Below are 57,671 nucleotides of genomic sequence, written 5' to 3' on the forward strand. Positions count from 1 at the left end.
TCCGCGCCATCCCTATACGCGCCAGCTTCTTGCTGCGATCCCATCCGCTGATTCAAAAGGACATCTGCTCGCCTCCGCCCGGTTTGACGTCGCCGGCGCCGAAGGCGGCAGCACCAACGGGTCTATCATCGTCCGCGAGCCGCTTCCGGCCCGCAAGCCATCGGATGACGCCGTGGTGCTGCAGGTGGACGGCATATCGAAGCGATACGTATCGCGGCAGACGTCTGGCCGCGAGCCGCCGCTTCCGGCGCTGGATCGGGTCAGTTTTGCTGTGAAGGCCGGCGAGGTTGTCGGCATCGTCGGCGAATCCGGATCTGGCAAGTCGACCTGCGCCAAGATCGTGCTCGGATTGCTCGCGCCGGATGAGGGCGAGGTGCGCCTGCTCGGGCAGCGCTGGTCCGGGGTGGCGGAGGCCGAGCGGCGCGCGCTGCGCGCAAGGCTGCAATATATCCCGCAGGATGCCCTCAGCAGTTTCGATCCGCGCTACCGGGTCGCTGATGTGATTGCCGAAAACCTGACCGGCGATGCGCGCGCAAAGCGCGACCGCATCGTCGCGCTGCTCGAGCAGGTCGGGCTGAACGCCGGTCATCTCGGTCGTTATCCGCGGTCGCTGTCGGGCGGCCAGCGGCAGCGTGTCTCCATTGCACGTGCACTGGCAGCGGAGCCGGACGTCATCGTTTGCGACGAGCCGGTGTCGGCGCTGGATGTTTCGATCCAGGCGCAGGTGCTGGACCTGCTGAGCGAACTGCAGGCGCGCCTCGGCACCGCGCTGCTTTTCATCTCGCATGATCTCGGCGTGGTCCAGCATATCGCCGATCGTGTGCTGGTGTTTCACCGCGGGCGGATCGTCGAAGCCGGACCGGTCGATCAGGTCTTTTCCAACCCAGCCGATGACTATACCAGGGCCTTGTTGTCATCGATCCCCGCGATCGAGAGTGCCTTCGTGCGTTCGTCTGCCAATGCGGCGATAGCTGGCCCTTCGACGGCACGATCGGTTTGACGGAACGACAAGACGGCTTGAAATACTCTACGACGCCGGCACCCGTTTGCCGGTCGTGCGGTTTCGGAATGGCCGTGGCGGGTGCCGTGCCGTCTCGGCTTTCGCTGCCAGCGTATCGACCAGGTGGTGCGCGGCCGGCCACGCGCCATAACCCGACGCGATATTGATGTGGCCGGCATCGCCCATGTTGACGAAGTCCGAGCCCCAGCTCTCGGCCAGCATGCGCGCCCGTTGCAGCGACATGAAGGGATCGTTGCTGCTGGCGACGACGATGCTCGGAAACGGCAGGGATGTCGTCGGCATCGGTGCAAAGTTGCGCAGTTGCGGGAATGCGTCGGTGTTCGTTTCCACATCGGCCGGTGCGACCAGAAGTGCGCCGCCGATTTTGATGTCCGGCACCCGCAGCGCTGCATGGGCAATGAGGATACAGCCGAGGCTGTGGGCGACTGCGATCGCGCCGGGATTGGCATCTGTGCTCGACAGAAGTCGCTCCACCCAGCGATCGAGCACAGGTGCGTCCCAGTCGTCCTGCTCGACGCGGCGCGCAAACGGCGTATGGCTCTGCAACAGGGTCTGCCAGTGGCCGTCCGGCGAGCCGTGAAGGCCCGGAATGATCAGAGCGCCCCGCATGCGTCGATCCCTCTGCTGTTTGGTGCCAGCCCGAGCGCAAGGCCGATGTCGCGTCGTTCGGCTGTTACTCCGCGGCGATAGCGGATGGCAGCGCGGGGCGGAACGAGGAGGCTGGATGCGGCGCCTGCAGCCGTGCGTGACCGGCACCGAACAGTTTTTCGCGAAGCGTGCCGGGCGCATAAGCACTCTTGTAGATGCCGCGCCGGGTCAGTTCCGGCACCAGCAGATCGACGATGTCCTCGAAGCTGCCCGGCGAGATCGCGAAGGCGAGGTTCAAACCATCGACGTCGGTCTGCGCGACCCAGTCCTCGATGGCGTCAGCCACCTGTTCGGGCGTTCCGACCACGATTGGCCCGATGCCGCCGATGCCGACATGCTCGGCCACCTCGCGCACCGTCCAGGTGCGATCGGGATCGGCGCGGGTGATATTGTCCATCGCCGTGCGGCCGGCCTCGTTGTGGACGTGCTCCACCTTCTGGTCGAGCTCATAGGTCGAGAAATCGACGCCGGTCCAGCCGGACATCAGCGTCAGGGCGCCCTCATGGTTGATGTAGCGACGATACTCCGTATGCTTCGCGGCGGCTTCCTCCTCGGTGCGGCCGAGGATCACCGTCATCATGCTGAACATCAGGATTTCCGACGGGTCGCGCCCGGTCTCTGCCGTAAGCGCGCGGATCGCAGCGACGCGCGGTGCGATCACCTTTGCGGACGGACCGGACATGAACACGCATTCGGCATGTTGTGCGGCGAACAGTTTTCCGCGCAGCGACGTTCCGGCCTGATACAGCACCGGCGTTCGTTGCGGTGACGGTTCGGAGAGATGGATGGCGTCGAGCGTGTAGTTCTCGCCATAATGCTGGACGCGGTGAACACGCGACGGCTCGGTGAAGATGCCGCGCGCCTTGTCGCGCTGCACGGCGTCGTCTTCCCAGCTGCCTTCCCACAGTTTGTAGACGACCTCCATATATTCTTCGGCGACGTTGTATCGGTCGTCATGGGCATTCTGGCTGGCCTTGCCCATGCCCTTGGCGGCGCTGTCGAGATAGCCGGTAACGATGTTCCAGCCGATGCGGCCATCGGTGAGGTGATCGAGGGTCGACATCCGGCGGGCGAATGGATAGGGCGGCTCGTAGGACAGCGTACAGGTCACGCCGAATCCGAGATTATCGGTGACGGCAGCCATCGCCGACACCAGCAGCAGCGGGTCGTTGACCGGCACCTGCGCGGCATTGCGCAATGCCGCGTCCGGATTGCCGCCGAACACGTCGTAGACGCCGAGCACATCTGCAAGGAAGAGGCCGTCGAAACGACCGCGTTCCAGAGTTTTGGCCAGATCGAGCCAGTAGGGCAGGCGATTATAGTCGCTGGAGCGATCGTCGGGATGCGTCCACAGGCCGGGCGACTGGTGCGCCACGCAGTTCATGGCGAACGCGTTGAGGCGAATCTGCTTGGTCATGTGGTGTCCTCCAGATGCCGCGGCGTCATTGCGCCGCTGGGATCAAGGCTGGTGGCGCATCAAACTTTTGCGGTCGCCCGGCGGTGATCTGCGAGTGGCTCTCCGAACGGGCCGGTATTGGCGCGGAACTGCCGGACATTGCTGGTTTGTTGCAGCGACAGCAGCGGGAATACCAGTTCGGCAAACCGATAGGCCTCTTCGAGATGCGGATAGCCGGACAGGATGAACGTATCGATGCCCAGGTCCTGATATTCGCGGATGCGTGCGGCGACGGTGGCGGGATCGCCGACCAGCGCCGTGCCGGCGCCGCCGCGCACCAGGCCAACGCCGGCCCACAGATTCGGGCTGACCTCGAGCCGGTCGCGCCGGCCGCCGTGCAATTGCGACATGCGCTGCTGGCCGACGGAATCCATTCGCCCGAGAATTTGCTGCGCGGATGCGATCGTGTCGTCGGTGAGGTGTTCGATCAGTTCGTCGGCGGCCTTCCATGCCGCCTCGTTGGTATGGCGGACGATGACATGCAGCCTAATGCCGAACGTGATCTTGCGGCCGCGCTGCTCGGCGATCCCGCGCACGCGTGCAATCTTCTCCGCCACCTGCGCCGGCGGCTCGCCCCAGGTCAGGTATTTGTCGACGGTATCGACGGCGACATCGATGCCGGCATCCGACGAGCCGCCAAAATAGAATGGAGGATGGGGCGTCTGGATCGGTGGATAGAGGATGCGGCCGTCTTCGACCGTGATGTGCTTGCCCGCGACAGTGACGGCTTCGCCGGCGAGCTCCCGCGCGTAAACATTCAGAAACTCACGGGTGACCTCATAGCGTTCGTCGTGATCGAGGAAGACGCCATCGCCCTTGTTCTCGACGGCATCGCCGCCCGTCACGATGTTGATGAGCAATCGTCCGTTGGTCAGACGATCCAGCGTGGCAGTCATGCGCGCTGCTACTGTGGGCGACTGCAGTCCGGGTCGCACGGCGACGAGATAGCGCAATCGCTCCGTCCACGGCGCGATGGCCGATGCGATGACCCAGGAGTCTTCGCAATTGCGCCCGGTCGGGAGCAGGGCCCCGTAATAGCCAAGCTTGTCCGCAGCACGCGCAATCTGCCGCAGATAGTCGAAGTCGACCTCGCGCGCACCGGCCGTGGTTCCGAGATAGTGGCCGTCGCCGCTGGTCGGCAGGAACCAGAGGATCTTGAGAGCGTCGTCGACTGCGGTCATGGTGCGGGTGTCCCGGCGGCGTCGGCTACGGCAATGGCTTTCGGGATCAGTCCGAGCGCGAGAAACGTATCGGCCAGTTGCTGCTGCTCGGTGATGACCTTGCGATCAATCGGCTTGATCCCGTAGGCCTGCCGCTTGAGCGCGACCTCCAGTACAGGAACCGGCAGGCCGACCGACGGGCTCAACTGCTCGGCCACGGCCTTGATGTCTGTCTTGGCCCAGTCGTCGACTTCCCGCAGGCCTTCGAGAATCGCATCGACCACCTTGGGATCGGATTCCAGGAATTTCTGCGATGACAGATAGAACTGGTAATTCGACACGGTATCGGTGCCGTCGGCGAGAACCGTCGCCTCGATAGCGGCTTCAGCGGCTGCCTGGAACGGATCCCAGATCACCCAGGCATCCACGGCTCCGCGCTCGAACGCCGCGCGCGCGTCAGCCGGCGCCAGGAACACCGGGGTGATGTCGGAATATTTGACATTGGCTTTCTCCAGCGCCTTGACGAGGAGATAGTGAACGTTGGAGCCCTTGTTGAGCGCGACCTTTTTCCCCTTCAGCTCGGCGACCGATTTGATCGGACTACCTTTCGGCACCAGGATCGCTTCGCCCTTGGGCGCTGGCGGCTCGTAGGCGACATAGCGGATCGGTGCGCCAGCGGCCTGCGCGAAGATCGGCGGCGCCTCGCCTGTGTTGCCGAAATCGAGCGCACCGACATTGATCGCTTCCAGCAGCGCGGGGCCTGCCGAAAACTCCGTCCATTTGATGTTCCAGCCAAGTGCCTTCAGGCGTGGCTCAAGGCTGCCTTTGCTCTTCAGCAGAACCAGCTTGCCGTATTTCTGGAAGCCAATCCGGACGGTCTTCTCCTGCGCGTGTGCTGATCCGGAACCGATCAACGTTGGAGCGGAGACGACAGCCACGCCGAGACCCATGGCGATGGCGGCTTTCAAGATCATTCGTCTGGCATGCATTGTCGTTGTCCTGCATTGGGGCGTGAAAGGCGCCATCACTGATGACGCATTAGAGTCCCAAGCAGGCGATCTGGGGAATTCCAAAAACCAGGACGATCATGGGTTGATCGCTCTGCACAATGCCGCCATTCGGAGAACGTTGTGCTTCCGGTATTGCCGCCGCAGATTGCTCGCTCAGGCCTGCTCCTGGCCCCAGCGCTGCACCGTGATCCGCGTCAATGTGCGAAAGATGACCCCTTCGACGACGAGGCCGATCAGGATGACCGTGAGCAGTCCCGCGAACACGCTGGCCGTCTCCAACTGTGCACGGCTGGTGTAGATGAACCAGCCGAGGCCGCCGGAACGGGCACTGACGCCGAATACGAGTTCGGCAGCGATCAGCGTTCGCCATGCGAAGGCCCAGCCGATCCGCAGGCCCGACAGGATCTGCGGAAATGCCGCAGGCACCAGGATCTCCACGACAAAGCGGCCGCCGGACAGGCCGAGATTGCGGCCAGCCATCCGCAGCGTCGGCGGCACGGCGAGGAAGCCGCCATAGCAGGCCAGCGCCACCGGCCACAGTACCGAATGGACGATGACGAAGATCAGGCTCGGCGTGCCGATGCCGAACCACAGCAGCGCGACCGGCAGCAGCGCGATGGCGGGAAGCGGATTGAACATGGATGTCAGCAGCCCGAGCGCTTCGTTGCCCCAGCGTGACAGCGCGGCGAGGGTCGTGAGCGCCGCGGCGACGGCGACACCCAGTACATAGCCGGTGATCAGGACGCGCAGCGACGTCAGGGTGCGGTCCGGCAGTTCACCGGAAACGATAGCCGCCCACAGCGCCGACAACGTCGCGCCCATGGTCGGCAGCAGCAGCGCGTTGTCGAGCCAGCGCGCATAAAGCTCCCAGATCAGCGCAAAGCCCGCGAGGATCACGGCGCGGCGCCACGGCGTACCATCGAACGCGCGCCGCAAAGCGGGCGCGCGCACCAGTTTCGGCGCAGCAATATCAGACATGTTCGGTTTCCGGATCGGCGAACACGCTCTGCTGGATCTGTCGTTCCAGCTCGGCGAAGCGCGCGGTGCCGCGGATGCGGGTGTCGGGCGGCACGTCGAATGTCGCGGCCAGCCGGCCGGGATGCGGCGTCAGTGCGAGGATGCGGGTGCCGACGCGGATTGCCTCGTCGATGCCGTGGGTGACGAATAGCGCCGTGCTCCCGGTCTCCTCGCACAGCTTGAGCAGTTCGTCCTGCATCTGTCGACGCGTCAGCGCATCCAGTGCAGCGAACGGCTCGTCCATCAAGAGCAATGCAGGCTCGAGCGCGAAGGCACGGGCGATGGCGACGCGCTGCTTCATGCCGCCTGACAGCGTATGCGGATAGGCATCGACGAAATTCTTCAGCCCAACCCGTCCGAGCCAATGACGCGCGACATCCTCGGCCTGCCGGCGCGGCAGCGACTTGCCGCGCTCTAGCGCGTAGCGGACATTGCCCAGCACCGTGCGCCACGGCAGCAGCTGGTCGAACTCCTGAAACACCGTCATGCGGTCAGGGCCGGGGCTGCCGATGCGCCGGCGGTGCAGGCGGATCTCGCCGGCGCTGGGCTTCAAAAAACCGCCGACGGTACGCAGCAGCGTGGACTTGCCGCAGCCGGACGGGCCGAGCAGCACCAGCCGCTCGCCGGCCGACAGTGTGAAGCTGACATCCTCGACGGCGGTGAGGATGCCGTCGCGGGTGGGATAGCTGATACTGACATGATCCAGCGCCAGCAGCGGCGCCGTTACGGCGTCACCGATGAAGTCAGCCGATCGCGGCGCGACGTTCACGTCAGCTTCCCGGCTTTTCGCCCAGGCCGGACCAGAACAGATCCCGCCACGACGCCGGTGCCTGCTTGATGAGGCCGACCTTGGCTTCGAAGTCGGCGAATTTCTGCACACCTTCGGGAATCGTGGTGAAGTTGATGTTCTTGTCGCGGATGATGCTCTCGACGAAATCAGGCGTAAGCTTCGAGTTTTCCGCCTTGATGTAAAGCGCAGTGGCTTCCTTCGGATTGGCCTTGATCCAGTCATTGGCGCGGTCGAGGCCGCGCACGAAGGCCTGGATCGTCTTCGGATTGTCGTTCACGAATTTGGTGGTTGCATAAACCACGTTGAATGTATGCGGGCCGCCGAGCACATCGTAGCTGTTCAGCACCTGGTGCACTTTTCCGCTGGCGAGTTGCTGTTGCGAGAACGGCGGCGAGGTGAAGTGTGCCGTGATCTCGGAGCGACCCGACAGGATCTGCGCCGTTGCGTCCGGATGCGGCATGCTGACGGTGAGTTCGTCGAGCTTGTCGTATTTGCCGAACGCCTTGTCGGCGGCCATCTGCAGCACGATCGGCTGGAAGCCGACCTTGACTGACGGCAGCGCGATGCGGTCCTTCTCGGTGAAGTCGGCGAGTGTCTTGATGTTCGGGTTGTTGGTGGTCAGGATATTGGCCATCGATCCCAAGGCGGCGACGCCGATGATCTTGGCGGTGGTCCGCGTCTTGTCCCAGGTCAGGATCATCGGCGTGATGCCAGCGGTGGCGAAATCCAGCCCGCCGGAAATCAGAGCTTCATTCATCGATGCGGCGCCCGAGAGTCGCAGCCATTCGATCTTCGGCGGTGTGATGCCAAGCGCCTTGGCCTCGTCCTCGATCAAGCCTCGTTCGCTCGCGACGATGAGCGGGAGATAGGCGATCCCGAACTGCTGCGCGATGCGGAGCTGGGCCGTCTCGGCGCGAACGCCTTGCATAGTCGCCGCGACAAAGCCCAATGCGAGCGCGCCAACGTGCAGAAATTTTGCTGTCTTCATGGTGTGTTTCTTCAATACCGGCTTGTGCGAGCCAAGTGTCGCGGTTTCAACAATTCGCAATTACACTTCAGGAAATCAGCAAAATGGTCCAGCGTGCAGATGCGATGGCACCATGTTCGGAAGAAGCCTGCTGGCACGACGGTGAATGTAGGAGAGTTTTTCTCGGAATTGCTTGTTCGAGAGAACGTCGTTGACCTGTCGGCCAGCCGTTTCAGGGCAGGGTTGCTGATTGGGGGCTGTCCCAAGCGAGACGTCTGGCAATTTCGGCACCCGCGCGCTGCCTCCGGATGCCGATCGACCTCCTGACGCCATCGCTGAATGGTCGCAGCACTCAATCAAACAGCGACGGCTTTCGCCGCGCGCGTCATTGCTATTCCGACTTCCAGTCGCGCTTGATCTTCTTGGCGAGCGACCATTTGTGGACTTCGGTCGGGCCGTCATAGATGCGGAACGCGCGGATCTCGCGGAAGGCCTGTTCGACGATGGTTTCGCCGGAAACGCCGGTGCCGCCCATCACCTGCACGCAACGGTCGGCGATCCGCATCAGCGCTTCCGACACGGCCACCTTGGCCATCGAGCTTTCGGCCGTGCCGAGCGAGCCGGTGTCGAGCACGTCGGCGCACCAGTCGATCATCAGTTCCGACTGTTTGATGTCGATCAGGTTTTCCGCCAGCATGAAGCCGACGCCTTCATGATCGATCAGGGCCTTTCCGAATGCATGGCGACGACAGGCATAGTCGGTCGCGATCTCGTTGGCGCGGATCGCAAGACCCAGCCAACGCATGCAATGCGACAGGCGCGCCGGGCTGAGGCGGATCTGCGCGTATTTGAAACCGTCGCCTGAGGCGCCAAGCATCTGGTCGGCGGGGACACGCAGGTTATCGATCTCGATCTCCGCATGGCCGCCGGGCATCGAGTTGTCGATCGTATCCAGCACGCGCAGGGTGCGGATCGCAGGATCGGGCAGATCGACAAGGAACATGCAGGCGCCGTCCTCGGACTTCGCCATGACGATCCCGACCTTGGCGCCTTCCGCACCGGTGATGAACTTCTTCCGCCCGTTGATCACCCAGTGATTGCCATCGAGCCTGCAGGTGGTCTGCATCATCGACGGATCGGAGCCTGCGCCGCCTTCGTTTGCCGGCTCGGTCATGAAGAATGCCGAACGCGCTTTCCCCGACACCAGCGGTTCGAGAAACCGCGTCTTCTGTTCGGCGGTACCGACCTTGCCGAGCAGGTACATATTGCCCTCATCGGGCGCCATCGTGTTGCAGGCAAGCGGACCCAGCGGCGAAAGACCGGACTTGATCAGGGCCTTTGCCGTTTCGCGCTGCGTCAGATGCGACCCATCCGCAAGAATATGCGGGGTCAAAACGCCAGCCTTGCGGGCCTTGTCGCGCAGCTCTTGCACCAGTTCGTCGCTCGGGCCGTGAGCACCTGTCCGCGGATCTTTCTCATAGGGGATGACTTCGGCGCGGATGAAGGTCTCGATCCTGGCGGCAATGGCGTCGGCGCGATCAGTCATGGATGCAGATACTCCGGTCGATCCTTGGGCGAAGCCCTGGGGCGGGATTGAGGCAGGCGGGGCCGATCACGGTACGGGTGGTGGCCGGCGACGAGGTGAGGGATAGCATTTACACGACCAGTATGCCTGATCGTATCGAACTCGGCTACGAGGCATCGATCGCCCTGAAGAGTGTCGTGGCGTCACTGACCCTCGCAGGGGCGTGCTGATCGGCTGGTCTTGATCGGTGGAAACCGCTATTTCGGCGCCGGCTCGGTGGCATCGAGATTGATGCTCGGGAAACGCCGTCTCAGGTCCCGCTTCAGCGATCTGAAATGCTCGATATTGTTTTCGAGCGTCCGCAGCCGTGCTTCGCCGATGCGGATCTCGTCGTCCGATTTCTGCAGGAGTTCCGCCCGTGGGTCCGACTGGCTGTTAACGTCCTCGATCTCGTTACCGCCGACAATTGCGGCGATGGAGATGACGTCTTCCAGCCGACGCTTCAGGCCGTCATGCTCGTATTCTGCGCTGCGCAGGCCGGAGTCGATGGTCGCCGCAATGGCAAGAACCAGCCGTTCATCGGTGATGCGATCGCGTTCCGGCGAGCGTGTCCGGAATGTCTCGGACGAGGAGCGAAAGATGCGCTTCAGCATGGCGGCATTTCCCTCTGGCTCAGGTGAGACCCTTGATCTTCTTACACGATGTTGCGGAACCTGACGACATCTGCACAATGCCCGATGTCGATTTCGTTAGCACGAGCTCCTTGGCGGAGATGAAGCGTAGCGTGGCTCTGGGGTTGGCGTCGCAGAATCGCGACAGCGTCGCCGCGGTGGCGGCCACCGTGTCCTGTTTCGGAATCACCGCGATGGCCCCATCCTTCAGGATGTAGGCATCTTTGACGTTCGGCATCGTCGCCGTCGCGGTGCAAACCTTGAACAGGCCTTCATAGGCCTGTGGCGGCATGGTGAGATCGCCTGCAAGGCCGCCGAGCAAATACTCCCGGCTCTTGTTGCAGTTGTCGGCCTGCGCGGCGCCTGCGGTGAGCACGAGCAATGTGACGATGGCAGCGAGCTGTTTCATGCCGATGCCCTCAGCTCCGATCCGGTCTGCAAGGCATCCTCCGACGGTGATGGCCGTTTCAAACCATAGGTTTCTGCGGCGCAGCGTTCCCACGACAGATCACGCGCATGTGCGGCGGCGCCAGCGCCGAGGCGCGCCCGCAGCTCATCGTCCTCGGCCAATTGCCGGATCACATGGGCGATCATGTCGACGCGGGGGGCGACCAGAAGGCCAGACTGGCCGGCGAGCACCGCATCGGGCACACCTCCGATATTGCTTGCGACGCTCGGCAGGCCCGTGGCACCGGCCTCAAGATAGACGAGACCGAAGCCTTCGACGCGGCCGGACGAATCCGGCACACCGGTCAGACAAAAGAAGTCTGCCGCACCGTAGATATCGCGAATTTCTTCATTCGATAGCGCGCCGAGTAGCCTGATGTCGCAGTCCGACGCAGCGATCATGCCGCGAAGCTCATCGACATAGTCAGCTTCTCCTTGCGGACCGATGACCAGCCAGGTGACGCGCTGACGTAATTCGTCAGGAAGCTGCGCGAGGGCGGCGAGCGTGAGATGATGTCCCTTGCGCCGCGTGAGCCGCGCCACAGTGACCATGACGATCCGGTCTGGCGCAATGTCATAGATCGCGCGTGTGGCAGCGCGGTCGCTGCGCCGGCCGGACCAGAAATCGGAGACGCCAAGGCGAATGGCATGAATGCGGCGTTCGTCGATCGTGAATCTTTTGCGAAACAGCTCGCGTGTGAAGTTGCTATTGGCAGCGATCTCGGTGCGTGGCCCGAACACGCCACTGAACCGGATCGCCAGCCGCTTCAGTGGCGTCTGCGTCTCATTGATCTCTGTACCGTGCACAGTCATCAGCATCCGCGCCGGCGTGCGGCCGCGCGCGAGTGCGACCGGAATGAAGAATGGCCAGTCGGCGGCATGCACCACATCGAACGGAGCCGTACCAATGCGGCTGCGCGCCAGCATGATCTTGGCGGGCAGATCGCGCGCCGAATGCAATCCGCCGCTGAAGCGGTGGATTGCGAAGGGCATGGCGCGATCGTCGGCTGACATATCCTGTGCGTAATCGGGAGCGACCAGCGTCACCCGTGCGCCGAGCTGCGTTGCGGCCAATGCGATCTCGTGGGCGTAGGTGCCTATCCCGCCGCGTGCGGGAGCATATTCGCTCGATAACAACAGGATATTCACAAATAACCTCAGTGTGCCGCGGAGGGCGTCATCGTCATGTTGCGCGCATTCTGGATGTCCTGGTGATAGGTAAAGACGCGCGCCAGCTGTGTTGCTGGTGTGAAATTATCGATCGCGCTGGCAACCTGCACCGGGTTGATTTCGCCTGTGCCGATCGCATCGCGGGTATCGAGGAAACGTTGGGCCAGGTTCTCGATCATCTCGTCGCGGGATGAGCTGCGGGAAATGAGATAGCCGCTCTCGCCATCATGAATTACTGACTCCAGTTGCGGCAGGTGCACGGCGACGACCGGGCGGCCGACCGCAAGCGTCTCGAGCACGCAGCGCGGCATGCCCTCGAACTCGGACGTCAGGATGCCTGCATGGGCATTGGCCAATGTTGCGGCCATGCCGACAGCGTCCTTGAAGCCGTGCCGGATCGTGATGTCTTCGATCGCGGCGAATTCGGCAAAGCGATGCGGATCGCTGGTCCCGATATAATGGAATTCGAGATGGCCATGCAGCCGCTCGCGCAGGCGGGCGATGGTGCTGAACATCAACGGCGGATCCTTGAACTCGTCAAGGCGTCCCGCGAAGATGATTCGGAACGGCTCGGTCATCGCCGGAAATGGTTGTGGCTTGAAGATGTCGGTGTTGACCCAGGTCCACAGCGTATCGATCTTGCCGCTCTGGCCGGGATAGGTCTTTTGCAGCCGTTCGGTGATGAACGGATTCACGCACAGAAATTTTGCGCTGGTCGTGACCGCGAAACGCTCGCCGATATTGTGCACGAACGAATACTTCTTGAGGAGCGAATCCATCTGCAGCTTCGGCGCGCCCTCGCCATGCAGCATCTGGATGAAGGGGCGGCGCAGCAGCGTCGGCAGCCAGGAAAATTCGACGCGGCGCAGATCAACCGTGCAGCCGCGCTCGCGGATCAAGCGCGACACCGGTCCGAAATAGCGCAGTAACGCCATGAAGAATTGGCCGGTGAGTGATGAGCGGATGGTGCGCGCGGCCTCTCGAGCCTGCTGGTCGGAATAGTGCAGGATCGGGAGAAAGTCGAAGTCGCGCCCGCGGAAAGTCAGCCGTCGCACTTCGCCGAGCTTGAGGTCGCCGATCGAATCCACGCCAACGAACAGGATGTCCGTGTCCGTGGGATGGAAGGTGATGAAGTCGCGGATATAGGTCTCCAGCCCACCCACCTTTTGGCCGCGCGGATCGAAGGGGTGGATGAGGCAGATCTGGTAGCGTTGCTTGGCCGGCGCGGCGTTCCGGGCGCGAAGACCCAGAGTGAGTGTCGAGGTCATGCGGCTTTCCTCATGCGAGCGTTCAGGATTTGTGGAAGCGTACTGGCGATCAAACGTGGCACGGCGGCAGCGCAGCGTGCGTAACGGGGCGCAAGGCGGCGCGGATCCCGCAACATGCGCCAGGCCCATTCGAGGCCGGCACGTTGGGTGAACATCGGTGCGCGAACCTGTGTACCTGCGATGAAGTCCAGCGCCGCGCCGAAACACAGGCAGCCCGTCCCGTCCAACTCATCGATACAGCGCGACGCAAACACTTCCTGTCGTGGCGCGCCCAGCGCGAGGAAGCAGAGCTTTGCACCGGATGCGCGGATCTGTGCAATCGCTGTATCGGCTTCCGCTGAATAGGCCTCGAAGTTGCGACCAGGCGCGAAGGTGCCGACGATCTGCAAGCCCTGATATCGTTTGCGCAATTCTGCTGCAGTCTTGTCCAGCGTTGGCCTGTCGGAACCGAACAGAAAGATGGGAAGCCCCTTCTTGCCTGCAGCTTCGCACAAGGGAGCGGCAAGATCAGCACCGGTTGTTCGTGAAATAGGTTTGCCGAGCAGATGACTGAGAACGACGATCGGAAAGCCATCCGCAGTCACGAAGCGTGCGCGCCGGTAGGCCGCGCGAAAGTCGGGCTTTTGTTGCAGATGTACGACATGATCGAGATTGAGCGTGCATACACTGAAGTTATCGCCGCGTTCGGCCGCTTCTACGATCGATAAAACGGCTTCATCGAGCGATGAAACGTTCACGGTGACTCCGTCAACGGTGAGATTTTTGGCGTGTGGCGCCTGCGTCTTCGACATGTCGGTCCCCTGATGACGATGTAGCCGAGGTACGCTTGAACGAAGTGCACACCTGCTTGCTGCCGATGCAGCAAAGAAAAGTGAGTCGAAAATCATCTCCCCGACGTCATGGACATCAAAACGAACTATTGCGACGCAACGATGGCGATGCTGTCGCGCAATATGGAAAAGATAGCAGTCACGATTTTGAATCGATGGAGAGTGGATATGTTCGAATGTTCAAGGAGAAAGTCGCTCGCAGTCATCGCCGGCGCGACAGTCGCTATGCAACAACATGCACTCGGCGCGACTCAAATGCAGAGCCTTGGTACAATTGCGGCAAAAAATGGTTTGATGTTTGGCGCGGCTGCGGGGCCGGTGATCGACAAGGATGTCGGATATCGTGAGCTTTACACAACACAGACGAAAATTATAACGACGGACATCGCTCTGAAAATGGGCACGCTTGCGCCGATGGCGGGTCCGAAGCGATTCGAGAGCGCCGATCGATTGCTACAATTTTGTGCGAGCAATCGCATTCCCATGCGCGGTCATTGTCTGATCTGGAACGAATGGGTTCCGCAATGGATCAAGTCCATGAGCAATTCCGAGCGACAGGCCTTCTTCGATAGTTATATCGATGAAGTCGCCGGGCGCTATGCCGGCCAATTGCAGTCATGGGACGTCGTGAATGAGCCGTTCTGGCCCGGTCACAAGGCACCCGGCGGCTATCGCCTTGGCCCATGGTACGATGCCTTTGGCACTGATTATATCAGGCGCGCCTTCGCGCGGGCCGGTGCTGTGGATAAGAAGACTAAACTTGTGCTCAATGAGGCACAGGCGGAACGCGATGATGATGTCGGTCTCGCGGTGCGCGCGGGATTGTTGCGTCTGGTCGACGAGTTGCAGCATGCCGGCGTCCGGCTCGATGTGGTCGGCCTGCAGGGCCACTTGCAGCCGCGCTATCCGCATGATCCCCAGCGGTTTCTCGAATTCGTCCACGCGCTCGCCGAACGCAAGGTCGACATCTACATCACCGAATTCGATGTCCGCGACGACACGTTCCCTGATGATGTAGCCACGCGCGACAAGATGATTGCGGAGACCGGCGGGAAATTCCTCGAGACGGTGCTGCAGGTCCCGGCGGTCAAGGCCGTGATCGCGTGGCAGCTGTCCGATCACTATTCATTCTATACGGACGCCGCGAGAAAGAAGAATCCTCTCGCAGAACGACTGCCACGGCCGCTGCCGTTCGATGAGAACATGCAGAAAAAGCCGCTGTGGTACGCAATGGCCCGTGCGCTGGAGACCGCCAAACGGTCGTGACGATTTCACGACATTAGAGCTCCGAAAGTTGCGGCTGCCGGCGCAGCATCCGAAGCAACGTCGGCCCGTAAAGGATGGCAAGGACCAACACGTAGATCGCCGCGCCTGCGGCGACATGTGCTGCCAGCAAGACATGGTTGGGCGCTTCGGGCAGTTGCGTCAGCAGTACCGCCATGGCCCCAGTTGCGAGGACGATGCGGGCGAGATGCGCCCAGGGCAGGGTCAGGCCGAATTTCGAAAAACCGATGATGAAACTGACCAGCGCTGCGGCAATGGCGGACAGCACTGTCGCGCCGGCCGCGCCGACAAGTCCCCAATAGTGGATACAGATGAAGCTCGCCACGATCGTCACCAGTGCGTCGATGCTTGAGACGACGATCATCAGCTGGGTCTTGCTGTGCAGGAGAAACACCTGATCGCCGAAATGGGCGCGGATGTTGCGGATCGAACCGGCCAGGGCCGAGAGAGGCAGAATTGCCAGCGTCACCTGTTGAAACGGCGTGGCGATCAGTAGGTGCACGATCTCGGCCCGTAGCAGGAAGATGCCCGCAATGCTCGGCGCCAGAATGCCGATGAGCAGTGCACTGTTGTCGGCAAGTTGGCGCATTGCGGCTTTGCTGCCACCTTGCTCCATGCTCTTGACCGCCAGCGGGAAAGCCGCTGCCGTCACCAGCATCGCAGCCACTGCCGCGGCGCGCTGGCCCAGACCATAACCGACGGCAAAAAGACCAGCGGCGGCGACGCCGAGCATGTCGTTGACGATAAAGCGCGACGCATTGAGGCCGACCCAGCCCAGCGCACCGCCGATGATCAGCGGAATGCCGTAGCTCACCGCATGGCGAATGATCTCGCGATCGATCGGCCACAGGCGGCGGCTGTAGCCGATGTGGGGCAGGACGACCAAAGCGGCAAAGAGCTGCGCGGCGGCATAGCCCAGCAGCGGCCATTCCGGTGACGGGCCGATCAGCTTGATGAGTACCAGCCCGAGAATGAAGCCAATCGACGGCCCGACGATCTGTTGGATCGAGTAGATGCCGATCTGGTGCCGGACCCGGGCGCGTTCGGCGATATAGAGATTGAGCGAGCGGCTGATGACATAAGCGACGGTCGCGCCGAGCAGCGCGGGGTTGGTGTCAGTCGCGATCACCGTATAGAGCACACCGATCACGGCGGCGCTCTGCAGCACCAGCGAAACAAGAATGACGACATTCTCGGTACGATAGAATCGTTCGGCCTGTTCGCCATCCTGATAGCGGCCGAAGAAGCGCAGCGCATATTGCGACCACCAGGCCAAGAATGCGATCTGCAGCAGTTCATGCGTTGCCGTGATCAGCGTGATTACACCCAGCGTATGCTCGTTGACCACATGGGTCCACACGATCATCGCGACCAGCTGGAACATTGGTCCGACGATCTGGGCGGGAAGATAAAGGATCGTGCGCTTCAGCAGCATGGTCAGGCTCCGAGCCAGCGGGCTGCGCGCGGCGGCGCCCATCGTTGCACGGCGAGCAACGCGACAAGGCTCAAGGCGACGGTGATGGCATACATCAGAAATGTCCCCGCAACCGGGCCGAACTGGCGCAGTCCGCCATGATCGCGCAAGGCCATGACAATGAAAATATGCCAGAGATAGATGAAGTAGCTGCCGGACCCGAGCATGGCCAGGACCGGCGCGCGGATGCCGAGTGCGAGCAACAGGACGCAGAGCGCCGCCGCATAGCCGAAGAACGCCATCGAATCATAATCGGCGGCGTCGCCGATCTTGAGCAGTCTCGCTGCCACATAGATCACATAGGCCAGCAGTGCCGCCGCGGTCAGCGTCAGGCGCATCCGTGGAAGGGCCAGCCGCGCCGTCGATCCGGCGACCAGCATTCCCAGCGCCACGAAGCTGAACCAGAACGGGATATCACGCATGCGCACTTCCTCGATCAGCCCTTCGGACAGCCCGCGCTGTATCAGCAGGGGATCGACATAGCTGCCGATAATCAGTCCGAAGACGAGGGCGAGCATCAGGACGAGGCGCAGTCGCTCATTGGCTTGGGTCGGCACACGATGGGCAAACCATAGGGTCAGCCAGAGCATGAGCGTACAGCCGAGATAGACGAAGACATAATAATACACGAACACGTAAGCGAGCACGAAACGGGCAGCCGTTGTCGTTGGGCGGTGATCCATCGCCGGGTTCTGCAGCGCCATGTAGAGATAGGCCGCAGCGAAAGCGATGGCGTAGGGGATCAATGCGGCCATGACGCGCTTGCCGAGTGGAACGCGGCCCAACAGAGCGGTCAGATAGCCGGATGCGAACAGGAAGATCGGCACACAGGGGCGCAGAGCCGCATCGAGCATGGTCTTCCACGATGCATCGAGCGGTTGCTGCAGCGAATGGATGCCGATCACCATCAGAATGGCGAGGCCGCGCATGCTGTCGATGGCCACGTCCCGGCTGGCCGTCCTCGTTTGAGCCAGCGGCCGCGCCGTTCCGGACATTATCTGCGTTGCATTGACCATCAGTTCACGTCTGCCTTGGCACCGTCGCCGCGGCAATTCGCGTGCTGAAATGGCGATCATAAGCCTCATTGAGCGCGCGCCGCATGGGCGTCTCGAAATAGCGCAGGGACAGAATGCTGGCGGCGGCAAGAACGGCGATGGCCAGCGGCACCAGGGCGAGCTTGCCGCCGGGAATGACGGGGGCAAGGAAGCGTGCCGCCAGCGTGAGGACGACGGTCGCGACTGGAATATGCAGCATGTAAGAGGAATAGGTCAGCGACGACCAGCGCTCAAAGCCAAGGCGCGAGAACAGGGTGGTCTGGCTGGAGAGGTCGTGATGGATGGCGAGTGCAGCGATGAGATAGATGACTGCGAGCGCTGCCATGATCGGAAGCTGCGCGCCGAAGATGAGGAACAGGACGAGGGCCGCGGTCAGCAGGCCCGGCATCGCCGGAAGCCGCGCAATCCGGTCGCGAAACAGCCAGCACGCGATGCCGAGATTGAAGGCAGGCAAGGCGCGGAAGGCGCCGCCCCTATTGATCCAGTCCGGCCAGGGCTCGGTGCCCATGGCAACGGCATAGATGCTGTTGGCCAGCAGCGGCAGCGCAACGAGGACCACAATCACCGTCCTGCTCCGCGCGATCGTCAGCACCATCAGCGGAAACAGCACGTAGCAGAAGAACTCAGCCGACAGCGACCAGCTCGGAAAATTGAAGGTCAACCGGTCGCCATCGATGGCGTGCAGCAGCAGGAACTGCGCCGGAAGATCGGAGAAGGGATAGCGCGCCGGGTTGTCGGTCTTGGCGATGCCGGCATGAAGCGCCAGTGCGATCACGATATAGAAAGCCAGCGTTGCCAGATGCAGCGGATAGATCCGCGCGAGGCGCCGCCACAGGAAGCGGCCGACCGCGGCGGGTGAGCCAACTTTCGCCAGATACTGGCTGGCAATGACGAAGCCGGAGATGACGAAGAACAGGTCGACGAACAGATTGAAGTGCCAGGTGTGGTCCACCATGAAGCGACCAATTGGCAGTTCCTTGATGTAATCCGAATAGTGCAGGATCACGACGGCGCTGGCCGCAACGATGCGCAGCCCGTCCAGATGTCGTGTGCTGGTGTCGATATCCTGCAAGAAGCCATATCCCTGTTGAATGGACCAAGCGCGGCCCCGATCCGGCATGGGTGCCGGCGTCACGGTCCTAATGCGCGGCGTTGGGCTTCGCCGCCGAACGATGGCCGGCCAGCTGCCCGCCAGCGAGTTCGGCGATCAGGTCGATGACGATGTCGTGGTCGCTCGCTGCCAGCGCGTTCCAGCGCGCGAGGTTCTCGGTCGCTGCCGCAACATACCGCCTGCGCCACTGAGAAGCCGCGATAGCCCCGCCGATCTGCGACGCTGCGGTGCCGTGGTCCGACGGATCGATGAAGATGCCGGATGTGCCCAGAACTTCATGGAAGACGGGCGCATTCGGCGCCACGATCGGCAGGCCGGCATATTGGGCTTCGAGCAGCGGAAGGCCGAGGCCTTCGTCATGCGAGGTGCACAGGAAAATATCGGCCTCATTGAGAATGCGCGTCACGTTCTCGGACGACTGGTAGCCATGCAAGGTCACGCACGACATGCGTTCCAGTGTCTTCCAGTCATCGCCCCAGCCTTTGCGGCCAACGATGTCGAGGGTGGCGCCGGGAAAACCGTGCTGGCGCAATTCACGTACGATATTGGCCGCGGCGATGAAGTTCTTGCGTGGCTCTACGGTGCCGAGCGCCACGACGCGCAGCGGCGACGTCTCGGGCTCGCGCTCGGCGCGCTCGGCGGATTCCAGCTTGAACACGTTGCGCACCGGCGGGCGATACAGCGTGATCTCGGCGTCCGGGCGACAATGCTCGGCCAGCTTGCGCTGGGTGTCGCGCGAATTGGTCAGGAAGCGCGGATAGTTCTTCAGCGCGATCTTGAAAGGCGTCGCCATATAGAGTCGCGCACGTGCATTGAGATCGGCCTGTCGCGTCAGCAGGAAGTCGTCGTGCATATAGGGCAGCACGCGTGAGGAAAACATCCGCAGCAGCGGGCTTGGCGGAAAACCGGGGCACAGCAGGAACGACGAGGGAGACGCCAGGCGCATCGGCAGACCGAAAGTCTGCGTCGCCACCATCTGGCCGGTGCCGCGCGAGGTGATGGGCACGACATCGAGCGGCGCCAGCGCCTGCTGCGAAAACAGCTCCAGTGTGATCCGTTCGAGCCCGGTCACATGGCGTCCGAGATGGGTGTGATCGACATAGATAGTCATGCAAACTCCTGATCCCGGGGGACGGCGCGGACATGCGGAGCCGCCATCGGCGGTCGCTGATGGACATGGCGGGGTGGCGCCACGGCCGGCGCGCGTTCGCGCGGCAACAGCAGCGCGATGAGCAGGACGAGCTGCGCCAGCTGGATGTTCTTCGACGAGAAGCTCACCGAGCTTGCAGCAATCATCAGGATCAGCAGCAAGATGGCGAAGGCTGCGCGGTCCGACCGGCGCAGCAGTTCGATGAAGAAGCAGGTCAGGCCCAGCGTGATCAGGATGGTGTGGATCAGGCCAAATTGCACGATGCAGGACACCCAGAAGTTCTCAATGCCATAATTCAAACCGAGCTGCGACTGCAGCGCGTTCACGCGAACCGGATTGGGTCCGAGGATCAGTTCGCTCCACTGGAAATGATTGAGCATGTCGAAGGTCGCAAAGCGAGCCAGGGCGCTGCCTTTATCCGATGAGAAGCGCAGCAGCATCTTGTCGAAGATGCCGAGATAGAGCGCAGCAAACACGACGCCTGCCGCCGCAAAAAGAAAGCAGATTGCGCCGACGGCGAACAGCAGCGGCACGCGCTTGCCGCGGATCAGCCGGATGGTCTCAAGCAGACCGAGGCAAGCCAACACGAGCAATACCGTCATCAGCGCGGTGCGGCCGCCGAAGGCCATCAGCGAGCCCAGACTGAAGGCGATCAATGGCACGCGGATCATGATCGGCGGGCAGATGGCCGGTCGCAGCACCAGCGCCATGATATAGGCGCCGACGATGCCCGAGGCCGTCAGCGGATGGCCGAGGAGCGCAGCCGAGCGCCATTCACCGACCACCAGCACGCTGCCGAGTGTCAGCGGAATGATGCGATGGCCGGAAAAATATTCATAATAACCAATCAGGATGTTGAGCAGCAGCGTCGCATGGATGGCCCAGACCAGCGGCCGCCGCTGCGCCGGCGTGAGCCGCCAAATCAGCAGGCACAGCAGGACCGGCAGCAGGAACGTGTCGATGATGACCGTGAACGGGCGTTCCAGCACGAACATCTGGATCAGCAGGACAAACCAGCAGAACAGATGCACCAGCAAAAGCTTGGCGTCCGTGAAGGCACGGTTGATCTCACCAATCGGGTCACCGTCGCGCATCAGCAGCAAAAGCGTCGCGATGAATGTCGCATAGGTGCCGGGATGCAATTTCTCGAGAAAATTGCCGCCGGGTGTCAGATAGTGAATCTTGAGATTAGTCAGAACGCCGCCCGACAGTGTGAAAATCGCGACGATGGCGCCCAGCAGCACGCTGACGATCATCAAATTGATGAGCTGGGCCGTATTGACGATCTGGCGTCGTTGCGGAACGCGCGCACGCAGGCCCGCCGCGGCGAGGGCGCCGTTGCGATGCAGCCTGAGCGGCGCGGTCCGGGCCAATGTCAACGCGCAGCTCCCGCACTGGCGGCGGCGACGCCATAGGGCTTCAGATAGGCCGAGCTGCGGTAATAGTCATAGAAGCGGATCTTGCTGAGATCGACCTGGGTCAGCACGGTGCCGAGAATGCGATCATGCACCGGAGCCAGCAGCTCCATCGTGTGGGCGACGACTTCGCGCGGTGTCTGATTCCAGGCCATGGCCAGCAAAATTCGGTCGGCGAGTTCGGCCAGCGCGCGGCCGTCGACCAGCGGAATCAGCGGCGGCGAGTCGATGATGATCAGTTCATAATGCGACTTCAGGCGGTCGAGGATTTCGACGATCTGCTCGGAGAACATCAACTCGGTGATGGCATCGACGTCCTTGATGGCAGGCGAGGGCAGGATCGAGAGGCCGGTGCTGCGATCGAGCAGGATGGCGCGCTCCAGCGACACTTCGCCGGTCGCCACCTGCAGCAGGCCGGCATCGGCATTGGGGCTGACGGCGCGGGTCAGGCCGGGATTGCGCAGATCGCCGTCGATGAGCAGCGTCTTGATGCCCAGCGTGGCGAAGGACAGTGCGAGATTGCCGGCGAAGGTTGTCTTGCCTTCACTTTCGAGGCCCGATGTCACCAGCACGACCTTGACCGTGTCGATCTTGCGCGCACGCTGAATCGCCAGACGCACCGCGCGAATCGCTTCGGCGAAGAATGTGCCGGGCTCCTCGATGGCATAGCGCATCAGTGGTGGCTGCAATGCAGCCGGCAGCAGCCGCATGGTGCGCGGATCGTAATTGCCGAGTTCGGTGCGGCCGCGTTTGGCACGCCCGGCGAGTTCGCGACTGCTGATCGAGGGTAGAGCGGCCAGCGCGGGAACGCCCGATATCTCTTCGGCCTGTTCCAGTGTCTTGATCCGCCCGTCGAGATAGTCGGTCAGGAATGCCAGCACCGTGCCGCCGCCGAGGCCGAGCAGGATGGCAAAGCCTAGAATAAGCATGGTCTTCGGCGCGGAGGGCTTGAGCGGGATGCTGGCAAAGCTGACGATGCGGGAGTCCGGCATCTCCAGGCTTTCCTGCGCCGTCGTCTCCTTCGAGCGCGCCAGATATGACTCATAGAGCGTGCGGTTGGCCTCGGCCTCGCGCTGCAGCTCATGCAGCCGGACCACGGCCTGACCGGACGTGCTGGACACGCCCTGCAGCTTGTCGAAACTGTCCTGCAGCGACGCCTCGCGCGATTTCGCAACGTCATAATCATGCGCCGTGCCCTGCACGATGCGCCCGATTTCCTCGTTGATCAGCCGCTGCGTGTCCTTGAGCTGCGCCCGCACATTGGCGACCTGCGGATGCCGCGGACCATATTTGCTGGTCAGGTCGGCTTCGTTCTTGGCGATATCGGCATATTGCGCGCGCAGCTTGGTCACCATCTCCGAGGAGACGGCGGCATTGAGCCCGCCGGCATCGCCGCCGGTTTTCGCCAATTGTTGCACCTGATCGAACTTGGCACGCGCCTCGGCGGTCTGCACCCGGGCAGCAATCAGCTTGCTGTTGAGATCGGTGATCTGCTGGTCGTTGACCGTCACGCCCTGCGAGACCGCGAGGTTATTGGCGGAACGATAGTCCGCGACGGCCTGTTCGGAGGTGACGACGCGGTTCTTCAGCGCATCGATCTGGCCGCCGAGCCATTTGGCTGCGATGCGCGTCGCGTCGAATTTGGCGCGGACCTGTTCCTCGAAATAGGCGTCAGCCACCGCATTGGCGATGGTCGCGGCTTTCTGCGGCGATTCCGAGCTGACGGCGATATCGACCAGGAATGTCGTGCCTTGTCGTGTCACCTTCATGCGGCGCTGGAGCAGATATATAGAGTATGCACGCGCGGCGTCTTCGGGGCTCACGCCATCGACCGGGCTGCTGCTGCGGAACAGATTGCGGATCGGATCGAGCAGGCCGGGCTTTGGCATGAACTCGAGATCCTGCGTCAGCTTCAACTTGTCGACCACGCGCTGCAGGATCGTGAGCGACTGGATCAGCAGCGTCTGGCTTTCGATGGTCGCATCGTCCGTGCCGAAATTGGTCAGCACCGATTGATTGGTTTCGACCACATTGGCGCGCCGGGGATCGACCAGTACGGTGGAGTTCGCAGTATAGAGTGTGGTCGCCGTCGCCACATAAGCGAGGGCGATACCACCGAGCACGGCGGCGGGCAGCACGACCGCGCGCCAGCGCCGGCGCAGGATGCGCGCCATTTCCCGGAGATCGACGGTCGGCGCCTGCCAACCGGCAACGGCGGTCGGAACCGGTTCCGGTGCCGCCGGATAAGGCTGATCAAAATTGCGCTGTAACATTGAGCCCTACCTGGTGTTTGTCGTAACTGAAGGTGGGTATATCGCTGTCGCGCGATGTGTAGCGGTGATAGGCCGAGATCGCGCTGAAGCGGTTCATCAAATACTTCACGCTGGCATTGGTCGTGGTCACGCGGTCCTTGCGGGCCTGGCCGAAGAAGCGATCGATCTCATAGGCGCCCGCCAGCGACAGGATGACGTTGCGACGCAGCTCGTAGTCGACGCCGACCTGCACGGCATTGGCCAACACGCCGGTCGAGCTGGTATCGGATGTCTGTGTGACCAGTTGTTCGGCCTTGACGTGGATGTCCATCAATCGCGTCGGGCTCCATGTGAGCTTGGCGCGATAGGACGGTCCGTCGACGGTACCGATCAGAGGATTGTCGAAGCGCTGCTCGACATAGCCGCCGCCGAACTCGCCGCGGAGCAGATTGCCGAAACCGACGGTCAAGCCGGACAACGCGCGATAGCCGGTGGAGTCCAGCGTCTGGCCGGGTACGCCGCGGATGTTGCGCTGGTTGCCTTCGACGCCGCCGAACCAGCCGAGCACAGGCGAGAACGCATAATCGACGCGGCCGTGAAGCGCATAGATCTGGCCGTCGCGGCTGCTCTGGTCGATCAGACTGCCATCCTGCGCGCGCGCCGTGCCGTAATCGTACGAGTCGACGCGTGCGCCGATCGATGTCGCCAGCCGGTTGAATTCCTTGCGGACGGTCAGGTCGCCGGACATCAGATTGTATGGAGTCGGTGTCACGGCATTGGAAGGCGAACTCAGCGAACCCACACCCTCATTGAGATGCGCGATCTGGAAACTGCCCAGCACGACCATATCGTTGGCGATATCGATCCAGCCGGCGCCCTTCAGGCTCACATCGGTCTGGTCGAGGCTTGAATTTTCGTTATAGGCCGTGGTTCGTGAATTGAGCTTGATGTCGATGCCGTGTCGTTCCCACAGCGTGTGCGCACGCAGGCTGGGTTCGATCACCGCTGCAACGTCGCCGCGCTTCTGGGTGTTCGAGGCAAACACATTGCTGTCATAGAGCGCGCCCGTCATCAGCGACGGGTTAAACATCCAGGATCCCTGGCGGATGCCGACGGGTTCATAACCAGGTTGCTGTCGTTTTTTTACTGGCATGTCCTCTGGCGCTACTGCTTCGCGGTTATCCCGGTCGACCAGATCGGGCAGCGCGGACGGTTCGAAAATCCGTTGCGCATTCCAGGGCGGCGCGAGCTCGTCGCTGGTTGCCGGGATCGCCTGAGCATTGGCGGGTGATGCAATACCAAGCAGAATCGCCGTGACCGGCCATGGCGCGATACGGAGAGCGCGGCGCGTGACGGGAATCGGCCGCAGCCCCTCCGGTCCTTCGCCGATCGCATCCGATCCTGCTGATACAAACGTACATTTCATCACTCATCCCTTGCGAAGGACATGCATTCCTCCGCTATCGAATTGTCGTCGAGACTTGATTGCCGCTTAGAAATTCATCCCGGCGCTTACAAACTCAGCAAGCCCGTGATGAATGTCGCGCCCCCACTAGCGCACTCAACACTCGTCTGATGAAACGCCCTTCTCTTTGCTGCCCACAATGCGAAGTACGAAGTAAAGTTCGTCGCACTGCACAAGAATACGCACCGCAAAAAGTCGAGACTATGGCGACGCGCGACATGAAGGCGCGCATCGGTCACTACACATCAGACAAAATCGAAAATGATGAGTTCAGAAGTATCGTTCTGGGACACGCACATTGTCGCCGGGAAATACCAGGACTGGCGAATCGAGCGCATAGATCTCTTCGACCGTTGAGCCCGATCGCCGCAAATACACTTTGTTCTCATTGGCGCGATAGGTGAATCCACCGGCAGTTGCGACGGCGTCCATCACGGTCAGGCCCATGCGATAAGGGTATTCGCCGCTCTTCTTCACTTCGCCGAGGATATAGAAGGGGCGATACAGCGCGATTTCCACATTCACGCGTGGGTCTCGCACGATTCCCTTGGCCAACGCGGAGGAGATGCCCTTCTCTAATTGCCGTGTGGTCAGTCCAGCGGCCTTCACGTGGCCCGCAAGGGGAATCGATACAAATCCGTTGCTGTCGACTTCATATTCACCGGTGATATCAGCTTCGCCATAGACCTTCAGACGAATCCTGTCAGTTGGTCCAAGAAGATAGGTGCCTGACGGCGAAGCCGCAGAAACCCGCTGGTCCTGTGCGAGCGAGATCGACGGAGCGACGCCAGCAAAGAAAAATGAAAGCACCGGTACTATCAAAATGCCGGCGCATCGGTTCGTTCGCAACATGGTAGACCCCCAACACAACATCAATGTGATCATCTGCATCAATTCGATGACAATTGATGCAGACGACAATTGCGCGAGAGTGTCCGGCAAAAAACGGCGAAAGAATGTGGCGTACTCAGAGAGTGCGCAGATTGCGTACTAATGTCTTCTTAGAGAACCAGAATCTCTGTGCCTTCGATGGCAATGCACGTGAGGATGCCGCTGCGCCACGCACCTGTGTCAATATTCACACGGTTATCTCTAATATCTGCATGGGGAACCGGTGTGTGTCCGTGCACCACATAGACGCCATGATCGCGCTTGGAATCCAAAAACTCGTCCCTGATCCACATCAGATCATGTGGATCTTGAGATGACAGCGGTACATTGGGACGAATGCCCGCGTGAACGAACAAAAAGTCGCCGCATCTGATATTGTTCCGCAGGCAACGCAAGAAAGCGTCATGCGCCGGAGGGAATGCGGCATGAAAGGCTTTCTGCACGTCGCGCGCCGTTGCGGTGCGCGATGGAGAAACGCCATAGGACGCGAGAGTCTGAAGTCCGCCCAGTTGGCGCCAGTGCTCAAGCACGCTGGCATCCTCCAGGAAGTCTTCCATGATGGCTTCGTGATTGCCGCGTAGGCAGATTGCATGGTTGTGCACCATGCGGACTGCCAGCAAATCGATCACACCTTTCGAATCCGCGCCACGATCGATGTAATCGCCGATATAGACTTCCGCCGCATAGGTGATCGGGCGACGTCGGATGTCCTCATCGATGCGCGCGATGGTTTCCTGCAGCAGGTCGGCGCGTCCGTGAATGTCACCGATGGCATAGATACGCGTATCGGGCGGCAGTGCCGCCTTGTTCGAATCTGACCTGGAGAGGGAGCGCGGCATTTCGCGCAAGCTACGATCAGGGAACCGTCGCGGTCAAATTCAATCGACCGCGCAACGCCTTGGGACTCATAAAGCTTTGGGGATAGCGATGAGCTCAGAAGAAAATGATGCGAACGGCGACGATCACAGCGACCCAGACGGCCGCATTGATAAGAAGAAGTCTGTTTCGCAGTTTGCGGCCGGATGCGTTGTGCACATCGCTGGCAGAACTGTCCACAGGGCTGGAGATCGCGGCCTTATCCACGGCAATCGCGCGCGGGGGAAATGAAATGTCCCCTGTAGTCATCTGAGGTGTTCGTCGAGCGACCATGGCGATGCCGAAATATCTGGCGGAGTGAGCAGTCTCAGTGCGCAACATAAAGGGCGCGCTTTAGTATCGAGTGAAAAATCAAGCTCGAATCGATTGCCGCTTGGTGGCTATTTGTTAATTGCGAAGATCATGCACCCGATCTCGAAGCGACGCGATGCAATTCATCGATCTGCGTCGTGTAATTATTTTGCATGGCTGCTGTGAGCGTGATGCAGCGCAATAGACCCACAAAACGATCTAAGCGCTTCCGTGCACAACGAATTTTGCGCGCCGCACAATTATATCAATATTGCGACTGCGTAATGTTACACGCCAATACCGTTTTGCCGCCCTAATTCGTTCGCACAGTTAAGAAATCTTCAGTGATGAAGGTTCTTGCTGATCGACGTAGATGGTTTCGCAATTGCGAATGTTCGTCGAAGGGAAGGGTTCTGAATTCGCATGCCTGCCACATAGGCATGTTTCTGTTCGATTATCGCGCACCAAAGTTCCAGCAGGGAGCGAGAGCATGGCCTCTACAGTTTCAGTTGGTTTTGATCGCAACAAGGTGACGCCGCTCTGGAAGGAGCGGCAGTTCATTTCAGTGCGGCCGGTCGAGTTTGCCGGCCACGGGTCCTATCGCAACAGCGCCTATCGCAGCCGCCGGACGAACCAGGTTGCCCGGTGCGAGCCGTCGGAGTCGATTGCCAAGCGATTGTTCGACATTGCGGCCGCGGGCTCAGCCCTGCTGTTTCTCGCGCCGCTGCTGATCACCATCGCAATCATTATCAAGGCGACCTCGCCGGGACCGGTGTTCTTCACCCAGTATCGCTACGGCTACCGCAACCGCTTCTTCAAGATCTACAAATTCCGCTCGATGCGCACCGATGCCGGCGACAAGCGCGGCATTCAGCAGACGGTCGAAGGCGACGCCCGGGTGACGCGGATCGGCAAGCTGCTGCGCAAGACCAGCCTCGACGAAATTCCGCAGCTTATCAACGTGCTCAAGGGCGATATGTCTCTGGTTGGGCCGCGGCCCCATGTACCGGGCATGCTGGCCGCCAACGTGCTCTATGAAGATCTCGTGCCGTATTACTTTACGCGTCACAGCGCACGGCCCGGCATCACCGGTCTGGCCCAGGTGAGCGGCTGCCGGGGCAGCACCGTGGAGGCGCCACGGGCGATCTCGCGCATCGATTACGACCTCGAATATATCGAGAAATGGTCGATGCGTATGGACATCATGATCATTGTGCAAACCGTCCGGCGCGAATTCCTCTCCGGTAATGCCTTCTGATGCCCCCGACCGATTGAGCGGCGGCATCGATCACACCACACATTGCAGACATTGCGCTGGCGGACCTCCGTCCGGCGCCTGGAATTGTTTTGCCTTGAAACCAGCCTCGAACGAAGGGTGACAGCCATGACGGCGACGCAACGGACCAAGCAGCTCCTGAAAGACGCTTTCCCGTCGATGTATTTGCGCTGGCGCTTCCTGAAGCGTCCCAAATCGGCGGAGCGTGAACTGGCCTATCTCGACAAGATCGTGCCGCAGGGGGCTGTCACGGTGGATGTCGGCGCCAATTGCGGTCTCTACACCCAGCAACTGGCGCGGCTGTCCGGTCAGGTCCATGCATTCGAGCCGTCGCATGAGATGGCCGATCTGCTTCGGCGCACCTCCGCGTCCAATGTCCGCATCCATGAAGTGGCCCTCTCGGATCATGAAGGCGATGCCGAGCTTTACACACCGCAAGGCGAGGATGGCCTTGTTTACGGGCGGGCATCGCTCGAACAACAATATGAGCCGTCGGTGAAGCAACTGATCACGACGCATGTTCCATTGGCGCGTCTCGATGGTGTCGTGCGCGAGGACGTGTCCTTCGTGAAGGTGGACGTCGAGGGGCACGAGTTGAGCGTCTTGCATGGCGCCGTCGGCCTGATCGACCGGTGCCAGCCAGTCTTCCTTGTCGAGGCAGAGGATCGCCACCGTGCCGAGGCGACGCGCTCGGTGTTCGACTTCTTTCGCGACAAATCCTATCGCGGCTTTTTCCTCCAGGACGACGAGGTGATCTCCATCGATCATTTCAACGCCGGGGAAATGCAGGACGCCGATGCGCTGCTGCCCAATGGTGGCCGTAAACCCGGGCAAGCTTACGTCAACAACTTCTTTTTCTTTCCGCAGCATCTCGACGGCGAGTTGATCCTCAACAGCTGAGGCGCATGCGGAATTCTCGGGGGATGTCCGGGTCGTTCTGACCGCGGACTGTTTATAAGACAGGACATGCAATGCGAATTGCCATGATTGGCGCTGGCTATGTGGGGCTCGTGTCGGGGGCATGCTTTTCGGACTTCGGCCATCACGTCACCTGCGTCGATACGGATCAGGGAAAGATCGATGCGCTGAACAACGGTGAGATTCCGATCCATGAGCCTGGTCTCGATGCGCTGGTCGCGAGCAATGCCAAGCAGGGACGGCTGAAATTCGTCACCGATGTCACATCTGCTGTCGGTGCGGCCGAGGTGGTGTTCATCGCCGTCGGTACGCCATCGCGGCGTGGTGACGGCCATGCAGATCTGTCTTATGTTTATGCAGCGGCGCGCGAGATCGCGAAGGCCATCAAAAAGTTCACCGTGGTGGTCAACAAGTCGACGGTGCCGGTCGGTTCCGGCGACGAGGTCGAGCGCATCATTCGCGAAGAGAACCCGGATGCCGAATTCGCGGTAGTCTCGAATCCGGAATTTCTGCGCGAAGGCGCGGCTATCAGAGACTTCAAACATCCCGACCGTATCGTGATCGGTTCCAGCGATCAGCGCGCCAAGGATGTCATGGCGGAAGTCTACCGGCCGCTGCACCTCAACTCGTCGCCGATCATGTATACGGATCGCCGCACGGCCGAACTGACCAAATACGCCGCCAACTCGTTCCTGGCGACCAAGGTGGCCTTCATCAATGAGATCGCCGATCTCGCCGAGAAGGTCGGTGCCAATGTGCAGGAAGTCGCGCGGGGCATCGGCCTCGACAACCGGATCGGCCTGAAATTCCTGCACGCCGGACCGGGCTATGGCGGCTCGTGTTTTCCGAAGGACACGCTGGCACTGATCAAAACGGGCCAGGATTACGAAGCGCCGCTGCGCATCGTCGAGACCGTGGTTGCCGTCAACGACCAGCGCAAGCGCGCCATGGCACGCAAGGTGGCGCATGCCTTCGGCGGCAATCTGCGCGGCAAGTCCATCGCCATTCTCGGTGTGACCTTCAAGCCGAATACCGACGACATGCGCGACGCGCCGTCGATTCCGTTGATCACGGCGCTGCAGGATATGGGCGCCGAGGTGCGGGTCTACGATCCCGTTGGCATGGAGCAGGCGAAGAAGGTGTTCGAAAACGTCACCTTTTGCGAGGGGCCCTATGAATGCGCCCGCGGGTGTCACGCCATGGTCATCGTCACCGAATGGGAGCAGTTCCGCGCGCTCGATCTGAAGGAGATGGCGGCGATCATGGCCTGTCCGGTGATCATCGATCTCCGCAACATCTATTCGCCGGATGAAGTGACGCGGAACGGATTTCTCTATAGCGGCGTCGGGCGGCCGCAAGCAGTGGTTTACTAGCTCGCGCATCTGCGCAGATAAGGGGAGGCGCGCAGTGTTTTACTGTGTCGCTTCCTCCGTCGTGCCGGGCGCAGTCGCATGTTCGCTTCGCGGCGTCGTGGAGGCGTCGTTATAGCTTTCGGTCTGATAGATCGATTCCAGGTCGCTGCCGCCGAGATACCAGCTTCCAAGGAAATATGTGGCGCCGATGATGGCTGCGGCCATCACGAGGCCGCGGCCGACGGAGAAGACGATATCGGCCTTCGTGACTTTATGCGGAGCGATCTTGTCCATGAAGGCGTCCCTATGGGGCATGCCGCTATCCTGCAACGGCGTGGTCCAGTTGGTGCTCAGGAATTCGAGCGCAAGCAACAGCGCAATCAATCCCGTACAGTGTAGCGCTATCGACCTGACATGTCTGCTGGAAATGCCGAGATCGTCGCGTAGCAGAGAACCGATCGAATAAGCGAATAATGCGGCGCTCAGACCGCAGATCGCAGAATCACAATCACTTTCGGCATCCGCCCCATTCGCAAACATCGCCAATGCGGCTCATTTGTTCAACCGTCACAATTGCAACAATTCAACCCCGAATGTCGGAATACCGAACACAGGCGCGTGAGCACGAGCTTTCTCCCGTGGAACCTGAGGATGACGACAGAGTGACGATGCGTTGCTGGATTACCGAGGTTATGATCGCACTATGAGACAAACTACATTTATACTGGCACTTACCGCCGTGATCGCGTCCCCGATCTATGCGAACGAAATCGATCAGATGGCGAACAATCTGGAAACAAGCTGTTCGAACCACTTTCGCAAGCGGCCGAACAAACCTTCGAGCGATTCCAAAAAGTTCTGCAGCTGTTTTGCCGGAACCTTCACATCGACCATCTCGCTGCGGGAACTCGATGCCGCAAATGGGGTGGTAACATCGGAAATTCAGGAACAATTCGAGCGCGCTGCGGAGTTCTGCGGCCGCGATGTTGCGCCGTCCGTCGCGCAAGCGGGCAGGGCATGGATCATGGAATCCAACTGACCGACGAATCCCGGCGATCATTGTCGGCTGTTACCCTGACTCACTGTCGCCTCATTTGACCGCAAGTCTTTGCTCGTCGGCAGAGTGGGACACATCTTGCGCCGGCATTTGGGGACTGCTCATTGACTGACTCTCGTTTCAAGGCGCAAGTGGCGTCTCGCATGCCTATGCTCCGATTCAAGGAGTCGAAGCTCAGGCAGAAGGTCGGTTCCGCCGTCGAGGCGGTTTCGATCGCATGCGCCCATGTTCTTGCTATCGCGGCCCTGGTGATCATCGGCGGTCTTGTCATCTATGTGAGATAATCGTCGTGCGTACTATTTTACTTGGACTGTTCCTGACGGCCGTCGCCCAGCCGTGTTTCGCGCAAAAATTTCTCTCCTTCGAACCTTTGATGATGGATCCGTATGCGACCGTGTTCGTCGACAACGGTTCGTGTTCGGCGGGCAAGGTGCTGAAGGTGCAAGGTGCGCCGAACAACCAGCGTCGCAAGAAGAGCTGTGTGCCGATCAGCGATGTGCGGCCAGGTGTCGTCAAGGGCAAATAGCCAAGGCCACCGCAACGGCGCTTACGTCGTTGCCTGCTGCATCGCCGGCCGGCCAGCGCCATAGCGTAGATGGTGTCGCATGGATGGATGCGGCGCGTATGCGACGTGGCTTCTGCGAAATCCGTGCCCAAATGGGCAGCAAAGGCAGAAAATGCGGGCTTAGTTCGTCGAAAATGCCCGCATTCGCGCGGACACCCTGACAAGCGGGAACAGCGTTGCTATGGTCGCGCGTACCGGCCGCGACGTGCCGGATTCCGAATCGAGATGGATCAGTTCAGGTGACATTTGAGCCTTCCGCGCGTCCGGGTGCAATGCAGGGCGGACTCGCGGCATCGTATATAAACATGACGGATGATGAGGCCGTCGATCTCGCCCGCGAGCGTTTTGGCATCGAAGGCCGTCCGACGCGCTTTGCAACCGAGAAGGACGACACCTTCCGGATCGCGCCGGCAAGCGGGCCGCGCTTTATCCTGAAGGTTGCGAACCCCATCGAGGATATCCCCGAGATTGATCTGCAGGTGCAGGTGCTCGATCACGTCGCGGCGCGTGCGCCCGATCTGCCGGTCCCGCGCGTTATTCCGAACGACAAGGGCGAGCGGCATTTCAATTATCTCGATCGCGCCGGCCAGAACCGGCAGGTGCGGATGATGTCCTATCTCGAAGGCCAGCCCCTGAGTGAGGTGCCGTCCACGGAGTCGGGACGGGCCGAGATCGGCAAATTGCTGGCGCGACTCCGTCTCGCACTGGCGGATTTCAGCCATCCGTCAGACTCCCGGGTCGTCGCATGGGACGTCAAGAACCTGCTCACGCTGCGCGACCTGCTGGCGGAAATCACCGATGCCGACCAGCGCCGCAAGGTCGAGGCGGCGCTCGAGCGTTTTGCCGCCATCGAAACCCGGCTCAAACAGTGCCGCATGCAGGTGCTGCACAATGATTTCACCCGCTCCAACATTGTCGTCGATGCGTCGCTGCCGGGTTTCGTCAGCGGCATCATCGATTTCGGCGACACGGTCCGCACCGCGATTGCCATCGACGCCTCGACAGCGATGCTCAATCAGTTGCCCGTCGCGATGGACGGCGATGTCTTTGCCGATGGCCGCGATCTGCTCAAAGGCTATCTGTCCATCGCCGATCTGACGGCGGAAGAACTGAGCCTCATTCCGCATCTGATCTTCTCGCGTCTGGCGACGCGCCTGCTGCTGTCCACGGCTATGGCCAACCGGGTACCGTCCGTCGCCGCCTATGTCCTGCGCAACAATGAGCAGACCTGGGTGCAGATGGACTGGTTCATCGCCCGCTCGATGGATGAGATCTCCGATCAGTTGATGGACTTCGCCAGATAATCTTTGCCACATCCGACCCTGCTTCCAGAGGAAACAACAACATGACCGCAGTCACCAGCGCCCCGCGCGGCAAGATGGTCAACGGCTTCGACCCCGCCACGGCAACCGGCCTCACCGAAGAGAGCCGCAAGCTCGTCGCGCGACGCAGCGATCTGCTCGGCCCGGCCTATCGGTTGTTCTACAGCAACCCCGTCGAGGTCGCGCGCGCCAAGGGCGTGCTGCTCTATGATTCAGAGGGCAACGAATATCTCGACGCCTATAACAATGTGGTGTCGGTCGGCCACTGCCATCCGCGCGTGGTCGATGCGATCACGCAGCAGGCGCAGACCATCTGCACCCATACGCGCTATATCCAGAAGGGCATTCTCGACTATGCCGAGGATCTGCTCGGCACGTTCGACGGGCCGAAGCGGCATGTGATGTTCACCTGCACCGGCTCGGAAGCCAATGATCTCGCCGTCCGCATGGCCAAGCATCACACCGGCAATCAGGGCATCATCATCACCGAAGAAGCCTATCACGGCAATTCGGAGCTGACTGCGGGCTTCTCGCCGTCGCTCGGGCCGTATTCGCCGCTTGGCACCTATGTGCGTCGCGTGCCCGCACCGGATTCCTATCGCATCGCGCCGGAAAAGATCGGCGCGTGGATGGCCGAGAAGGTGTCCGAGCAGATCGTTGACCTGCAACGCCGCGGCGTCGGTGTCGCCGCCTTCATCGCGGACTCCATGTTCTCGTCCGATGGCATCTTCTCGCACCCGACCGACGTGCTGAAGCCGGTGCTCGATGTCGTGCACAAGGCGGGCGGCGTCTTCATCGCCGATGAAGTGCAGTCCGGCTTCGGCCGCAGCGGTGAAAAGCTCTGGGGCTATCAGCGCCACGGCATCACGCCTGATATCATCACCATGGGCAAGCCGATGGGCAATGGCTACCCCGTTGCTGCCGCCGTGATGCTGCCGGAGATCGTGGAGAAATTCGGCCGCGACAACCGCTACTTCAACACATTCGGTGGCAATACGGTGGCGATGGCGGCCGCGCAGGCGGTGCTGAATGTCATTCGCGACGAGAAGCTGGTCGAGAATTCGCTCCGGGTCGGCAAGGTCCTGCGCGACGGCTTCCATGCACTGGCGAAGAAATACGAGCAGATCGGGGACGTCCGCGGCTCCGGCCTCTATGTCGGCGTTGAACTCGTGAAGGATCGCAGCACCAAGGAGCCGGATGCCGCCGCGGCATCTGCCGTGGTCAATGGCCTGCGCGCGCGCCGCGTGCTGATCTCGGCGACGGGCCCTCATGCCAATGTGCTGAAGGTTCGTCCGCCGCTGGTCTTCACCGAGGCAAATGCCGACCGGCTGCTGACCGAGGCCGAAGCCGTGATGGCATCGCTCTGAGATGACACGGATTGATGCCATCGCGCGGGTCAACGCGCAGTTCACGTCGGGGGATTTCCTCGCCACGCTCGATCGCATGGTGGGCTACAAGACCGAGAGCCAGAGCGACAAGCGCGCCGACGATCTGCGCGCCTATCTCGAGCAGGAACTGACGCCGACTTTCACGGCGCTCGGCTTTACGACTGACATCATCCCGTCGCCATCGGGGCGCGGGCCCCATCTGCTCGCGACCTATCATGAGAGCGACGATCTGCCGACCGTGCTGATGTATGGCCATGGCGATGTGGTCCCCGGCATGGAAGGCGAATGGCGCGACGGGCTCGATCCGTGGCGCTGCACGAGTGTTGGCGAGCGCGTCTATGGCCGCGGCACCGCCGACAACAAGGGCCAGCACGCCATCAACATCGCCGCACTTCGCGCCGTGCATGAAGCGCGCGGCGGCAAGCTTGGCTTCAATGCGAAGTTCATCATTGAGATGGGCGAGGAGATCGGCTCGCCGGATCTGCCCAAGGTCTGCGAAGCCCACCGCGATGCATTGAAGGCCGATCTGTTTCTGGCCTCCGACGGGCCGCGGCTCTCGGCCGAGCGGCCGACGATCTTTCTCGGCTGCCGTGGTGGCCGCCGCATCCATCTCGATATCGAATTGCGCGACGGCGCGCATCATTCCGGCAACTGGGGCGGGCTGCTCGCTAATCCCGCGACGATCCTCGCTTCGGCGATAGCGACGTTGGTCGACAGGAACGGCCGCATCCTGCTCGACGCACTGAAGCCGCCGCGCATTTCCAACCAGGTCCGTGCGGCTCTGGCGGATGTGATCGTCGCGCCGACCGCCGATGAACCTGCGCTCTCCGAGAATTGGGGTGAGGACGGACTATCGCCGGCGGAGCGGCTCTATGCCTGGAATACGCTGGAAGTGCTGGCGATCAATGCCGGCAATATCAACAATCCCGCCAATGCCATTCCCGGCAAGGCCGGCGCGGTGCTGCAGCTTCGCTTCGTCGTCGGCACCGACATCGAGAATGTCGTACCGGCAATCGAGAAACACCTTGCCGCAAACGGTTTTGCCGACATCAAGGTGAGCCAGTCGCAGTATTTTTCGGCCTCGCGCACCGATATCGACAATCCATGGGTGGGCTGGGCCGTCGAATCCGTTCGCAATACCACGGGTAGCGCGCCGGCGCTGCTGCCGAATTTCGGTGGCTCGCTGCCGAATGACGTGTTCACGGATATTCTCGGCCTGCCCACCGTGTGGGTGCCGCATTCCTATCCCGGCTGCTCGCAGCACGCGCCCGATGAACACATTCTTCTTCCGGTGACGGAACAGGCGCTGAACATCATGGCGGGGTTGTTCTGGGATTTGGGTGAGGCGCCGGTGCGGACGTAATCGTTGCTATAGTAACGATGAGCAATGGTGCTCGTGCTTTACGCTGTCATGGCCGGGCTTGACCCGGCCATCCATCTTTCGCACCCGTCATCTTCAAAAAGATGGATCCCCGGGTCAAGCCCGGGGATGACGAGGAGGGGGCAGTGCGCCCTCTCAATCCTTCACAAACGCCAGCAACACGCCATTGCCCTTGCTCGGCGGCACGACGACGCCGACATCGCTGCGGCTGCCGGCTGATCCAACGGCCTTCTCGGCCGCTGCAATATCAGCCACGCCGAACACCAGCGAAATGCCGCCACGCTCGGGAATGCCGGCCAGCGATGCGCCGGGGAAGTGCTTCGCGAGCACGTCCTTGGTGACGAATACAAAGTCCGCGCGGTCGCCGCCTGACGGCACGACGACAGTGCCATCGGCTTCGCTGCGCGCAGCGCCGTCGATCAGCTTCGCCATATGCTGTGCGTCCTTCTCCGGCTCCGGCGTGACGATGAACACCTTCTTCAGGCGCTTGGCCGTATTGGCATGCACCTGCAGCTCCGGAATCCAGACGGTCTCGCGGGTCTTGTGCTGGCAGGCGAAGATGCGGAGGCCGCCGGGGGCTTCCTCATAGGGCCACTGATAGGTGGCGAATTTCGCCGCGCTCAGACTACCGTCCGGCATCGTCACCGGGCGTTCGAAATCGGTCGGGCCGATCGGCGTATAGCCGCGTGCGCGGATTTCCTCGGCGCCCACGGCGGCGTCGGTGGTGGTGAAGGCGATGCGCTCGATGCCGTCGCCGCGCTTGGCGAGAAACGCCCGCGTCGGCGCGTTGTGTTCGGTCTCGTTGAGCACGCCCAGCAGCTCCACATAGTCCGGGCCGAGCATCATGGTGTAATTGCCGGAGCCCATCTTGGCGCTGTGGGTGCCGCGCGGCGACACCGTAAAGCCGAGGCTCTTCCAGTTCGCGGCGGCGGCGTCGAGGTCCTTGACGACGACCACGGCGTGGTCGATTCCAACGATGTTTTTCAGCGTCACGTGCTCATTACCTTGCAATGGATCAGGCGCGTAAACTATGCAGAATGCAGGGGTGCCGCAAGAGAACGGTTATGTTCGGTTGCGCGGCGCAATGCATGATTGATGCTGCAGAAAGGCGTGATGATGGATACCGCAACTGTGCCCTGGCCGAAGTCGCTGTGGGCCGGCGTCACGCCTCCCGGTCCTGATTTGCCGGAACTGAGAGGCCCGGTCGAAGCCGATGTGGTCGTCATCGGCAGCGGCTTCACGGGTCTGTCGACAGCGCTGCATCTGCGCGAGGCCGGCGTCGATGTCGCCGTGGTCGAGGCGATGGAGCCGGGCTGGGGCGCGTCGGGGCGCAATAACGGCCAGGTGATCCCGACGCTGTCGCGGCCCGATCCCGAAGACATTATCAAGCGCTATGGCGCCGCCGGCGAGCGCCTTGTCGGTCTGATCCGCGACAGCGCCTCGATCCTGTTCGATCTCACGCGCCGCTATCAGATCCAGGCCGAGGCCGAACAGAATGGCTGGATTCAGCCGGTGCATTCGCCGGGCCGCATCAAGATCGCCGAGCGCCGCGTGCGGCAATGGTCCAAGCACGGCGCGCCGGTGGAACTGCTCTCACGCGAGCAGATGCGCACGATGCTCGGCTCAGACGCATGGTTCGGCGGCTTCTGGAACAAGACTGGCGGCCATATCAATCCGCTCGCGCTGGCGCGCGGTCTTGCGCGTGTGGTGCTGGAGCAGGGCGGTCGCATCTATGCGCGCTCGCCGGTGGAGAGTTATGAGCGCAAGGGCGATCGCTGGATCGTCAAGACGAAGAATGGGCAGGTCAGCGCGCGCAGCCTGATCGTCGCCACCAATGCCTATACGGGCGAATTCTCCAAGCAGCTCTCGCCAGGCATCGCGAGTGAGGTGATGCCAGTGCTGTCCTGGCAGATGGCGACGCAGCCGCTGTCGGACGAGGCGCGCAAGACCATCATCCCCGGCCGCCAGTCGATGTCGGATACCCATGGTGAACTGTATTTCGCGCGTTACGACGCGCGCAATCGTCTGGTCACCGGCGGCAATGTGGTCGGCCTCGGCGACAAGACGGAGCGGCTGAAAGTGATGGTCGCCGAACGGTTGAAGCGGCTGTGGCCGCAGATCGGCGACGTCAAGTTCGACTATGTCTGGAACGGCTATGTCGGCATGACCACGGATTTCCTGCCGCGCATGCACAAGCTCGGGCCGAATGCCTATGGCTGGACCGGCTGCAACGGCCGCGGCGTGGCGCTGTCGGTGGCGCTCGGCGATGAATTCTCGAAGGTGGTGCGCGGCGTGCCGGAGAGCGAGCTGGCTCTGCCATTCTCCGAGCCAGTCCCGATCGCAGCGCACGGACTGATGCGATTGCTCGCACCCTTCATGCTGCTGGTCTATCGCCGCAGGGACGCGAAGGAGATGGCTTAGCGTACGCCACACACTCAGCCCTCATCCTGAGGAGCCGCGCAGCGGCGTCTCGAAGGATGGACGCGAGCTCGGAACCTAGCCATCTCATGGTTCGAGACGCGCGCAAGTGCGCGCTCCTCACCATGAGGGATGAAGCTACACCGTCACCGGCTTTCGGCTGCGCGCGAAATCGCCGCCGGGGATCGAAGCCAGCAGCGCCTTGGTATAAGCGTGCTGCGGATTGCCGAACACCTCGCCGGCCAGTCCGTGCTCGACGACTTCGCCGTCCTTCATCACAGCGACGAGATCGCAGATCTGCGCGGCAACGCGCAAATCATGCGTGATGAACACGATGGAGAGCCCAAGCCGCTCGCGCAGCTCGTGCAGCATCTTCAGCACCTGCGCCTGCACGGAGACGTCGAGCGCGGAGACGGCTTCATCCGCCACCAGCACATCCGGTTTCAATGCGAGTGCGCGTGCAAGACCGATGCGCTGGCGTTGGCCGCCGGAGAATTCGTGCGGGAAGCGATCGATCGCGGACGGATCGAGGCCGACCAGCCGGAACAGCTCCTTCGCCTGTGCCACTGCCTGCGCACGCGGCGTACCGTGCACGATCGGGCCTTGCGCCACGAGATCGCCGGCCTTGCGACGCGGGTTCAGCGAGGCGAACGGATCCTGAAACACCATCTGGATGTGCTTGGTCTCGCGGCGCACCTCGTTGCGTGAGAGCTTCGCCCAGTCCTTGCCTTCCAGCACGATCGATCCCCCATCGGGATCGATCAGCCTGATAATGCAGCGCGCCAGCGTCGATTTGCCCGAACCTGACTCGCCGACAATGCCCAGCGTCGCACCACGCGGCAGTTTCAGCGAGACGGACTTCACGGCATGGGTCACACGCACGCCGCGGCCGAGGAAGCCGCCGTTGCGATAGGTCTTCGACACGTTGTCGAGCGTCAGGATGACGTCGTCGGACAGTGCGCGCGGCGGCGGCGCCGTCAGCGGTGGCACCGCGGCGATCAGCTGTTGCGTATAGGGATGCTGGGGATTGGTCAGCACGTCCTTGACCGCGCCTTGTTCGACCACATTGCCGTGCTGCATCACCACGACCCTGTCGGCGATCTCGGCGACGACGCCAAAATCGTGGGTGATGAACAGCACCGCGGTATTCCTGCGGCTCTGCAATTCCTTGATCAGTTTCAGGATCTGCGCCTGCGTGGTGACGTCGAGCGCGGTGGTCGGCTCGTCGGCAATCAACAGCCGCGGATCAAGAGCGAGCGCCATGGCGATCATCGCGCGCTGGCGCTGGCCGCCGGAGAGTTCGTGCGGATAGGCACGTGCGGCCTGGGCGGGATCGGGAATGTGCACATCCTGCAGCAACGCCAGCACGCGCGCCTTGATGTCGGCCTTCGAGAGCTCGGTATGGATCTCGAACATCTCGCCAATCTGGTCGCCGATGGTGCGCAGCGGATTGAGCGCCGTCATCGGCTCCTGGAAGATCATCGCGATCCCGGCGCCGCGCACCTTGCGCATCTCGGTATTCGACGCGCTGGCGAGATCCTTGCCCTCGAACAGCACGCGGCCGCCATCGATCGCGACTTCGCCGGGCAGCAGCCGCATGATGGCGTTGGCCATGACAGACTTGCCGGAGCCGGACTCGCCGACCACGCAGACGATCTCATTGGCGGAAATCGCCATGGAGACGCCGCCAAGCGCGTGTGAGCGATCGGCGCCTTTGGGCAGCTTCACGCTGAGGCCGTCGATGGTGAGGATCGGATTGTCCACGGCGCTCATCGGCTTTTCAGTCTCGGATTGAGCGCGTCATTGAGGCCCTGGCCGACCAGCGACACCGCGAGCACGGTGAGCAGAATGGCGATGCCGGGGATCGCCGAGACATACCACTGCACGCGCAGCACGTCGCGGCCAAGGCCAATGAGGTTGCCCCATGACGCCACATTGGGATCGGACAGACGCAGGAAGGCGAGTGCGCTTTCCAGCAGGATCGACAGCGCCATCACCACGCTGGCATAGACGATCACGGGCGGCAGCGCATTAGGCAGGATCTCGCCGAGGATCAGCTGGATGTCTTTCATGCCCAGCGTGCGCCCGGCCTGCACGAATTCGCGGCTGCGCAGCGACATGAATTCTGCGCGCGTCAATCGCGCCGGTGCCGGCCATGACACGATGCCCACGGCGATGGTGACGGTGGTGATGGTCGAGCCGAACACGGCGACGAGCACCAGCAGCAGCACGAAGTTCGGCAGGGTCTGGAACGCCTCGGTGATGCGCATCAAGACCGTATCGACCCAGCCGCCATAATAACCGGCAAAGGCGCCGATCAGCACGCCGATAACGACGGCGATGACAGTCGCCACGCCTCCGATCAGCAGCGAGATGCGCGCGCCGTAGAAAATCTGCGCGGCGATATCGCGGCCGGAATTGTCGGTGCCCAATAGGAAGCGTGGATTGGAGAACGGCCAGATCAGCGGCCGACCAGCCAGCGCCAGCGGATCGCGCGGATAGATCCAGCTCGCGGTGATCGCCATCACGATGACCACCAGCAGCAACAGCAGGCCGACCACGGCGGCCGGGCTGCGGAAATAGCGTTTTACGGCGTCCATCGTCAGCCCTCCGCCTGGATACGCGGATCGAGCCGCGCATAGAGAAGGTCGACGAGGAAGTTGACGAGGATGACCAAAAGCGCCGAGACGAAGACGATGCCGAGCAGCGTGTTGAGATCGCGCTGCACGACGGATTCGTAGGCCAAGCGCCCCAGACCGGGCAAAGAGAACACGCTCTCCACCACGACCGAGCCGCCGAGCATGGTGCCGGCCTGCAGGCCGATCAGCGTCACCATCGGCAGCAGGGCGTTGCGTAGCACGTGTTTTGCCACCACGCGGGTTTCGTCGAGGCCCTTGGCGCGCGCGGTGCGCACGAAATCGAGATTGAGCACTTCCAGCATCGAGGCGCGCATGATGCGCAGATAAATGGCGAGGAAGATCAGGCCCAGCGTCAGTGTCGGCAGGATCAGATGCAGCGCGATGTCGACGGTGCGGCCAAATCCGGTCTGTACGGCGCCGATATCCTCGAAGCCGCCGGCCGGCAGCCATTGCAGATAGATCGAGAACACCACGATGGCCATCAACCCGAACCAGAACGATGGCGTGGCATAGAAGACGAGGCCGAGCGTGGATATCAGGGTATCCGGCCATTTGTTGACGCCGCGTGCGGCGATGACGCCGAGCAGCAGCCCGAAGAAAAACGCGAAGGACAGCGACGCGGTCATCAAGAGGATCGTCGGCGGCAGGCGTTCGAGGATCACGGTCGCGACCGGTTTGCCATAGATCGAGGAGAAACCGAGATCGAGGCGGATCAGTCGCCACAGATAGTTGCCGAGCTGCATCGGGATCGAGAGATCGAGCCCGTAGAATTTGCGGAGCTCGCGGGCGGTTGCGGCATCGCCGCCGCCCATCTGTGCCATCATGGCATCGACGGTGTCTCCCGGTGCGAATTGCAGCAGCAGGAACACGCCGATCAGGATCAGGAATAGTGTGGGTATCGAGGCGGCGAGCCGCCGCCCCGCAAGGCTCAGGATGCGCATCTGGCTATTGTGGCGAAGTTTGGCTCAGGCGGAAAGCCAAAGATCGTGCCAGCTCGACGATCCCCAGCGCGGCGTGTTGGAATGGTTACGCGCCTTGGCCGTGATCACCGTGACGAAGATCTGTTCGATCGGCATCCACACCGGCAGTTCGGTGTTGGCTTCCTTGACGAAGGTCGCATAGAGCGCCTTGCGCTTGACCGGATCGATCTCGGTGGCCGCGTCGTCGATCACCTTGTCGATGGCCTCGTTCTTCCAGTCCCATTGGTTGGTCCAGGGCGCGCCCTTCGGCTGGCCGGAGCGATACCAGACCGTGGTCGAGACGGCGGGATCGTTGCGATACTGGTGCCAGCCGGTTGAGAGGTCGAAGGCGTGATCGTCATAGACCTGCTTCAGGAAGCCGCCGCCGTCGTTGCGGACGATCTCGACGGGAATGCCGACTTCGCCGAGTGACTGCTGGATGAAGGTCGCCCACAGCGAGATGTCCTCGCCCCAGGGCGCGGGCAGCAGGCGCAGCGAGAACCGGGTGCCGCCGGCACCTGGCTTGAAGCCGGCCTCGTCGAGCAGCGCGGCCGCCTTCTTCTTGTCGTAGGGATATTGCGGCGTATCCGGACCCGGATAGAAGTCGGTGGAGACCGAGGGGATCGGGCCGGTGCCGAGCTTGGCGAAATCGCCAAGGAAGTTCTCGATGAAGAACGGCACATTGATCGCATGCGCAATGGCGCGGCGAACGCGGATGTCCGCGAGCTCCTTGCGGCGGAAATTGAACTCGATGGTGTTGGTGCGCGCGTTGCCTTCATTGCCCTTGGTGGAGACGATGAAGCGCTTGTCCTTGCTCAGCCGTGCCGTGTCGGAAATCGTGAGACCGGTGAACGGGCTGTATTGAATGTCGCCGGCTTCCATCTGGGCGGCAGCGGCAGCGCGGTCGGTGACGACCTTCCAGACGATACGGTCGAGATAGGGCGCATTGGGGCGCCAGTAGTTCTCGTTGCGCTCGGCGATGATGTATTGGCCGCGCTCGTATTTGACGAATTTGAACGGGCCGGTGCCGACAGGGGCGAGGTTGGTGGGGTTCTGGCGGATGTCGCTGCTGCCCTCATAGAGGTGCTTGGCGGAGATGTAGCCGAGGTCCGGCAGCGCGCGCAGCAGCAGGCCGAGCGGCATCGGCCGCTCATATTTGAAGATCGCGGTCTGCGCGTCCGGCGTTTCCACCGCGGTGAGGAACAGCTGCAGGGTCGATCCGTAATTGAGGATCTTCTTCCACATGTTCATGGCGGTGAATTGGACGTCGGCCGAGGTGAACGGCTTGCCGTCGTGCCAGGTCACGCCCTTACGCAACTTGAAGGTGATGGTCTTGCCGTCCGGTGTGGATTCCCAGCTCTCCGCGAGCACGCCGATCGGCTGGCCATTGGCGTCGAGATCGACCAGTGCTTCCTGGATCTTGCCGCCGATGATGTAGACGCCAGTAGAGGCCTGAATGCTGGGGTTGAGCTGACGCTGTTCTGCACCGTAATGGACATTGAACACGCCGCCCTTGCGGGGCGTTTCCTGCGCGAAGGCGCGCAGCGGGTTCGCGACATTGGCGGCAATGGCGGCGGATGTCAGCAGCGCCGTGCGGCGGGTCATTTCCAGGCGGGTCATGGTGTCGAAGTCTCCTGCGTCGTGCCTGCGCAGATGGAACCAGCGCATAGCCCGCGCAACCTAGGGCATAACCGGCGGCCAAGTCATTCCCTAATGCTGCGGCGGCTCAGAGAATTCTTGCAAGACATGGCAATGGCGCAGCATAAAATGCCGCGCCATTGCTTCGATCTGAAAGCTTTGCTCAAAAGTTATGCCGGCCCGCACACAGGGCGGGCAACTGCACGCTTCAGCGCATCTTGACGCTCGGTTCGCGGCTCCAGAGCCGCAGCTTGGCCAGCTTGTCCATGAAGCCCGCCACGTCGTCGGCGTTGCCCAGCGCAACGACGCCTTCATCGAGGTCGTCCGCGATTCCCACCTTGGCGAACAACCGCTCGGCGGCCTCGGAATGGCCGATAAACTTGCAGTGGGTAAAGGCGTCGGTGACGAAGTCGCGGGCGGCCGACTCCTGCAGGAGGTCGTCGATTCCGGCTTCCGCCGGGAGCAAGGCCACTGCGTCATAGAGAACGGACGGGCCACCATCGATCATCTGGTCGGCGGCGACCAGGCTGCCATCGCTGGCTTCAACGCCGTTCACCTTTGGCGCAATGATCTCGTATGTTGCGCCGGCCTCCGTCACCGCGCCTTGCAGGGCGGCAAGCAGTTTGGCATCGACCCCGTCGGTGACGAGGATGCCGAGCTTGCGGCCCTCGAAACGCTGCGGGCCATTTGCGACAATGCTGAGCGCTGGCGACTCCGCCAGATCCTGCCGCGCGGGCATCGCCGCGTCAGCAGGCTTCGGCATCGTCGGAAGACCCAGCATGGTGCCGACCCTGTTGGCCAGTCCTTCATCGATGTTCAGGAGATGCGCGACCATGCGCTCGCGGATCACCGGTGTCTTCACTTTGCTCAATTCGAAAGTCAGCGCTGCGGCAATATGGTGTTGCTCGCCCCTGGTCTGGCTGATGAAGAACTGCCGTGCCTGGCTGTAGTGATCCGCAAAGCTCTCCGCGCGCAGCCGACGCTTCGCGCCTTGCTCTATGTCAGCAAATGTCTTGAAGCCTTTGGCGGTTGACTCGCGCGGGCCTACGCCGAACGAATTCGGCTGGTAGTTGACGCGACCGACCGGGTTGCGCATGGCCATGTGCCCGTCCTGCTGGAAATGTCCGAACGGACATTTCGGAGCATTGATCGGGATATGGGTGAAGTTCGGACTGCCGAGCCGCTTCAGCTGTGTATCCAGATAGGAGAAGTTGCGGCCTTGCAGCAGCGGGTCATTGGTGAAGTCGATGCCGGGCGGAACATTCTGCGTCATGAACGCGACCTGCTCGGTCTCAGCAAAGAAATTGTCCGGCATGCGGTCCAGCACCAGACGGCCGATAGCGATCGGGGGCACGAGTTCTTCGGGGATGATCTTGGTGGGATCGAGCACGTCGAAATCGAATTTGTCAGCAAACTCGTTGTTGAATAGCTGCACCCGCAGCTCCCATTCGGGATAGTCGCCGGACTGGATAGCGCTCCACAAGTCGCGGCGATGAAAATCCGGATCGGCGCCGTTGATCTTGACGGCCTCGTTCCACAGCACCGATTGCAGACCGAGCTTCGGCTTCCAGTGGAATTTGACGAAGGTCGATTCGTCCTTGGCATTTACGAAGCGGAACGTATGGACGCCGAACCCCTCCATGAAGCGGAAAGAGCGGGGAATCGTTCGGTCCGACATCTGCCACATGACCATGTGCATGCTTTCGGGCGTCAGCGAAATGAAATCCCAGAAGTTGTCATGCGCCGACTGCGCCTGAGGGAAGGCGCTGTCGGGCTCTTCCTTCACGGCATGGACCAGATCGGGAAACTTGATTGCATCCTGGATGAAGAACACCGGGATGTTGTTGCCGACCAGGTCCCAGTTGCCCTCTTGGGTATAGATTTTGACGGCAAAGCCGCGCACGTCGCGTGCGAGGTCGAACGAGCCCTTGCTGCCCGCGACCGTCGAGAATCGAACGAAGGCGGGGGTTCGCTCGCCTGCGCGCTGAAACAGATCTGCGCGGGTATGCTTGGCCAGTGAATCGTAATTTTCGAAGAAGCCATGCGCGGCATAACCGCGTGCATGGACCACGCGTTCGGGAATCCGTTCGTGATCGAAATGGAAGATCTTTTCACGAAAGTGAAAATCCTCGAGCAATGTCGGTCCGCGCGATCCGGCCTTGAGCGAGTTTTGATCGTCGAAAACCGGGCCGCCCTGGGCCGTCGTCAGCAACGCGTCATCTGGTCCGGCGATCTGATGGAGTTCGCCGCCTTCACCGCGAATGAGCGTCTGATCGTGAATCGTTGCATTGGTGGTGCCGCTTTTGGGCATTGATGATTTGGCCATGGGATGTCTCGCAGAAGTTACCGGGAGAAGGGCCCGCGATTGCGTTCGCGGGCCTCAGGGAGTTCGGCGTTGGGCAGGCGCTACTTGCTGAGGTTCTGCGCCATTTCGAGGTGATGCTTCAGCGCCGGCAGCGTCTTTCCGGCCCAGTCCTTCAATTCGGTATTGTCGCCGCTTTTGGCGTAGCGCTCGAACAGATCAACCGCGTCCTTGTGGGCGTCGAGCTGGACCGAATTGAAGTTCTTGCTGAAGTCAGCGCCGCTTTGTTCCTTCAACTTGTCGAGCTTACTTTGATGCGCGCTGTCGAGCGCTGCCGGAAGTTCGGCCTTAACCTTGCCGCTGCTGACCATCGCCTTCAGCTCGGTGCTGGTCTTGGTGTGATCTTTCACCATCATGGCTGCAAAGGATTTCTCGGCGGCATTTCCCTTGCTTTCCGCCAGCGTGTTGGACTGGATCTCGAACATGTCGCTGATCGCGACCTGCTTGACGAAATCAGGGGTGCTTGGGCTGACACCGAGAACGGAATTGACTCCCGTCTTTTCGCCGACGGACTGCGCGTAAACGGCTGGGGCGAGGGCGGAGGACACGAGCAACAGGCTCGCAGCAATAAGGGTGCGGCGTTTCATGATTTTTCCAATGTTTGGACGAGGGCATCAGATGTCAGCACAACCGGATCAATCGTGTTGTGTTCCGGACCAAATGAGTCGGGGGCGAAGGCCCCGATCAGGCCTGTCTGGGCCGCCCGGTCCCAGCCGGGCCGGAAGGGCCTCGTGTTGGCTCGATCATTGCTTTCGGTTCTGGTACAAACCGCACGCAACCCGAACCCGGATAATTTTATGCGTAAGCTTACCGTCGCCGCCGCCCAATTGGGCCCAATTCAGAAAGCCGAAAGCCGCGAGGCCGTGGTCAAGCGCATGCTGGCGCTGCTGGACGAAGCCAAGGGGAAGGGCGCCGACCTCGTCGTCTATCCGGAACTGGCGCTGACCACCTTCTTCCCGCGCTGGTACATGACCGACCAGAAGGAGGTCGACACCTGGTTCGAGTCGGAAATGCCGAACGCTGCGACGCAGCCGCTGTTCGACGCCGCCGCCAAGGCCGGTATCGCGCTGTCAATCGGCTACGCCGAACTGACGCCCGACGGCCATCACTTCAACACCCAGATCCTCACCGACAAGACTGGCAAGATCGTCGGCAAATATCGCAAGGTGCATCTGCCCGGACATGTCGAATTCGACACCGAGCGTGCGTTCCAGCATCTGGAAAAGCGTTATTTCGAACCGGGCGACCTTGGCTTTCCCGTGTTCCGCGCGCTGGGCGGCATCTTCGGCATGATGGTGTGCAACGATCGCCGCTGGCCGGAATCCTATCGCGTGATGGGCCTGCAGGGAGTCGAGATGATCGTGCTCGGCTACAACACGCCGTCGGTGAATTCGCAGAAGTCGGTCGAGGGCCCGGAGCAGCGCCTGTTCCACAATCGCCTGTCGGTGCAGGCCGGCGCCTATCAGAACTCGACCTTCGTGGTCGCCGTCGCCAAGGCCGGCGATGAAGACGGTCATCCCCTGATCGGCGGTTCGCTGATCGTCGATCCCAATGGCGTCATTCTCGCCGAAGCCAAGACCGAAGGCGATGAGCTGCTGGTTTGCACCGTCGATCTCGACGACACGAAATTCGGCAAGGACACCATCTTCGACTTCAAGCGTCACCGCCGCATCGAGCACTATGGCCGGATCACCAGCCAGACGGGCGTGGTGTTGCCGCCGGAGTAAGTGAATCGCTCTTTGGCTGAGGTGACGCAGACCTAACCTCTCCCCGCTCCCGGGCGAAGCGAAGCTTCGCTAGGCGGGGAGAGGTCGCCGCGTCTTCGCGGCGGGTGAGGGGCGGTTCACCGCAGTCGCGTTAATGTCGGATTCTCGTGTCGATCGTCGAGCAGTTCGCTTGCTGTAGAGTTAAGGCTGAGTTCGTGCCTCGCCCCTCACCCCGACCCTCTCCCCGCGCAGTGCGGGGCGAGGGAGCGCATTCCCGCCGGAGTGAAATCCGCTACTGAAACATCACCGTGCCGATGGCCATGCTCACCGCAGCCTGGGTCGGATCGATCACCGGAATGCCGAGCGCATCCTCAAGCGCGCTGCGATGACGCGACATGCCCGCGCAGCCCATGACCACGGCATTGGCGCCGTCCTCGTCCTTCAACTGGCGACCGACCTTGATCATGCGCGCCAGCGTGTCGTCGCCGGAGGCAGCTTCCGCCACGGTCATGTTGAGCGGACGTTCGCCGGCGAAGCGATCCATCAGGCACATCTGGCGCAGATAACGCATGTGCCGGCCGATCGAGCCCTGCGCCACCGCGATGACGCCGAAGCGGTCGCCGCGTGACAGCGCCGTCAGCACGCCGGATTCGGCGATGCCGAAGACAGGGCGCTGCGTCGCCTCGCGGCAAACGTGCAGGCCGGGATCGGAATAGCAGGCGATGACGAAGGCATCGGCCGAATTGTCCGCGGCCACCAGCCGGCTCAGCGGTATCGTGACGCTTTCGAGATCGGCCTGCGTCTGCACGCCCAATGGTCCTTCCGCCAGCGTGACGCATTCGATCTCGGGCCCGGCCTCGAACATCACCGGTTGCAACGCCTCCGCGAGGTTGCGCGTCACCTGCGGGTTGCTGTTCGGATTGACCACCAGAATCTTCTTGCGGGGCTGCATATTCGGCTCCTTGTCAGGACAGCAGTATTACCGGAAAGTGCCGACCGTCAAAGCCTGTAAAATGTTCGCATATCTGATCTCATCCCTGGAGTTCTGCCCTTGTCCGATCCCGTCTACGACCTCGTAATCCGCGGTGGCACCGTCGCCACATCGAGCGATGTATTTGCCGCCGATGTCGGTATTACCGGCGAGACCGTCGTGGCACTGGGCAGCGGGCTTGCAGCCGGCAAGACGGAGATCGATGCAACAGGCAAGCTGGTATTGCCAGGCGGCGTCGATGCCCATGCCCATATCGAACAACTCTCCGCCGCCGGCATCATGAATGCCGACACCTTCGAGAGCGCGACGCGGTCCGCGGCCTTTGGCGGCACCACCAGCGTGATTTCTTTCGCCGCCCAGCATGTCGGCATGGATGTGCGCGAGGTCGTCACCGATTACACGGCGCTGGCGAAGAAGGGCGCAATGATCGACTACGCCTTCCACATCATCGTCTCCGACGTCACCGACAAGGTCATCGCCGAGGATATTCCGGCGCTGGTCAGGGAAGGCCATTCCTCGATCAAGATATTCATGACCTATGACCGGCTCAAGGTCGATGACGAGAAGTTGCTGGATATTCTCGCCGCAGCGCGCGAAGCCAAAGCGCTGGTCTGCGTTCACGCGGAGAACCACGGCGTCATCGCCTGGATGGTGAAGCGCCTGATCGACAAGGGCTACACCGCGCCGAAATATCACGCCGTCAGCCATGCGCGCGTCTCGGAGTCCGAAGCCTTCACGCGGCTGATCGCGTTCAGCGAATTGCTCGACCAGCCGGTGATGATCTTCCACGTCTCGACGCGCGAAGGCGCCGCGGTGATCCGCGAAGCGCGCGGCCGCGGCGTCAAGATTTTCGCCGAGACCTGCCCGCAATATCTGTTCCTCACCGCGGAGGATCTCGACAAGCCGGGCACTGAAGGCGCGAAGTGGATGTGCAGCCCGCCGGCGCGCACCACGGACGATCAGGAAGCGCTGTGGCAGGCATTGTCGCTCGGCGATCTGCAACTGATCTCGTCGGATCACGCGCCCTATCGCTATGACGAGACCGGCAAGCTGCGCGCCGGGCCGAACCCGACATTCAAGCAGGTCGCCAACGGTCTGCCGGGCCTCGAAGTGCGCCTGCCGCTGCTGTTCGACGCGATGGTGTCGAAAGGACGCCTCGGCCTGTCGAAATTCGTCGAGCTGACATCGACTGCACCGGCGCAGATCTACAATCTGCCGAAGAAGGGCTCCATCGCCATCGGCAACGATGCCGACATTGCGATCTGGGATCCCGCCCGCAAGGTCACGCTCTCGGACGAGATGATGCACGATCTCGCCGGCTTCTCGCCGTTCTCCGGCCGCACCGTCACCGGCTGGCCCGAGAAGGTCCTGTTGCGCGGCCGCGTGCTGGTCGATGGCAATACGTTCACCAGCAAGCCGGGCGAGGGACGCCTGATGCTGCGCGAGGGCGGCAAGGCCGCGACGCCGTCAGGCAGACTCGCCGCCGAGATGGATCCGGCGAAGAACTTTGGCGCAAAGTTGCTGTGATGCCAAACATGCTCGATCCCAATCTGCCGGCTTTTGCGGATATACAGACGCCTGCGCTGGTGCTGGATGCGTCAGCGCTTCAACGCAACATCCAGGGAATGGCCGAGTTCGCCAAAGCGCATGGCGTTGCGCTTCGCCCGCATGCCAAGACTCATAAGTCGACGCGCATCGCGCAGATGCAGATCGAGGCCGGCGCTGTCGGCATTTCCTGCGCGACGGTCGCCGAGATCGAGGCCTTTGCGCAGGCTGGCATCACAGGGCTGCTGCTGACGACACCTGTCGCCGATCGGCCGAAGCTCGCGCGTCTGGCCGCTGTCGCCGACCAATCCGATATCAGCATCGTCGTCGATCACGCCGACCAGATTCATGTTCTGCACGAATTGCTCGATGCCGGCAGCCGTCCGCTGCAGATACTGATCGATATCGATGTCGGCCAGCGCCGCACCGGTGTCGTTGACACAGCATCGACACTCGCGCTCGCGCAACTGATCGAAGCCACGCCGGGCATGACATTCGGCGGCATCCAGGGTTTTGCGGGGCATGTGCAGCACGTGATCGACTCGCAGGAGCGCAGGGCAGGTGCTGCGCGCGTGCGCGCGATGCTCGACGAGCATCTGCATGTGCTGACCGAAGCCGGCATCAAGGCGGAGATCGTCACCGGCAGTGGCACTGGAGCTTGTGCCTATGATGCAACGGGCACTTTCACCGAGTTGCAGGTCGGTTCCTACGTATTCATGGATTCTGACTACGGCAAGTTGGAGCACGAGGGTGGCGTGCTGCCTTACGATCCAAGTCTGTTCATTCTCGCGACGGTCACGTCGGTGAATCGTGCCGGCGAATTCACCGTTGATGCCGGCGTCAAGGCGATGGCCTTCAACGGCCCGGTGCCGTCGCTGATGTTAGGTGTGCCGGAAGGGTCGACCTATCGCTTCGGCGGCGACGAACATGGCATGATCACGATGCCATCAGGCGCGGAAGCGCCGAAACTCGGCAGTCGCGTATTGCTGCTGACCACGCATTGCGATCCCACGGTGAATTTGCACGCGGCGTATCAGGTGGTCGGGCATAACAATGGCGTCGAGACCTGGCCGGTGCTGGCGCGGTACGGGGCGTGAGAACCTCTCCGCTGTCGTCCCCGCGCAGGCGGGGACCCATACACTCTAGAGATTTGGTTAGAACGCTGACCGTTGTAACTCTGCCGCCTAACCGCGTTGACCGTGGTTATGGGTCCCCGCCTGCGCGGGGACGACAACTGAGTGTCAATGTGTCCCACCCAAAAACGCATCCGACACCGTCGGATCATTGATCAACGCCTGCGCCGTGCCTGAGGTCACAACGCGGCCGGTCTCCAGCAGATAGGCCCGGTCGACGATCTTCAGCGTCTGCCGCGCCTTCTGCTCGACCAGCATCACCGTGAGGCCTTCGTCGCGGAACTGCGCGATCATCTTGAACAGCGTATCGGTCATCAGCGGCGCGAGGCCGAGCGAGGGCTCGTCGAGCAGCAGCAGCTTCGGCTTCGACAGCAGTGCACGCCCGATGGCCAGCATCTGCTGTTCGCCGCCGGACAATAGGCTGGCGAGACCGTCACGGCGCTTGCCGAGGATCGGGAAGCGCTCGAGCATCCGGCCGACATCGGCCATCGCCTCGGCCTTGTCCGGGCGGGTGTAGATGCCCATCAACAGGTTTTCATAGACCGTCATGCGCGCGAGAATGCCGCGGCCTTCCGGCACCAGCGCGATGCCGCGGCGCAGATTCTTCTCGGCGGCATTCGGCACGAGCTTCTCGCCCTGATAGGTGATGTCGCCCTGGAATGGCAGCAGTCCTGCAATGGACCGCGCAATCGTGCTCTTGCCGGCGCCATTGGCGCCGAGCAGTGCGACGATTTCGCCCTGCTTGATGTCGAGATCGACGCCGCGCACCGCGGTGATGGCGCCGTAGCGGACCTGCAAGCCCCGGATCGTGAGCATCAGTCGTCCTTTCCGAGATAGGCGTCGAGGACGACCGGGTTGGCGCGCACTTCCTCGGGCCTGCCTTCGGCGATCAGCACGCCGAAATCGAGGACATAGAGATAGTCGCAGAGCCGCATCACGAAATTCATGTCATGTTCGATCAGGAGAATGGTGAGGCCGGTGTCGCGCAAGCGGATCATCAGCGCGCGGATCTCCTCGGCCTCGTCGTGGTTCATGCCGGCCACGGGTTCATCCAGCAGCAGCAGCTTCGGTTTGGCGGTGACGGCGCGCGCCATCTCCACCTTGCGCTGGATGCCGTAGGGCAGGGATTTCGCGGGGCGATCGCGTAGTTCGGTGAGGCCGAAGAACTCCATCACTTCCTCGGCGCGTTCCTGCGCCGCCGGATTGGCCCAGGAGATCGGCAGCAGACGCCGCCACGCGCTTTCGCTATGCGGCTGCGCCACCAGCAGATGTTCCCAGACCGTCATGCTGCCGAACAGGCGGATGTTCTGGAAGGTGCGGGCGATGCCCTCGCGCACGATGCGATAGGACGGCCACTGCGTGACGTCGACGCCCTTGAGTTTCACTTCGCCGGCATCCGCGCGATAGGCGCCGGTGATGGTGTTGAACAAGGTTGTCTTGCCGGCGCCGTTCGGGCCGATCACGCCGACGATCTTGCCTTCCGGCACTTCGCAGACCATGCTCGACAACGCGTGGATGCCGCCGAACGTCTTGGTGACGCCGGTGAGTTGAAGCAGCGCGTCGCTCATGCCGCGGCCCTCCGGAAGGTGAGCGTTCGGATCAGCGTACGATCGAGAATGCCCTGACGCCGGACCAGCAGCACGACGATCAGCAGCGTGCCGAAGGCAGCGAGCCGCCAGTCGGCGATCGGACGCAGAAATTCAGGCAGGAACACCAGCAGCAATGAGCCGACCAGCGAGCCCGGTCCGACGGTGGAGCCGCCGAGGATCACGGCCAGCACGAATTCGATCGAGCGATCGAAGCCGAAATTCGCCGGCTCGATATAGACGTTGTGATGCGCGAACAATCCGCCGGAAATGGCGGCCACGGCCGCGCCGACGCCGAAGGCGCCGATCTTGGTCACGGTGGTATTGAGACCGATCAGGCCCGCTGCCGTCTCGTCATCATGCACCGCCTGCATTTCCAGCCAGACGCGCGAGCGCTCCAGCAGCATCACCGCGATCAGGATGCCGCCGGCCCATAGCCAGACATAGCCGACCGAGATGTGCTGCATGCCGCGATAACCGCCGGAGCCGCCCATGGCGTCGAAATTGAGGAAGAAGCTGCGCACCATTTCGCCGAAGCCGACGGTGGCCATCGCGAGATAGATGCCTTTGAGGCGCAGCGCGGGGAAGGCAACGATGGCGCCGATGATGCCGGCGGCGATCGCCGAGATCACCAGTGCGAGCGTCAGCGGTACGTTCAGCGCGACGGTGAGGTACGACGACAGGTAAGCGCCGATTCCCATGAAGGCGCCATTGCCGAGCGAGAGCTGGCCGGTGGCGAGGATGATATAGACGCTGAGTGCGCCAAGCAGGAGGATGCCGGACTCGGCGAGCAGGCTTGCGTAATAGGTCGACATCAGACGCGCTGCCCCTGATCGGATCGCGCGCCGCCAAGCAGGCCCTGTGGACGCAGCAACAAAATCAAAATCATGAAGCCGTAGACGACGAAGTCGCGCACCTGCGAGCCGCCGTAAGCGACGGTCAGCACTTCGGCGATGCCGATCAAGGGACCCGCGACCAGCGCGCCCCAGATCTGGCGCGTGCCGCCGATCACCATCACGGCGATGGCCTTGAGGCCGATCTCGACGCCGAGATAGGGCGTGATGGCGCCGTAGTGCAGGGCGATCAAAACGCCGGCGACGCCGGCGAGCGAGCCCGACAGGATGAAGGCCAGCATGGTCAGGCGGTCAGCGGAGACGCCCAGGATTCTTGCGACTTCACGGTTCTCGGCCACGGCGCGCAGCGCGCGGCCTATCGGGGTTTTCTGCACGATATAGGCAACCAGCGCGACCAGCACGACGGTGGCGACGAGAACGATCAGCTGCATCTCGCCGATATTGACCGGGCCGAACGCATATTGCTTGCCGAAATATTCGTCGGGGAGCTGGGCCGGATCCGAGCCCCAGATATTGGTGGCCACGTTCTGCAGGATGATCGAGAAACCCAGCGTCGACAGCATCGGCGTCACCAGCGGCGCGTCGCGCAGCGGCTGGTAGCCGATCTTCTCGATGGCGATGGCGATCACGGCTGCGCCGAGCATGCCGCCGAGCACGGCGACCGGAAGCGGAAAGCCTGCGGTGATCAGCGTGAAGCCGAGATAGCCGCCGATCATGAACAGTTCGGCAATCGCGAGATTGAGAATGCCGAGAATGCCCATCACGAGCGAGAACGACAGCGCCAGCAGCGTATAGACCGCTCCGAGCGTCAGGCCGTTGACGAGTTGCTGTATCAGCATGGGAATCGCAATCGTTAAATCAGGTGGTCGTCATCATGACTGCGGCCGGGAGGACTTCCCGGCCGCAGCGGCGTAGATGGTGCGGAAGATCAGCAGGCCGGGTGGCCGGGCGCGGAGCTGCAGCCCTTGACCTTGGTGTCCCAGGCGCCGTTCTGGCCCTGCAGCACGTAGAAGGCCTTGATCGCGTCGCCGTCGTCATTGAAGCCGATCGGGCCGCCGAGACCGGCAAAGCCTTCGAGCTTGGCAAGATGATCGCGGATCTTGGTGCGGTCGGCTTCGAGATCGGCCGGCTTGCCGGTGACGCCAGTCTTCTTGATCGCGTCGATATACATCGAGACGATCTCGTAGATGTTGGCGTCATACATCGAGGGTTCGATGTCCTTCGGCAGGCCCGATTCCTTGCGCAGCAGCGGCGTCAGGGTGGCCGTGAATTTCTCGGGTGCCGGGCCCGTCATGGTGGCGTAGAAGGTCGCGGGCGCGATCACCGGGATTTCCGGCGCAGCCTTGAGAATCGCTGATGAGATCAGCTGGGTGGCGCCGACGACCGGCTTGATCAGACCCTGCCGCTTCATTTCGCGCAGCACGGTGATGGCCTGGCTGTAATCGGCGCTGACAACGACGCCGTCGGGATTGAGGGCCTTCAGCTTGGTGACCTGTGCGGAGACGTCGAGGTCGCCGGTATTGAACGACAGCAGATCGTTCTCGTTGGCGACGGTGATGTCATTGGCCTTCAGCACGGCAGGCATGATCACCTTGCCGACCGTGGACGCCGTGGCGTCCTTGGCGTCGAAGATCACGGCGACGGTCTTGATGTTGAAGGCCTTCTTGTAGAAGGGCACGGTGGTCTTGGCGAGCACGCCTTCGTCGATGGTGTTACGGAACGCCCACGGACGGTTGAGCTTCGTCACGCCCGGCTTCGAGGAGGCCTGCGAGGTGGAGACCACCTTCATTTCATTGGCGACCGGGAACGTCACTTCGGCGGCGCTCGAGGTGAGCGGGCCGGCGACCGCGAGAACCTTTTCGTCGCCGGCCAGTTTGCGCAGCGAGCTTGCGGCCTGCGCCGGCTTGGCGGCGTCGTCGAGAATGGTGATCTTCAGCTTCGCGCCATTGATGCCGCCGGCATCGTTGGTCTGCTGTTCCAGCATCTTCAGCGTCACGGTGTTGCTGCGGCCCCACTCGGCGAACGGACCGGAGCTCGGCACCACCGCGCCGATGGCGATTTCCTGCGCCCATGCCTGACCGCCAACCATGGCGGAGAGCGTGACGGCGGCAACTGTGCCCAATACGCGCGGCAAATTCGATTTGATCCGTGACATCGACGATCGTCCTCTTCTGCTGATGCTTTTGCTGCAGTGATCCGCAGCATAATCCAGATAAAGATTTCTATGCACGCCATGTGCCATCGCCGGCTGTGACAGCGGAATGACAGCGTTGGTTGGATCGTCCAATAAATTTCAGGCTTTGACAATCGTCATTCTGAGTATCTTTATAAAATAGTTCTCTTAAGAAGCTAATTTATGCGGCAGTGCGGCCCGGAAATGCAGCAATTCGAAGCTGGCGGGAATGCGCGCAATTGCCTGTTTCACGGGTGTTAGGTGTTGCGGGCGCGTCGCGGCTGATTCCCGCGTCGCCCTTGGGCGGGCGGGGGCTACGCTCCCCCCGGTGCCGTTTTGTCGCAGCAATGGCGACGCGGGCAGTGGCTATCCCCGGCGCCTTAGCCGGGTGCAACCGCCGGTCCTGACGCGGGTCAGATTGCAGGCCGGATTCAGCCCTTGCGCGGCTTGCCGCGCTTGGCGACGGCGATCGATTGGGCCTCGGGCGAGAGCTGCTTCACATTGGTGTCGGCCAGATAACGCTGCAACGCAATGGCGCGGTCGCTGGAATCGACGAGCCGCTGCACCATGTCCAGCAACTGGTGGAATTCCCGGGTGCCGAGGCAGCCGAACTGCACGTCGTTCACCTGCGCTTGAGTCGGCGCCAGTCGCTCCAGCAATTCGGCGCCATGCGGCGTCACCACGAGGCTGATGCGGCGGCGGTCGCCGGTGTGTGAGGTCTTGGTGATCAGCCCTTTGGTTTCGAGCTTGTTGGTCACGGTGGTGACGAAGGCGCCGCTCAGATGTAGGTGGTCGGCGACGGCGCGCACATGGACGTCGCCTTGCGCCGACAGGTGCCGGATCGAAATCAAGGTCGTGTATTCGATGCCGGCGAGGCCGATGACGGCGGCGTGGCCTTCGCGCAAGGTCTGGTGGCGGACCAGAAAGCCGAACAGGCTATGGACGAGGCGGCGGAACTGGGCGTCCGAGCCGTCCACAAGTAGCTCCGGACGGGAGACCGTCAATGCGGCGCGGGACGCCGGCCGGCCTGTGGCAGGCTTCTTGCTGATCTCCTTGCCAACTGATTTGCCGATCGAAGTGGAGCGCGCTGCGGATTTGGCCACGTGATGATCCCATGTATCAAAACTTGACCGAGCTTGGCGGCTTCGCGCGGTAATTGCAATC

At 61.9% G+C, this 57,671-nt stretch carries 52 protein-coding genes (1 of these 52 only partly in view); 15 read left to right on the top strand and 37 right to left on the bottom strand.

Annotated features, from left to right (window positions below):
• On the top strand, positions 1-1,000 hold the 3' portion of the coding sequence (locus AB8B02_RS03495; protein WP_439063125.1) for a dipeptide ABC transporter ATP-binding protein. The gene continues 770 nt to the left of window position 1, outside the view; 1,000 of the gene's 1,770 nt are visible here — the last part of the coding sequence; the start codon falls outside the window, past its left edge; it ends in the stop codon at positions 998-1,000.
• Positions 1,001-1,027: 27 nt separating this feature from the next.
• Here the strand turns inward: AB8B02_RS03495 and AB8B02_RS03500 are convergent, their stop codons facing one another.
• From AB8B02_RS03500 to AB8B02_RS03560, 13 genes are all read right to left on the bottom strand, one after another.
• On the bottom strand, positions 1,028-1,630 hold the full coding sequence (locus AB8B02_RS03500; protein WP_439063126.1) for an RBBP9/YdeN family alpha/beta hydrolase: 603 nt from the start codon (positions 1,628-1,630) through the stop codon (positions 1,028-1,030).
• Between the two features lie 64 nt (positions 1,631-1,694).
• Positions 1,695-3,086, bottom strand: coding sequence for an LLM class flavin-dependent oxidoreductase (locus AB8B02_RS03505; RefSeq protein WP_184514253.1), 1,392 nt, complete (start codon positions 3,084-3,086; stop codon positions 1,695-1,697).
• Between the two features lie 59 nt (positions 3,087-3,145).
• Entirely contained in the window at positions 3,146-4,306 is a 1,161-nt protein-coding gene (gene ssuD / locus AB8B02_RS03510) for an FMNH2-dependent alkanesulfonate monooxygenase (protein WP_175366905.1), read from the bottom strand.
• Positions 4,303-5,235: a sulfonate ABC transporter substrate-binding protein gene (locus AB8B02_RS03515; protein ID WP_439064577.1), complete on the bottom strand. Its 933-nt coding sequence runs from the start codon at positions 5,233-5,235 to the stop codon at positions 4,303-4,305. Before AB8B02_RS03515 ends, ssuD begins: the two co-directional genes overlap by 4 nt.
• A 213-nt stretch (positions 5,236-5,448) precedes the next feature.
• Positions 5,449-6,273, bottom strand: coding sequence for an ABC transporter permease (locus tag AB8B02_RS03520; RefSeq protein WP_439063127.1), 825 nt, complete (start codon positions 6,271-6,273; stop codon positions 5,449-5,451).
• Entirely contained in the window at positions 6,266-7,081 is an 816-nt protein-coding gene (locus AB8B02_RS03525) for an ABC transporter ATP-binding protein (RefSeq protein WP_439063128.1), read from the bottom strand. The genes AB8B02_RS03520 and AB8B02_RS03525 overlap by 8 nt, the downstream gene beginning before the upstream one ends.
• Position 7,082: 1 nt before the next feature.
• Entirely contained in the window at positions 7,083-8,090 is a 1,008-nt protein-coding gene (locus tag AB8B02_RS03530) for an ABC transporter substrate-binding protein (RefSeq protein WP_244628426.1), read from the bottom strand.
• A gap of 370 nt (positions 8,091-8,460) precedes the next feature.
• Positions 8,461-9,615: an acyl-CoA dehydrogenase family protein gene (locus AB8B02_RS03535; RefSeq protein WP_439057511.1), complete on the bottom strand. Its 1,155-nt coding sequence runs from the start codon at positions 9,613-9,615 to the stop codon at positions 8,461-8,463.
• Between the two features lie 236 nt (positions 9,616-9,851).
• Entirely contained in the window at positions 9,852-10,247 is a 396-nt protein-coding gene (locus AB8B02_RS03540) for a hypothetical protein (RefSeq protein WP_439063129.1), read from the bottom strand.
• A 19-nt stretch (positions 10,248-10,266) separates the two neighbouring features.
• Positions 10,267-10,674 carry a hypothetical protein gene (locus AB8B02_RS03545; RefSeq protein ID WP_176454758.1) on the bottom strand — a complete coding sequence of 136 codons (408 nt, stop codon included), beginning with the start codon at positions 10,672-10,674 and terminating at the stop codon, positions 10,267-10,269.
• Entirely contained in the window at positions 10,671-11,861 is a 1,191-nt protein-coding gene (locus AB8B02_RS03550) for a glycosyltransferase family 4 protein (protein ID WP_439063130.1), read from the bottom strand. The genes AB8B02_RS03545 and AB8B02_RS03550 overlap by 4 nt, the downstream gene beginning before the upstream one ends.
• Before the next feature lie 8 nt (positions 11,862-11,869).
• Complete coding sequence (locus AB8B02_RS03555; RefSeq protein ID WP_439063131.1) at positions 11,870-13,150, bottom strand: glycosyltransferase; 1,281 nt, start codon at positions 13,148-13,150, stop codon at positions 11,870-11,872.
• A complete protein-coding gene (locus AB8B02_RS03560; RefSeq protein WP_439057515.1) occupies positions 13,147-14,037 on the bottom strand; it encodes a WecB/TagA/CpsF family glycosyltransferase in 891 nt (296 codons plus the stop codon). The genes AB8B02_RS03555 and AB8B02_RS03560 overlap by 4 nt, the downstream gene beginning before the upstream one ends.
• A gap of 198 nt (positions 14,038-14,235) precedes the next feature.
• On the opposite strand from AB8B02_RS03560, the gene AB8B02_RS03565 reads away from it, so the two are divergent.
• Positions 14,236-15,246 carry an endo-1,4-beta-xylanase gene (locus tag AB8B02_RS03565; protein WP_439064578.1) on the top strand — a complete coding sequence of 337 codons (1,011 nt, stop codon included), beginning with the start codon at positions 14,236-14,238 and terminating at the stop codon, positions 15,244-15,246.
• Between the two features lie 13 nt (positions 15,247-15,259).
• On the opposite strand, the gene AB8B02_RS03570 is transcribed toward AB8B02_RS03565, so the two are convergent.
• The 9 genes from AB8B02_RS03570 to AB8B02_RS03610 form a co-directional block, all read right to left on the bottom strand.
• On the bottom strand, positions 15,260-16,699 hold the full coding sequence (locus AB8B02_RS03570; RefSeq protein WP_439063132.1) for an oligosaccharide flippase family protein: 1,440 nt from the start codon (positions 16,697-16,699) through the stop codon (positions 15,260-15,262).
• 2 nt (positions 16,700-16,701) lie between these two features.
• Positions 16,702-17,682, bottom strand: coding sequence for an acyltransferase family protein (locus tag AB8B02_RS03575; protein WP_439063133.1), 981 nt, complete (start codon positions 17,680-17,682; stop codon positions 16,702-16,704).
• Between the two features lie 76 nt (positions 17,683-17,758).
• The gene (locus tag AB8B02_RS03580) at positions 17,759-18,865 is read right to left on the bottom strand and encodes an acyltransferase family protein (RefSeq protein ID WP_439063134.1); all 1,107 of its coding nucleotides are present in this window, start codon (positions 18,863-18,865) and stop codon (positions 17,759-17,761) included.
• Between the two features lie 67 nt (positions 18,866-18,932).
• The gene (locus tag AB8B02_RS03585; RefSeq protein ID WP_439063135.1) at positions 18,933-20,015 is read right to left on the bottom strand and encodes a glycosyltransferase family 4 protein; all 1,083 of its coding nucleotides are present in this window, start codon (positions 20,013-20,015) and stop codon (positions 18,933-18,935) included.
• A complete protein-coding gene (locus AB8B02_RS03590; protein WP_439063136.1) occupies positions 20,012-21,433 on the bottom strand; it encodes a VpsF family polysaccharide biosynthesis protein in 1,422 nt (473 codons plus the stop codon). The genes AB8B02_RS03585 and AB8B02_RS03590 overlap by 4 nt, the downstream gene beginning before the upstream one ends.
• Entirely contained in the window at positions 21,430-23,742 is a 2,313-nt protein-coding gene (locus AB8B02_RS03595) for a GumC family protein (protein ID WP_120288781.1), read from the bottom strand. The genes AB8B02_RS03590 and AB8B02_RS03595 overlap by 4 nt, the downstream gene beginning before the upstream one ends.
• Complete coding sequence (locus tag AB8B02_RS03600; protein WP_175366891.1) at positions 23,723-25,147, bottom strand: outer membrane beta-barrel protein; 1,425 nt, start codon at positions 25,145-25,147, stop codon at positions 23,723-23,725. The genes AB8B02_RS03595 and AB8B02_RS03600 overlap by 20 nt, the downstream gene beginning before the upstream one ends.
• 309 nt (positions 25,148-25,456) lie before the next feature.
• On the bottom strand, positions 25,457-26,071 hold the full coding sequence (locus AB8B02_RS03605; RefSeq protein ID WP_439063137.1) for a polysaccharide biosynthesis/export family protein: 615 nt from the start codon (positions 26,069-26,071) through the stop codon (positions 25,457-25,459).
• A gap of 116 nt (positions 26,072-26,187) precedes the next feature.
• Positions 26,188-26,916, bottom strand: coding sequence for a metallophosphoesterase family protein (locus AB8B02_RS03610; RefSeq protein WP_315844356.1), 729 nt, complete (start codon positions 26,914-26,916; stop codon positions 26,188-26,190).
• 818 nt (positions 26,917-27,734) lie between these two features.
• Between AB8B02_RS03610 and AB8B02_RS03615 the strand changes: the two genes are divergently transcribed.
• The 3 genes from AB8B02_RS03615 (at position 27,735) to AB8B02_RS03625 (ending at position 30,811) form a co-directional block, all read left to right on the top strand.
• Positions 27,735-28,502: a sugar transferase gene (locus AB8B02_RS03615; protein WP_068738572.1), complete on the top strand. Its 768-nt coding sequence runs from the start codon at positions 27,735-27,737 to the stop codon at positions 28,500-28,502.
• Positions 28,503-28,628: 126 nt separating this feature from the next.
• Positions 28,629-29,420, top strand: a complete 792-nt coding sequence (locus AB8B02_RS03620) for an FkbM family methyltransferase (protein ID WP_089268058.1) — start codon at positions 28,629-28,631, stop codon at positions 29,418-29,420.
• Between the two features lie 71 nt (positions 29,421-29,491).
• The gene (locus AB8B02_RS03625; RefSeq protein ID WP_439063138.1) at positions 29,492-30,811 is read left to right on the top strand and encodes a UDP-glucose dehydrogenase family protein; all 1,320 of its coding nucleotides are present in this window, start codon (positions 29,492-29,494) and stop codon (positions 30,809-30,811) included.
• 39 nt (positions 30,812-30,850) lie between these two features.
• On the opposite strand, the gene AB8B02_RS03630 is transcribed toward AB8B02_RS03625, so the two are convergent.
• Positions 30,851-31,105, bottom strand: coding sequence for a hypothetical protein (locus AB8B02_RS03630; protein WP_139285856.1), 255 nt, complete (start codon positions 31,103-31,105; stop codon positions 30,851-30,853).
• 463 nt (positions 31,106-31,568) lie between these two features.
• Between AB8B02_RS03630 and AB8B02_RS03635 the strand changes: the two genes are divergently transcribed.
• The 6 genes from AB8B02_RS03635 (at position 31,569) to AB8B02_RS03660 (ending at position 36,485) form a co-directional block, all read left to right on the top strand.
• Positions 31,569-31,829, top strand: coding sequence for a hypothetical protein (locus tag AB8B02_RS03635; RefSeq protein ID WP_141137206.1), 261 nt, complete (start codon positions 31,569-31,571; stop codon positions 31,827-31,829).
• 161 nt (positions 31,830-31,990) lie between these two features.
• Positions 31,991-32,131, top strand: coding sequence for a hypothetical protein (locus tag AB8B02_RS03640; protein WP_158596770.1), 141 nt, complete (start codon positions 31,991-31,993; stop codon positions 32,129-32,131).
• Positions 32,132-32,136: 5 nt separating this feature from the next.
• Positions 32,137-32,373, top strand: a complete 237-nt coding sequence (locus AB8B02_RS03645) for a DUF6719 family protein (RefSeq protein ID WP_231077788.1) — start codon at positions 32,137-32,139, stop codon at positions 32,371-32,373.
• Between the two features lie 344 nt (positions 32,374-32,717).
• Positions 32,718-33,716, top strand: coding sequence for a phosphotransferase (locus tag AB8B02_RS03650; protein WP_439063139.1), 999 nt, complete (start codon positions 32,718-32,720; stop codon positions 33,714-33,716).
• Positions 33,717-33,757: 41 nt separating this feature from the next.
• Positions 33,758-35,101: an aspartate aminotransferase family protein gene (locus tag AB8B02_RS03655; protein WP_231077786.1), complete on the top strand. Its 1,344-nt coding sequence runs from the start codon at positions 33,758-33,760 to the stop codon at positions 35,099-35,101.
• A 1-nt stretch (position 35,102) separates the two neighbouring features.
• A complete protein-coding gene (locus tag AB8B02_RS03660; protein WP_439063140.1) occupies positions 35,103-36,485 on the top strand; it encodes a M20 family metallopeptidase in 1,383 nt (460 codons plus the stop codon).
• 153 nt (positions 36,486-36,638) lie between these two features.
• Here the strand turns inward: AB8B02_RS03660 and AB8B02_RS03665 are convergent, their stop codons facing one another.
• Entirely contained in the window at positions 36,639-37,496 is an 858-nt protein-coding gene (locus tag AB8B02_RS03665; RefSeq protein WP_439063141.1) for a VOC family protein, read from the bottom strand.
• A gap of 123 nt (positions 37,497-37,619) precedes the next feature.
• On the opposite strand from AB8B02_RS03665, the gene AB8B02_RS03670 reads away from it, so the two are divergent.
• Complete coding sequence (locus tag AB8B02_RS03670) at positions 37,620-38,924, top strand: NAD(P)/FAD-dependent oxidoreductase (protein ID WP_439064579.1); 1,305 nt, start codon at positions 37,620-37,622, stop codon at positions 38,922-38,924.
• Between the two features lie 135 nt (positions 38,925-39,059).
• Here AB8B02_RS03670 and AB8B02_RS03675 read toward each other — a convergent pair whose 3' ends face one another.
• The 6 genes from AB8B02_RS03675 to AB8B02_RS03700 all read right to left on the bottom strand — a co-directional run bounded on the left by AB8B02_RS03675 (position 39,060) and on the right by AB8B02_RS03700 (position 47,106).
• On the bottom strand, positions 39,060-40,694 hold the full coding sequence (locus tag AB8B02_RS03675) for an ABC transporter ATP-binding protein (RefSeq protein WP_439063142.1): 1,635 nt from the start codon (positions 40,692-40,694) through the stop codon (positions 39,060-39,062).
• On the bottom strand, positions 40,691-41,521 hold the full coding sequence (locus AB8B02_RS03680) for an ABC transporter permease (protein ID WP_068738869.1): 831 nt from the start codon (positions 41,519-41,521) through the stop codon (positions 40,691-40,693). The genes AB8B02_RS03675 and AB8B02_RS03680 overlap by 4 nt, the downstream gene beginning before the upstream one ends.
• 2 nt (positions 41,522-41,523) lie before the next feature.
• Entirely contained in the window at positions 41,524-42,501 is a 978-nt protein-coding gene (locus AB8B02_RS03685) for an ABC transporter permease (RefSeq protein WP_309946958.1), read from the bottom strand.
• Positions 42,502-42,525: 24 nt separating this feature from the next.
• Positions 42,526-44,139, bottom strand: coding sequence for an ABC transporter substrate-binding protein (locus tag AB8B02_RS03690; RefSeq protein ID WP_309946957.1), 1,614 nt, complete (start codon positions 44,137-44,139; stop codon positions 42,526-42,528).
• Positions 44,140-44,365: 226 nt separating this feature from the next.
• Positions 44,366-46,483, bottom strand: coding sequence for a catalase (locus AB8B02_RS03695; protein ID WP_439063143.1), 2,118 nt, complete (start codon positions 46,481-46,483; stop codon positions 44,366-44,368).
• Positions 46,484-46,563: 80 nt separating this feature from the next.
• Positions 46,564-47,106, bottom strand: a complete 543-nt coding sequence (locus tag AB8B02_RS03700; protein ID WP_120288795.1) for a DUF4142 domain-containing protein — start codon at positions 47,104-47,106, stop codon at positions 46,564-46,566.
• Between the two features lie 210 nt (positions 47,107-47,316).
• Between AB8B02_RS03700 and AB8B02_RS03705 the strand changes: the two genes are divergently transcribed.
• On the top strand, positions 47,317-48,246 hold the full coding sequence (locus AB8B02_RS03705; RefSeq protein WP_120288796.1) for an N-carbamoyl-D-amino-acid hydrolase: 930 nt from the start codon (positions 47,317-47,319) through the stop codon (positions 48,244-48,246).
• A gap of 271 nt (positions 48,247-48,517) precedes the next feature.
• On the opposite strand, the gene AB8B02_RS03710 is transcribed toward AB8B02_RS03705, so the two are convergent.
• Entirely contained in the window at positions 48,518-49,177 is a 660-nt protein-coding gene (locus AB8B02_RS03710; protein WP_199712036.1) for an aspartate/glutamate racemase family protein, read from the bottom strand.
• A 99-nt stretch (positions 49,178-49,276) separates the two neighbouring features.
• On the opposite strand from AB8B02_RS03710, the gene hydA reads away from it, so the two are divergent.
• Positions 49,277-50,743 carry a dihydropyrimidinase gene (hydA, locus tag AB8B02_RS03715; protein ID WP_309946953.1) on the top strand — a complete coding sequence of 489 codons (1,467 nt, stop codon included), beginning with the start codon at positions 49,277-49,279 and terminating at the stop codon, positions 50,741-50,743.
• 8 nt (positions 50,744-50,751) lie between these two features.
• Positions 50,752-51,858 (top strand): DSD1 family PLP-dependent enzyme, encoded by a 1,107-nt coding sequence (locus AB8B02_RS03720; RefSeq protein ID WP_309946951.1) that lies wholly within the window; start codon positions 50,752-50,754, stop codon positions 51,856-51,858.
• A gap of 144 nt (positions 51,859-52,002) precedes the next feature.
• Here the strand turns inward: AB8B02_RS03720 and AB8B02_RS03725 are convergent, their stop codons facing one another.
• From AB8B02_RS03725 to AB8B02_RS03750, 6 genes are all read right to left on the bottom strand, one after another.
• On the bottom strand, positions 52,003-52,710 hold the full coding sequence (locus AB8B02_RS03725) for an ABC transporter ATP-binding protein (RefSeq protein ID WP_309946949.1): 708 nt from the start codon (positions 52,708-52,710) through the stop codon (positions 52,003-52,005).
• A complete protein-coding gene (locus AB8B02_RS03730) occupies positions 52,710-53,462 on the bottom strand; it encodes an ABC transporter ATP-binding protein (protein ID WP_309946948.1) in 753 nt (250 codons plus the stop codon). The genes AB8B02_RS03725 and AB8B02_RS03730 overlap by 1 nt, the downstream gene beginning before the upstream one ends.
• Positions 53,459-54,295 carry a branched-chain amino acid ABC transporter permease gene (locus AB8B02_RS03735; RefSeq protein ID WP_309946946.1) on the bottom strand — a complete coding sequence of 279 codons (837 nt, stop codon included), beginning with the start codon at positions 54,293-54,295 and terminating at the stop codon, positions 53,459-53,461. The genes AB8B02_RS03730 and AB8B02_RS03735 overlap by 4 nt, the downstream gene beginning before the upstream one ends.
• Positions 54,295-55,173, bottom strand: coding sequence for a branched-chain amino acid ABC transporter permease (locus AB8B02_RS03740; RefSeq protein WP_439063144.1), 879 nt, complete (start codon positions 55,171-55,173; stop codon positions 54,295-54,297). Before AB8B02_RS03740 ends, AB8B02_RS03735 begins: the two co-directional genes overlap by 1 nt.
• 89 nt (positions 55,174-55,262) lie before the next feature.
• Positions 55,263-56,489: an ABC transporter substrate-binding protein gene (locus AB8B02_RS03745; protein ID WP_439063145.1), complete on the bottom strand. Its 1,227-nt coding sequence runs from the start codon at positions 56,487-56,489 to the stop codon at positions 55,263-55,265.
• Between the two features lie 449 nt (positions 56,490-56,938).
• The gene (locus AB8B02_RS03750; protein ID WP_158596773.1) at positions 56,939-57,610 is read right to left on the bottom strand and encodes a MarR family winged helix-turn-helix transcriptional regulator; all 672 of its coding nucleotides are present in this window, start codon (positions 57,608-57,610) and stop codon (positions 56,939-56,941) included.
• Positions 57,611-57,671 lie beyond the last annotated feature (61 nt).

Origin of the sequence: Tardiphaga sp. 862_B3_N4_1, assembly GCF_051811085.1 — a bacterium.
In the GTDB taxonomy this organism is placed as follows: domain Bacteria; phylum Pseudomonadota; class Alphaproteobacteria; order Rhizobiales; family Xanthobacteraceae; genus Tardiphaga; species Tardiphaga robiniae.

Bases quoted from the DNA above. Each gene is read 5' to 3' on its own strand.
- AB8B02_RS03595 (WP_120288781.1), bottom strand. From the start codon at position 23,742: ATGTTACAGCGCAATTTTGATCAGCCTTATCCGGCGGCACCGGAACCG.
- AB8B02_RS03585 (WP_439063135.1), bottom strand. From the start codon at position 20,015: ATGACTATCTATGTCGATCACACCCATCTCGGACGCCATGTGACCGGG.
- AB8B02_RS03660 (WP_439063140.1), top strand. From the start codon at position 35,103: ATGACACGGATTGATGCCATCGCGCGGGTCAACGCGCAGTTCACGTCG.
- AB8B02_RS03725 (WP_309946949.1), bottom strand. From the start codon at position 52,710: ATGCTCACGATCCGGGGCTTGCAGGTCCGCTACGGCGCCATCACCGCG.
- AB8B02_RS03650 (WP_439063139.1), top strand. From the start codon at position 32,718: ATGACGGATGATGAGGCCGTCGATCTCGCCCGCGAGCGTTTTGGCATC.
- AB8B02_RS03705 (WP_120288796.1), top strand. From the start codon at position 47,317: ATGCGTAAGCTTACCGTCGCCGCCGCCCAATTGGGCCCAATTCAGAAA.
- AB8B02_RS03505 (WP_184514253.1), bottom strand. From the start codon at position 3,086: ATGACCAAGCAGATTCGCCTCAACGCGTTCGCCATGAACTGCGTGGCG.
- AB8B02_RS03630 (WP_139285856.1), bottom strand. From the start codon at position 31,105: ATGCCCCATAGGGACGCCTTCATGGACAAGATCGCTCCGCATAAAGTC.
- AB8B02_RS03735 (WP_309946946.1), bottom strand. From the start codon at position 54,295: ATGTCGACCTATTACGCAAGCCTGCTCGCCGAGTCCGGCATCCTCCTG.
- AB8B02_RS03635 (WP_141137206.1), top strand. From the start codon at position 31,569: ATGGCGAACAATCTGGAAACAAGCTGTTCGAACCACTTTCGCAAGCGG.
- AB8B02_RS03690 (WP_309946957.1), bottom strand. From the start codon at position 44,139: ATGACCCGCCTGGAAATGACCCGCCGCACGGCGCTGCTGACATCCGCC.
- AB8B02_RS03700 (WP_120288795.1), bottom strand. From the start codon at position 47,106: ATGAAACGCCGCACCCTTATTGCTGCGAGCCTGTTGCTCGTGTCCTCC.
- AB8B02_RS03500 (WP_439063126.1), bottom strand. From the start codon at position 1,630: ATGCGGGGCGCTCTGATCATTCCGGGCCTTCACGGCTCGCCGGACGGC.
- AB8B02_RS03520 (WP_439063127.1), bottom strand. From the start codon at position 6,273: ATGTCTGATATTGCTGCGCCGAAACTGGTGCGCGCGCCCGCTTTGCGG.
- AB8B02_RS03610 (WP_315844356.1), bottom strand. From the start codon at position 26,916: ATGCCGCGCTCCCTCTCCAGGTCAGATTCGAACAAGGCGGCACTGCCG.
- AB8B02_RS03680 (WP_068738869.1), bottom strand. From the start codon at position 41,521: ATGGACGCCGTAAAACGCTATTTCCGCAGCCCGGCCGCCGTGGTCGGC.
- ssuD (WP_175366905.1), bottom strand. From the start codon at position 4,306: ATGACCGCAGTCGACGACGCTCTCAAGATCCTCTGGTTCCTGCCGACC.
- AB8B02_RS03605 (WP_439063137.1), bottom strand. From the start codon at position 26,071: ATGATCACATTGATGTTGTGTTGGGGGTCTACCATGTTGCGAACGAAC.
- AB8B02_RS03675 (WP_439063142.1), bottom strand. From the start codon at position 40,694: ATGAGCGCCGTGGACAATCCGATCCTCACCATCGACGGCCTCAGCGTG.
- AB8B02_RS03730 (WP_309946948.1), bottom strand. From the start codon at position 53,462: ATGAGCGACGCGCTGCTTCAACTCACCGGCGTCACCAAGACGTTCGGC.
- AB8B02_RS03710 (WP_199712036.1), bottom strand. From the start codon at position 49,177: ATGCAGCCCCGCAAGAAGATTCTGGTGGTCAATCCGAACAGCAACCCG.
- AB8B02_RS03620 (WP_089268058.1), top strand. From the start codon at position 28,629: ATGACGGCGACGCAACGGACCAAGCAGCTCCTGAAAGACGCTTTCCCG.
- AB8B02_RS03530 (WP_244628426.1), bottom strand. From the start codon at position 8,090: ATGAAGACAGCAAAATTTCTGCACGTTGGCGCGCTCGCATTGGGCTTT.
- AB8B02_RS03640 (WP_158596770.1), top strand. From the start codon at position 31,991: ATGCCTATGCTCCGATTCAAGGAGTCGAAGCTCAGGCAGAAGGTCGGT.
- AB8B02_RS03615 (WP_068738572.1), top strand. From the start codon at position 27,735: ATGGCCTCTACAGTTTCAGTTGGTTTTGATCGCAACAAGGTGACGCCG.
- AB8B02_RS03540 (WP_439063129.1), bottom strand. From the start codon at position 10,247: ATGCTGAAGCGCATCTTTCGCTCCTCGTCCGAGACATTCCGGACACGC.
- AB8B02_RS03570 (WP_439063132.1), bottom strand. From the start codon at position 16,699: ATGCTGCTGAAGCGCACGATCCTTTATCTTCCCGCCCAGATCGTCGGA.
- AB8B02_RS03655 (WP_231077786.1), top strand. From the start codon at position 33,758: ATGACCGCAGTCACCAGCGCCCCGCGCGGCAAGATGGTCAACGGCTTC.
- AB8B02_RS03535 (WP_439057511.1), bottom strand. From the start codon at position 9,615: ATGACTGATCGCGCCGACGCCATTGCCGCCAGGATCGAGACCTTCATC.
- AB8B02_RS03745 (WP_439063145.1), bottom strand. From the start codon at position 56,489: ATGTCACGGATCAAATCGAATTTGCCGCGCGTATTGGGCACAGTTGCC.
- AB8B02_RS03740 (WP_439063144.1), bottom strand. From the start codon at position 55,173: ATGCTGATACAGCAACTCGTCAACGGCCTGACGCTCGGAGCGGTCTAT.
- AB8B02_RS03555 (WP_439063131.1), bottom strand. From the start codon at position 13,150: ATGACCTCGACACTCACTCTGGGTCTTCGCGCCCGGAACGCCGCGCCG.
- AB8B02_RS03565 (WP_439064578.1), top strand. From the start codon at position 14,236: ATGCAGAGCCTTGGTACAATTGCGGCAAAAAATGGTTTGATGTTTGGC.
- AB8B02_RS03695 (WP_439063143.1), bottom strand. From the start codon at position 46,483: ATGGCCAAATCATCAATGCCCAAAAGCGGCACCACCAATGCAACGATT.
- AB8B02_RS03625 (WP_439063138.1), top strand. From the start codon at position 29,492: ATGCGAATTGCCATGATTGGCGCTGGCTATGTGGGGCTCGTGTCGGGG.
- AB8B02_RS03545 (WP_176454758.1), bottom strand. From the start codon at position 10,674: ATGAAACAGCTCGCTGCCATCGTCACATTGCTCGTGCTCACCGCAGGC.
- AB8B02_RS03670 (WP_439064579.1), top strand. From the start codon at position 37,620: ATGGATACCGCAACTGTGCCCTGGCCGAAGTCGCTGTGGGCCGGCGTC.
- AB8B02_RS03515 (WP_439064577.1), bottom strand. From the start codon at position 5,235: ATGGGTCTCGGCGTGGCTGTCGTCTCCGCTCCAACGTTGATCGGTTCC.
- AB8B02_RS03720 (WP_309946951.1), top strand. From the start codon at position 50,752: ATGCTCGATCCCAATCTGCCGGCTTTTGCGGATATACAGACGCCTGCG.
- AB8B02_RS03560 (WP_439057515.1), bottom strand. From the start codon at position 14,037: ATGATTTTCGACTCACTTTTCTTTGCTGCATCGGCAGCAAGCAGGTGT.
- AB8B02_RS03685 (WP_309946958.1), bottom strand. From the start codon at position 42,501: ATGCGCATCCTGAGCCTTGCGGGGCGGCGGCTCGCCGCCTCGATACCC.
- AB8B02_RS03600 (WP_175366891.1), bottom strand. From the start codon at position 25,147: ATGAAATGTACGTTTGTATCAGCAGGATCGGATGCGATCGGCGAAGGA.